60 protein-coding genes are annotated in these 55,689 nt (G+C 74.9%); 37 read left to right on the top strand and 23 right to left on the bottom strand.

Going from position 1 to position 55,689, the window contains the following annotated elements:
• Window positions 1-144 precede the first annotated feature (144 nt).
• Window positions 145-594, top strand: a complete 450-nt coding sequence (locus tag ACI789_RS01655) for a diaminopimelate epimerase (RefSeq protein ID WP_457006406.1) — start codon at window positions 145-147, stop codon at window positions 592-594.
• A gap of 17 nt (window positions 595-611) precedes the next feature.
• On the opposite strand, the gene ACI789_RS01660 is transcribed toward ACI789_RS01655, so the two are convergent.
• Window positions 612-815, bottom strand: coding sequence for a hypothetical protein (locus ACI789_RS01660; protein ID WP_457006407.1), 204 nt, complete (start codon window positions 813-815; stop codon window positions 612-614).
• Between the two features lie 146 nt (window positions 816-961).
• Between ACI789_RS01660 and hflX the strand changes: the two genes are divergently transcribed.
• From hflX to ACI789_RS01675, 3 genes are all read left to right on the top strand, one after another.
• A complete protein-coding gene (gene hflX / locus ACI789_RS01665) occupies window positions 962-2,452 on the top strand; it encodes a GTPase HflX (RefSeq protein WP_457006408.1) in 1,491 nt (496 codons plus the stop codon).
• 67 nt (window positions 2,453-2,519) lie between these two features.
• The gene (locus tag ACI789_RS01670) at window positions 2,520-3,269 is read left to right on the top strand and encodes a phosphatase PAP2 family protein (protein ID WP_457006409.1); all 750 of its coding nucleotides are present in this window, start codon (window positions 2,520-2,522) and stop codon (window positions 3,267-3,269) included.
• The gene (locus ACI789_RS01675; protein WP_457006410.1) at window positions 3,241-4,290 is read left to right on the top strand and encodes a hypothetical protein; all 1,050 of its coding nucleotides are present in this window, start codon (window positions 3,241-3,243) and stop codon (window positions 4,288-4,290) included. Before ACI789_RS01670 ends, ACI789_RS01675 begins: the two co-directional genes overlap by 29 nt.
• 63 nt (window positions 4,291-4,353) lie before the next feature.
• Here the strand turns inward: ACI789_RS01675 and lexA are convergent, their stop codons facing one another.
• Complete coding sequence (gene lexA / locus ACI789_RS01680; RefSeq protein WP_457006411.1) at window positions 4,354-5,106, bottom strand: transcriptional repressor LexA; 753 nt, start codon at window positions 5,104-5,106, stop codon at window positions 4,354-4,356.
• A gap of 202 nt (window positions 5,107-5,308) precedes the next feature.
• Between lexA and ACI789_RS01685 the strand changes: the two genes are divergently transcribed.
• From ACI789_RS01685 to ACI789_RS01710, 6 genes are all read left to right on the top strand, one after another.
• Window positions 5,309-5,956 carry a LysM peptidoglycan-binding domain-containing protein gene (locus ACI789_RS01685; protein WP_457006412.1) on the top strand — a complete coding sequence of 216 codons (648 nt, stop codon included), beginning with the start codon at window positions 5,309-5,311 and terminating at the stop codon, window positions 5,954-5,956.
• A 140-nt stretch (window positions 5,957-6,096) separates the two neighbouring features.
• On the top strand, window positions 6,097-6,708 hold the full coding sequence (locus tag ACI789_RS01690) for a hypothetical protein (protein WP_457006413.1): 612 nt from the start codon (window positions 6,097-6,099) through the stop codon (window positions 6,706-6,708).
• A gap of 385 nt (window positions 6,709-7,093) precedes the next feature.
• Window positions 7,094-7,651, top strand: a complete 558-nt coding sequence (gene nrdR, locus ACI789_RS01695) for a transcriptional regulator NrdR (RefSeq protein WP_457006414.1) — start codon at window positions 7,094-7,096, stop codon at window positions 7,649-7,651.
• A 91-nt stretch (window positions 7,652-7,742) separates the two neighbouring features.
• Window positions 7,743-10,607 carry a vitamin B12-dependent ribonucleotide reductase gene (locus ACI789_RS01700; protein WP_457006415.1) on the top strand — a complete coding sequence of 955 codons (2,865 nt, stop codon included), beginning with the start codon at window positions 7,743-7,745 and terminating at the stop codon, window positions 10,605-10,607.
• Between the two features lie 290 nt (window positions 10,608-10,897).
• Window positions 10,898-12,907 carry a SpoIIE family protein phosphatase gene (locus tag ACI789_RS01705; RefSeq protein ID WP_457006416.1) on the top strand — a complete coding sequence of 670 codons (2,010 nt, stop codon included), beginning with the start codon at window positions 10,898-10,900 and terminating at the stop codon, window positions 12,905-12,907.
• Between the two features lie 444 nt (window positions 12,908-13,351).
• Entirely contained in the window at window positions 13,352-14,056 is a 705-nt protein-coding gene (locus ACI789_RS01710) for a SemiSWEET transporter (RefSeq protein WP_457006417.1), read from the top strand.
• A 104-nt stretch (window positions 14,057-14,160) separates the two neighbouring features.
• On the opposite strand, the gene ACI789_RS01715 is transcribed toward ACI789_RS01710, so the two are convergent.
• The 6 genes from ACI789_RS01715 to ACI789_RS01740 form a co-directional block, all read right to left on the bottom strand.
• A complete protein-coding gene (locus ACI789_RS01715) occupies window positions 14,161-15,000 on the bottom strand; it encodes a LysM peptidoglycan-binding domain-containing protein (RefSeq protein ID WP_457006418.1) in 840 nt (279 codons plus the stop codon).
• Between the two features lie 433 nt (window positions 15,001-15,433).
• Window positions 15,434-15,937 (bottom strand): VOC family protein, encoded by a 504-nt coding sequence (locus ACI789_RS01720; protein WP_457006419.1) that lies wholly within the window; start codon window positions 15,935-15,937, stop codon window positions 15,434-15,436.
• A gap of 27 nt (window positions 15,938-15,964) precedes the next feature.
• Window positions 15,965-16,483 (bottom strand): GNAT family N-acetyltransferase, encoded by a 519-nt coding sequence (locus tag ACI789_RS01725; RefSeq protein ID WP_457006662.1) that lies wholly within the window; start codon window positions 16,481-16,483, stop codon window positions 15,965-15,967.
• Window positions 16,417-16,731 (bottom strand): hypothetical protein, encoded by a 315-nt coding sequence (locus ACI789_RS01730; RefSeq protein ID WP_457006666.1) that lies wholly within the window; start codon window positions 16,729-16,731, stop codon window positions 16,417-16,419. The genes ACI789_RS01725 and ACI789_RS01730 overlap by 67 nt, the downstream gene beginning before the upstream one ends.
• A gap of 340 nt (window positions 16,732-17,071) precedes the next feature.
• Window positions 17,072-18,064 (bottom strand): ABC transporter substrate-binding protein, encoded by a 993-nt coding sequence (locus ACI789_RS01735; protein WP_457006420.1) that lies wholly within the window; start codon window positions 18,062-18,064, stop codon window positions 17,072-17,074.
• A 29-nt stretch (window positions 18,065-18,093) separates the two neighbouring features.
• Window positions 18,094-19,440 carry an SLC13 family permease gene (locus ACI789_RS01740; protein ID WP_457006421.1) on the bottom strand — a complete coding sequence of 449 codons (1,347 nt, stop codon included), beginning with the start codon at window positions 19,438-19,440 and terminating at the stop codon, window positions 18,094-18,096.
• A gap of 171 nt (window positions 19,441-19,611) precedes the next feature.
• Here ACI789_RS01740 and ACI789_RS01745 point away from each other — a divergent pair, with 171 nt between their 5' ends.
• Entirely contained in the window at window positions 19,612-20,400 is a 789-nt protein-coding gene (locus ACI789_RS01745; RefSeq protein WP_457006422.1) for an IclR family transcriptional regulator, read from the top strand.
• Between the two features lie 6 nt (window positions 20,401-20,406).
• Here ACI789_RS01745 and ACI789_RS01750 read toward each other — a convergent pair whose 3' ends face one another.
• Window positions 20,407-20,568, bottom strand: coding sequence for a hypothetical protein (locus tag ACI789_RS01750; protein WP_457006423.1), 162 nt, complete (start codon window positions 20,566-20,568; stop codon window positions 20,407-20,409).
• 97 nt (window positions 20,569-20,665) lie between these two features.
• Between ACI789_RS01750 and ACI789_RS01755 the strand changes: the two genes are divergently transcribed.
• Window positions 20,666-21,043, top strand: coding sequence for a hypothetical protein (locus ACI789_RS01755; protein ID WP_457006424.1), 378 nt, complete (start codon window positions 20,666-20,668; stop codon window positions 21,041-21,043).
• 35 nt (window positions 21,044-21,078) lie between these two features.
• Window positions 21,079-22,113, top strand: coding sequence for an L-glyceraldehyde 3-phosphate reductase (mgrA, locus tag ACI789_RS01760; protein WP_457006425.1), 1,035 nt, complete (start codon window positions 21,079-21,081; stop codon window positions 22,111-22,113).
• Window positions 22,114-22,125: 12 nt separating this feature from the next.
• Here mgrA and ACI789_RS01765 read toward each other — a convergent pair whose 3' ends face one another.
• Window positions 22,126-22,965 (bottom strand): SRPBCC family protein, encoded by an 840-nt coding sequence (locus ACI789_RS01765; protein ID WP_457006426.1) that lies wholly within the window; start codon window positions 22,963-22,965, stop codon window positions 22,126-22,128.
• A 62-nt stretch (window positions 22,966-23,027) separates the two neighbouring features.
• Entirely contained in the window at window positions 23,028-23,750 is a 723-nt protein-coding gene (locus ACI789_RS01770; protein ID WP_457006427.1) for a YoaK family protein, read from the bottom strand.
• Between the two features lie 160 nt (window positions 23,751-23,910).
• On the opposite strand from ACI789_RS01770, the gene ACI789_RS01775 reads away from it, so the two are divergent.
• The 7 genes from ACI789_RS01775 (at window position 23,911) to ACI789_RS01805 (ending at window position 30,355) form a co-directional block, all read left to right on the top strand.
• Entirely contained in the window at window positions 23,911-24,648 is a 738-nt protein-coding gene (locus ACI789_RS01775) for a TenA family transcriptional regulator (RefSeq protein WP_456917724.1), read from the top strand.
• Window positions 24,649-24,776: 128 nt separating this feature from the next.
• Window positions 24,777-25,172, top strand: coding sequence for a Rieske (2Fe-2S) protein (locus tag ACI789_RS01780; protein ID WP_457006428.1), 396 nt, complete (start codon window positions 24,777-24,779; stop codon window positions 25,170-25,172).
• 10 nt (window positions 25,173-25,182) lie between these two features.
• The gene (locus ACI789_RS01785) at window positions 25,183-26,415 is read left to right on the top strand and encodes an NAD(P)/FAD-dependent oxidoreductase (RefSeq protein ID WP_457006429.1); all 1,233 of its coding nucleotides are present in this window, start codon (window positions 25,183-25,185) and stop codon (window positions 26,413-26,415) included.
• Window positions 26,415-27,875: an aldehyde dehydrogenase family protein gene (locus ACI789_RS01790; RefSeq protein WP_457006430.1), complete on the top strand. Its 1,461-nt coding sequence runs from the start codon at window positions 26,415-26,417 to the stop codon at window positions 27,873-27,875. Before ACI789_RS01785 ends, ACI789_RS01790 begins: the two co-directional genes overlap by 1 nt.
• Window positions 27,872-28,312, top strand: coding sequence for a Rieske (2Fe-2S) protein (locus ACI789_RS01795; protein ID WP_457006431.1), 441 nt, complete (start codon window positions 27,872-27,874; stop codon window positions 28,310-28,312). The genes ACI789_RS01790 and ACI789_RS01795 overlap by 4 nt, the downstream gene beginning before the upstream one ends.
• On the top strand, window positions 28,312-29,925 hold the full coding sequence (locus tag ACI789_RS01800; RefSeq protein WP_457006432.1) for a gamma-glutamyltransferase family protein: 1,614 nt from the start codon (window positions 28,312-28,314) through the stop codon (window positions 29,923-29,925). Before ACI789_RS01795 ends, ACI789_RS01800 begins: the two co-directional genes overlap by 1 nt.
• Window positions 29,918-30,355, top strand: coding sequence for a RidA family protein (locus tag ACI789_RS01805; RefSeq protein ID WP_457006433.1), 438 nt, complete (start codon window positions 29,918-29,920; stop codon window positions 30,353-30,355). Before ACI789_RS01800 ends, ACI789_RS01805 begins: the two co-directional genes overlap by 8 nt.
• Window positions 30,356-30,429: 74 nt before the next feature.
• Here the strand turns inward: ACI789_RS01805 and ACI789_RS01810 are convergent, their stop codons facing one another.
• Window positions 30,430-30,885: a GlcG/HbpS family heme-binding protein gene (locus ACI789_RS01810; RefSeq protein WP_456917717.1), complete on the bottom strand. Its 456-nt coding sequence runs from the start codon at window positions 30,883-30,885 to the stop codon at window positions 30,430-30,432.
• 165 nt (window positions 30,886-31,050) lie between these two features.
• On the opposite strand from ACI789_RS01810, the gene ACI789_RS01815 reads away from it, so the two are divergent.
• The 4 genes from ACI789_RS01815 (at window position 31,051) to ACI789_RS01830 (ending at window position 36,595) form a co-directional block, all read left to right on the top strand.
• Window positions 31,051-32,754 (top strand): helix-turn-helix domain-containing protein, encoded by a 1,704-nt coding sequence (locus ACI789_RS01815; RefSeq protein ID WP_457006434.1) that lies wholly within the window; start codon window positions 31,051-31,053, stop codon window positions 32,752-32,754.
• A 139-nt stretch (window positions 32,755-32,893) separates the two neighbouring features.
• Window positions 32,894-33,268, top strand: a complete 375-nt coding sequence (locus tag ACI789_RS01820) for a cupin domain-containing protein (protein WP_457006435.1) — start codon at window positions 32,894-32,896, stop codon at window positions 33,266-33,268.
• 289 nt (window positions 33,269-33,557) lie between these two features.
• A complete protein-coding gene (locus ACI789_RS01825) occupies window positions 33,558-35,228 on the top strand; it encodes a hypothetical protein (RefSeq protein WP_457006436.1) in 1,671 nt (556 codons plus the stop codon).
• Entirely contained in the window at window positions 35,225-36,595 is a 1,371-nt protein-coding gene (locus tag ACI789_RS01830) for an amidase (RefSeq protein WP_457006437.1), read from the top strand. Before ACI789_RS01825 ends, ACI789_RS01830 begins: the two co-directional genes overlap by 4 nt.
• A gap of 9 nt (window positions 36,596-36,604) precedes the next feature.
• Here the strand turns inward: ACI789_RS01830 and ACI789_RS01835 are convergent, their stop codons facing one another.
• The 3 genes from ACI789_RS01835 to ACI789_RS01845 all read right to left on the bottom strand — a co-directional run bounded on the left by ACI789_RS01835 (window position 36,605) and on the right by ACI789_RS01845 (window position 37,903).
• Window positions 36,605-37,069, bottom strand: coding sequence for an SRPBCC family protein (locus ACI789_RS01835; protein ID WP_457006438.1), 465 nt, complete (start codon window positions 37,067-37,069; stop codon window positions 36,605-36,607).
• Window positions 37,070-37,074: 5 nt separating this feature from the next.
• Complete coding sequence (locus ACI789_RS01840; protein WP_457006439.1) at window positions 37,075-37,512, bottom strand: nuclear transport factor 2 family protein; 438 nt, start codon at window positions 37,510-37,512, stop codon at window positions 37,075-37,077.
• 94 nt (window positions 37,513-37,606) lie between these two features.
• Complete coding sequence (locus tag ACI789_RS01845; protein WP_456917711.1) at window positions 37,607-37,903, bottom strand: hypothetical protein; 297 nt, start codon at window positions 37,901-37,903, stop codon at window positions 37,607-37,609.
• Between the two features lie 169 nt (window positions 37,904-38,072).
• On the opposite strand from ACI789_RS01845, the gene ACI789_RS01850 reads away from it, so the two are divergent.
• Complete coding sequence (locus ACI789_RS01850) at window positions 38,073-38,222, top strand: hypothetical protein (RefSeq protein ID WP_457006440.1); 150 nt, start codon at window positions 38,073-38,075, stop codon at window positions 38,220-38,222.
• 8 nt (window positions 38,223-38,230) lie between these two features.
• Here the strand turns inward: ACI789_RS01850 and ACI789_RS01855 are convergent, their stop codons facing one another.
• Entirely contained in the window at window positions 38,231-38,464 is a 234-nt protein-coding gene (locus ACI789_RS01855) for a hypothetical protein (protein WP_457006441.1), read from the bottom strand.
• Window positions 38,465-38,620: 156 nt separating this feature from the next.
• Between ACI789_RS01855 and ACI789_RS01860 the strand changes: the two genes are divergently transcribed.
• A complete protein-coding gene (locus ACI789_RS01860; protein ID WP_457006442.1) occupies window positions 38,621-39,343 on the top strand; it encodes a VOC family protein in 723 nt (240 codons plus the stop codon).
• Between the two features lie 4 nt (window positions 39,344-39,347).
• On the opposite strand, the gene ACI789_RS01865 is transcribed toward ACI789_RS01860, so the two are convergent.
• The gene (locus ACI789_RS01865; protein ID WP_457006443.1) at window positions 39,348-40,742 is read right to left on the bottom strand and encodes an MFS transporter; all 1,395 of its coding nucleotides are present in this window, start codon (window positions 40,740-40,742) and stop codon (window positions 39,348-39,350) included.
• A gap of 172 nt (window positions 40,743-40,914) precedes the next feature.
• On the opposite strand from ACI789_RS01865, the gene ACI789_RS01870 reads away from it, so the two are divergent.
• Window positions 40,915-42,591 carry a hypothetical protein gene (locus ACI789_RS01870; RefSeq protein ID WP_457006444.1) on the top strand — a complete coding sequence of 559 codons (1,677 nt, stop codon included), beginning with the start codon at window positions 40,915-40,917 and terminating at the stop codon, window positions 42,589-42,591.
• Between the two features lie 58 nt (window positions 42,592-42,649).
• On the opposite strand, the gene ACI789_RS01875 is transcribed toward ACI789_RS01870, so the two are convergent.
• The 4 genes from ACI789_RS01875 to ACI789_RS01890 all read right to left on the bottom strand — a co-directional run bounded on the left by ACI789_RS01875 (window position 42,650) and on the right by ACI789_RS01890 (window position 44,779).
• Window positions 42,650-42,847 (bottom strand): hypothetical protein, encoded by a 198-nt coding sequence (locus ACI789_RS01875; protein WP_457006445.1) that lies wholly within the window; start codon window positions 42,845-42,847, stop codon window positions 42,650-42,652.
• A 74-nt stretch (window positions 42,848-42,921) separates the two neighbouring features.
• Complete coding sequence (locus ACI789_RS01880) at window positions 42,922-43,326, bottom strand: arsenate reductase ArsC (RefSeq protein WP_457006446.1); 405 nt, start codon at window positions 43,324-43,326, stop codon at window positions 42,922-42,924.
• Complete coding sequence (gene arsB, locus ACI789_RS01885; protein ID WP_457006447.1) at window positions 43,323-44,441, bottom strand: ACR3 family arsenite efflux transporter; 1,119 nt, start codon at window positions 44,439-44,441, stop codon at window positions 43,323-43,325. The genes ACI789_RS01880 and arsB overlap by 4 nt, the downstream gene beginning before the upstream one ends.
• Window positions 44,438-44,779 (bottom strand): metalloregulator ArsR/SmtB family transcription factor, encoded by a 342-nt coding sequence (locus tag ACI789_RS01890; protein WP_456917701.1) that lies wholly within the window; start codon window positions 44,777-44,779, stop codon window positions 44,438-44,440. The genes arsB and ACI789_RS01890 overlap by 4 nt, the downstream gene beginning before the upstream one ends.
• 130 nt (window positions 44,780-44,909) lie before the next feature.
• Between ACI789_RS01890 and ACI789_RS01895 the strand changes: the two genes are divergently transcribed.
• The 4 genes from ACI789_RS01895 to ACI789_RS01910 all read left to right on the top strand — a co-directional run bounded on the left by ACI789_RS01895 (window position 44,910) and on the right by ACI789_RS01910 (window position 47,039).
• Window positions 44,910-45,383: an ArsI/CadI family heavy metal resistance metalloenzyme gene (locus ACI789_RS01895; protein WP_457006448.1), complete on the top strand. Its 474-nt coding sequence runs from the start codon at window positions 44,910-44,912 to the stop codon at window positions 45,381-45,383.
• A gap of 38 nt (window positions 45,384-45,421) precedes the next feature.
• Window positions 45,422-46,366 carry a hypothetical protein gene (locus tag ACI789_RS01900; RefSeq protein WP_457006449.1) on the top strand — a complete coding sequence of 315 codons (945 nt, stop codon included), beginning with the start codon at window positions 45,422-45,424 and terminating at the stop codon, window positions 46,364-46,366.
• Between the two features lie 75 nt (window positions 46,367-46,441).
• Complete coding sequence (locus ACI789_RS01905) at window positions 46,442-46,774, top strand: hypothetical protein (RefSeq protein ID WP_457006450.1); 333 nt, start codon at window positions 46,442-46,444, stop codon at window positions 46,772-46,774.
• A gap of 28 nt (window positions 46,775-46,802) precedes the next feature.
• Window positions 46,803-47,039 (top strand): hypothetical protein, encoded by a 237-nt coding sequence (locus ACI789_RS01910; RefSeq protein ID WP_457006451.1) that lies wholly within the window; start codon window positions 46,803-46,805, stop codon window positions 47,037-47,039.
• Here ACI789_RS01910 and ACI789_RS01915 read toward each other — a convergent pair.
• On the bottom strand, window positions 47,036-47,998 hold the full coding sequence (locus ACI789_RS01915; RefSeq protein ID WP_457006452.1) for a LysR family transcriptional regulator: 963 nt from the start codon (window positions 47,996-47,998) through the stop codon (window positions 47,036-47,038). The genes ACI789_RS01910 and ACI789_RS01915 overlap by 4 nt on opposite strands.
• Before the next feature lie 118 nt (window positions 47,999-48,116).
• Between ACI789_RS01915 and ACI789_RS01920 the strand changes: the two genes are divergently transcribed.
• From ACI789_RS01920 to ACI789_RS01945, 6 genes are all read left to right on the top strand, one after another.
• Complete coding sequence (locus ACI789_RS01920) at window positions 48,117-49,013, top strand: FAD binding domain-containing protein (RefSeq protein WP_457006454.1); 897 nt, start codon at window positions 48,117-48,119, stop codon at window positions 49,011-49,013.
• A 2-nt stretch (window positions 49,014-49,015) separates the two neighbouring features.
• Complete coding sequence (locus ACI789_RS01925; protein WP_457006455.1) at window positions 49,016-49,528, top strand: (2Fe-2S)-binding protein; 513 nt, start codon at window positions 49,016-49,018, stop codon at window positions 49,526-49,528.
• Complete coding sequence (locus ACI789_RS01930; protein WP_457006456.1) at window positions 49,525-51,939, top strand: aerobic carbon-monoxide dehydrogenase large subunit; 2,415 nt, start codon at window positions 49,525-49,527, stop codon at window positions 51,937-51,939. The genes ACI789_RS01925 and ACI789_RS01930 overlap by 4 nt, the downstream gene beginning before the upstream one ends.
• Before the next feature lie 89 nt (window positions 51,940-52,028).
• Window positions 52,029-52,925: an XdhC family protein gene (locus ACI789_RS01935; protein WP_457006457.1), complete on the top strand. Its 897-nt coding sequence runs from the start codon at window positions 52,029-52,031 to the stop codon at window positions 52,923-52,925.
• Window positions 52,912-53,850: an AAA family ATPase gene (locus ACI789_RS01940; RefSeq protein ID WP_457006458.1), complete on the top strand. Its 939-nt coding sequence runs from the start codon at window positions 52,912-52,914 to the stop codon at window positions 53,848-53,850. The genes ACI789_RS01935 and ACI789_RS01940 overlap by 14 nt, the downstream gene beginning before the upstream one ends.
• Window positions 53,843-55,024, top strand: coding sequence for a vWA domain-containing protein (locus ACI789_RS01945; RefSeq protein ID WP_457006459.1), 1,182 nt, complete (start codon window positions 53,843-53,845; stop codon window positions 55,022-55,024). The genes ACI789_RS01940 and ACI789_RS01945 overlap by 8 nt, the downstream gene beginning before the upstream one ends.
• Before the next feature lie 61 nt (window positions 55,025-55,085).
• Here ACI789_RS01945 and ACI789_RS01950 read toward each other — a convergent pair whose 3' ends face one another.
• Window positions 55,086-55,610, bottom strand: a complete 525-nt coding sequence (locus tag ACI789_RS01950) for a DinB family protein (RefSeq protein ID WP_456919929.1) — start codon at window positions 55,608-55,610, stop codon at window positions 55,086-55,088.
• Window positions 55,611-55,689 lie beyond the last annotated feature (79 nt).

A 55,689-nucleotide genomic window follows, 5' to 3' on the forward strand; every position in this document is an offset into this window, starting at 1 on the left:
CACATCCACGAACCACCAGCGCCCGGAGCGCGCGCGCCCGGCCTCCCCCCCCCGCCCCCCCCCCCCCGCCCCCCCCCCCCCCCCCCCGCCCCCCCCCCCCCCCCCCCCCCCCCCCCCCCCCCCGACGGCGGGTACTGGGTCGACATGGGGCCCGCCCGGCCCTTCGGCCACGGGGCGGCGCAGCTGGACGGGACGTCGTTCCCCGGCCGCGCGGTGTCGATGGGCAACCCGCACCTGGCCTGCCTGACCGACGTCGACGTCGACACCCTCGACCTCGGCACCGGACCCGGCGTCGACCCGGCGCTGTTCCCGGACGGGGTCAACGTCGAGTTCGTCAACGTGCTCGAGCCCGCCGCGCACGTCCGGCTTCGGGTGTCGGAGCGGGGCGTGGGGGAGACCCGCTCGTGCGGCACCGGCGCCTGCGCGGCGGCGTGGACGGCGCTCGAGGCCGGCGGGGCCGATGCGGGGACGGTGGTCGTCGACGTCCCCGGCGGCCGGCTCACCGTCCGCGTCGACGCGACGACGACGGTGCTCACCGGCCCCGCGGTCGTGGTGGCCGCGGGCGAGCTGACCCCCGAGTGGCTCGGGAACTGACCCGCCCGCGGAGTCCCTCAGCTCTTCGGCGTCTCCTCGCCCTCCGGAGCCTCCGGCATCATCGACTCGCCGGCGGTGCCGGGGCTGCCCGACGGCCGGCCGCGGCCGCTGTCCTGGTCGGGACCGGCGCCCAGGGGGTTGCGCGGCGGGTTGAGGCCCTTGGGGTCACGGCCCGGGTCGTCGAGTTCCTCGTCGGCGCCCGGGCTGCTGCTCTCGGTCATGCTCGGCCTCCTCGTGCTCGTCGGGGTCCGGCCCTACCCGGCGCCACCCCGGTCACGCGTCGGGATGGTCCCGGGCGGCCGCGGTGTTGTACCGGGCGATGACAACTCAGATGCCCCGGCAGGTGGGGCGTGCCACGCTGGACACGATGACGACAGCACAGAACCGCGCCGGCCACGGCGGCGCCGAGGAGCGGGCCCTCCGGGCCGCCCCCGAGCCGGCCGAGGAGGCGACCCGTCCCGACGAGCGATGGGACGAGCCGGAGGAGACGACCGGCTCCTACGACCTCGAGGCGCGCGGCGCGCTGCGCCGCGTGGCGGGCCTGTCCACCGAGCTCGCCGACGTCACCGAGGTCGAGTACCGCCAGCTGCGCCTGGAGCGCGTCGTGCTGGTCGGTGTCTGGACCGAGGGGACCCAGGCCGACGCCGACCGCTCCCTCGCCGAGCTCGCCGCGCTGGCCGAGACCGCCGGCTCACAGGTCCTGGAGGCGGTGAGCCAGCGGCGCGACAAGCCCGACGCGGGCACCTACGTCGGCTCGGGCAAGGCCGCCGAGATCCGCGACATCGTCGCCGCGGCCGGCGCCGACACGGTGATCTGCGACGGCGAGCTCACGCCCGGCCAGCTCAACGCGTTGGAGAAGATCCTCAAGGTCAAGGTGGTCGACCGGACCGCGCTGATCCTCGACATCTTCGCCCAGCACGCGTCGAGCCGGGAGGGCAAGGCGCAGGTCGAGCTGGCCCAGATGCAGTACATGCTCCCCCGGCTGCGCGGGTGGGGTGAGTCGCTGTCCCGGCAGGCCGGTGGCCGGGTCGCCGGCGGTGGCGGCATCGGTACCCGCGGTCCGGGTGAGACGAAGATCGAGACCGACCGGCGGCGCATCCGCGCCCGGGTCAGCAAGCTGCGGCGGGAGATCGCCGGCATGGCGACCGCCCGGGCCACCCAGCGCAGCAGCCGGGGGCGCAACGCCGTCCCGAGCGTGGCGATCGCCGGCTACACCAACGCCGGCAAGTCCAGCCTGCTCAACCGGCTGACCGGCGCCGGGGTGCTGGTGGAGAACGCCCTGTTCGCCACCCTGGACCCGACGGTCCGGCGGGCGCAGTCCCCGGACGGCCGGGAGTACACCCTCACCGACACCGTCGGCTTCGTGCGGCACCTGCCGCACCAGTTGGTCGACGCCTTCCGGTCCACGCTCGAGGAGGTGGCCGCCGCCGACCTGCTGCTGCACGTCGTCGACGGCTCCGACCCCGACCCGCTGGGCCAGATCGACGCCGTCCACGTCGTCCTCCAGGAGATCGACGCCTCGGCGGTCCCCGAGCTGGTCGTCGTCAACAAGGTCGACGCGATGAGCGAGGAGGACATCCTCATGCTCCGCCGGGCGCTGCCCGGCGCGGTGTGGGTGTCGGCCCGCACCGGCCAGGGCGTCGAGCAGCTCCGCGACATCGTCGCCGCACGGCTGCCCCGCCCGGACGTCGACGTCGACGTGCTGGTGCCCTACGACCGCGGCGACCTGGTCGCGCGCGTGCACCGCGACGGCGAGGTGCTCCGGGAGGAGCACGAGGCCGGCGGGACCCGGCTGACCGCCCGGGTGGACGGCGCCCTCGCCGCCGCCCTGGAGGAGTTCGCCGCTCCGGTCGGCTGACCGGGGCGGCGCGCCCGCTCCGGTCCGCCGAGGTCACGATCGGGTCACGTCCCGGTACCGTGAGGACGTGACCAGCGGCGCGGTGCGGCGACGGCCGGGCGAGCGCCCAGCTGCCGGCGACGTCGCGACCGCGCCGCACGAGCGGGTCGTCTCCGTCGGCCGGCCGCCGTGGTGGCTGCTCGGCGTGGCCCTGCTCGTCACCGTCGCGGTCACCGCCGACCTGCTCAGCCGCGGCGTCCTCGAGCGGATGGACCTGCGGGTCTCCGAGGTGGTCAGCTCCTGGGACCTCAAGGACTCCGCGGCGTACTGGCCGGTCTGGGCGGTCACCCAGCTCGGCGGGCGCGGCTTCATCCTGATCGTCCTGGCGGGCCTGGTGAGCTACCTGCTCTGGTCGCGCCGGACGGTCGTGCCGCTGCTACGGGTCCTGGTCGCGCTGGCGCTGCTCACCGTGGTCGTCTACGGCTTCAAGTACGGGACGGGGCGCACCGCGCCGGCCTACCCGGGGTCGTTCTTCCACCGCGACGGCCAGTCCTATCCGTCGGGCCACGTGGCCAACGCGGTGCTGATGTGGGGCGTCGCCCGCTGGCAGGCGGTGGAGTTCCGCCTCTCGGCCGGCGTGCAGCGGACGTTCCGGCTGCTGAGCGTGGCCGGACCGGTGGCCACCGGCGTGGCCATGGTGTCCCTGGACTTCCACTGGGTCACCGACGCCGTGGTCGGAGCGGCCGTCGGCACCCTGCTGCTGGGCGTGGTTCACGCACTGGACGCAGTCGCGATGTCACGCTGGGTGGGTGCCCGAGCTGGCCGCCCGTCCGCGTAGCGGCACCGCGGTACGGCGTCTGGCAGCGGGGTCGGCCCTCGCGCTGACGCTCGTGCTCGGTGCCGCTGTGCCCGCGTACGCCGAGGAGGCCGCGGGCCCGCGCACGCAGTGCCAGGTCACCGACCCGCGCCTGCCGGAGCTCTCCGGCCTGGCGGTGGTGGGCAACCGCATGCTGGCCATCGACGACGGCGGGGACCGGGTCGACGTGTACGTCCTGGACGCCACCTGCCAGGTGATCGACGTGCGCAGCACGGCGGTGGACCCCTACGACCCCGAGGACCTCGCGGTGGCGGCCGACGGGACGGTGTGGCTGGCCGACACCGGGGACAACAACGGCACGCGGGAGACGGTGGCGCTCATCGCCCTGCGCCCGGACGACACCACCGAGGTCTACCGGCTGGCCTTCCCCGCGGGGCCCCGGGACGTGGAGGCGCTGCTGCTCGCCCCCGACGGCACGCCGTACCTGGTGTCCAAGGAGGTGCTCGGCGCGAGCAAGGTGTACCGCCCCGTGAGCGCCCTCGTGGACGCCGGCACGGTCGGCCTCACCGAGGTGGCCGGCGTCGAGTTCACGCTCACCGGCACCCCGGGTGGCCCCGTCGGGCGCGCCGGCCAGCTCATGGTCACCGGGGGAGCGGTGTCGCCCGACGGCCGCTTCGTCGCGCTGCGCACCTACACCGAAGCCTACGTCTGGCCGTTGTCGGGATCCGACGTGGCCGGTGCGCTGGCCGCCGACCCGGTCCGGCTGCCCCTGCCCGAGTCGCCGCAGGGTGAGGCGGTCAGCTTCACCGCCGACACGACCGGCCTGGTCGTGTCCAGCGAGGGCCTGCCGGCCGACGTCACGGTCGTCCCGTTGAGCGCGGTCCCCAGCCCGGCCGCGGCCTCCGGGCCGGCGGACGGCTCCGTGCCGGACCTGCTCAGCACCGACGACGGCGGCGCGACGGCCATCGCGGCCGGCGTGCTCGCTGCGGTCGTCGCCGCCGCGCTGGTGTGGATCGTCGGGAGGCTGCGCCGCCGCTCCTGAGCGCGCGGCGGCGCTGTGCTGAGCGTGCGGTGGCGCTGAACTGAGCGCGCGGCGGCGCGCGCGTCAGACCCGGCGCAGCACCGTCACGACGCGGCCCAGGATGGTCGCCTCGTCACCGGGGATCGGCTCGTACGCGGGGTTGTGCGGCAGCAGCCACACGTGGCCGTCGCGGCGCTTGTAGGTCTTGACCGTCGCCTCGCCGTCGATCATGGCCGCGACGATCTCGCCGTTCTCGGCGGTCGGCTGCTGGCGCACCACGACCCAGTCTCCGTCGCAGATGGCGGCCTCGACCATCGAGTCACCGGCCACCTTCAGCATGAACAGCGTGCCCTCGCCGACCAGTTCGCGAGGCAGGGGGAAGACGTCCTCGACGGCCTGCTCGGCGAGCACCGGGCCACCGGCGGCGATCCGGCCCACCAGGGGCACGTAGGTCGGGGCGGGACCCTCCTCGGCGCCGGCGGGGGCGGCCGGGGCGACGAGCTCCGCGGGGGCGTCGCCGGGCAGGCGCACGTCGAGGGCCCGGGGCCGGTTCGGGTCGCGGCGCAGCCAGCCCTTCTTCTGCAGGACCGTCAGCTGGTGGGCCACCGAGGAGGCCGAGGACAGGCCGACGGCCTCACCGATCTCGCGCACCGAGGGCGGGTACCCGCGGCGGTCGATCGAGTCGCGGATGACCTCGAGGACGCGGCGCTGCCGCTGGGTCAGGCCGTCGCCGGCCTCGCCCCGGTCGGGGAAGGTGCGCACGGCTGCCGTCTCGGTGGTCGCCGGCGTGCCGGCCGTCCTCCGGCGGCTCCCCGACGTCCCGCTCTTCTCCGCCACCGTCGCCTCCTCGTCGGCTGCTCACCGCAGCACGTCTCGTCCGTCAGGACCGACCGTAGCGTGCTCGGCGCCCTCGATCAAACACATGTTCGAAGCGCTCGGCGGGGCGGGATGGCGTTTGTCGGACCCGTCCGGTAGACATCGCACAGACGTTCGAATCGAACAGGCGTTCGACGGTGCGGGTCGGTCGGGAGGAGTGGTCGTGGCAGGCGTGCAGCAGGCGGTGCTGGACTTCGACGACGCGGTGCAGGTGCCCTGGCGGCCCCGGCTCCGGGCGGTGCCGGGAGGTGTCGGGAGCGAGCCGGGGCACTCGCCGCGGCCCGCCGTGTCGCGGACGGTCCCGTCCCGGGTGGGTGCCGACCTGCCGGCGGTGCAGGCGCCGTCCCGGTCGGCGGTCGCGGAAGGTGTTCGGCCGGGCGTCGCGGCGGCCCGGCCGGTGCCCGTGCGGCCCCGGGTGGCGCGCCCGGTGCCGGCGCGTCCGGCCGGAGCGGCGGTGCCCGGTGCGCCGTCGGCTCGCCCGGTGCGCGGGGGGTGTGGCAGGGTCGGCGGTGCCGCCGGCTCGCGGCTGCGGCTCACCCGGCGGGCCCGCCGGCTGTCGGTGGTCCTCGCTCTGGGTGCCGGCGTGGCGCTGGGGTCGTGGCTCGGTCCCCTGGTGGCCGGCGGTGACGGCGACCTGCGGTTGGCCGGGGAGCGCAGCGTCGTCGTGCAGGCCGGGGACAGCGTGTGGTCGATCGCCGCCGACTTCGCCGGGCCGGACGAGGACGTACGCGCGGTGGTCGACGCGATCGAGGAGATCAACGACCTCGACGGCGCCCGGGTCGTCCCGGGCCAGGTGCTCCAGCTGCCCTGACGTCGCCGACGAACCGTGCCGCCGCCCGGCACGGTCCCGGCCGAGGCCAGACAGCGACAAGGCGGACCGGCCAGGTTCGTCAACCCTCCGTGCGGAGGCGTTGACGCTCTGTGGTCATCGGGCCACCTAACGTCAGTGCCGTGTCGCGGACGTCCGGAGGCCGAGCAGCGGTCTTCACCCAGCAGTTGCAGTCGGTCGAGGTGTCCGTGGACGGAGCCTGGTGGCCGGGGGCGATCCTCGGCTGGCGCCACGACGCGCAGGGCTCCTGCGAGGTCTGGGTCCGGGTGGCGGTCGCCGGCCGCGACCGCGAGATCTGGACCGCGCTGAGCGATCTGCGACTGCCCGAGCCGCGTCCGGCGATCGCCGGCGCCGCCGCGGCGGTCCCCGGTGCGGGTGCCGGCGCGCCGGTGCTCGACCTCGGGCGCGCCGCGGCCCGCGAGCGGCTGGTCGCCGGCGTGCTGGGCGCGCCGGCTCTGGCGCCGGCCGGGGGTGCCGGTCCGTCCCGGCGTCGCCACGGTGGTGACGTCACCGCGGAGATGCCGGCGGTCGGCGGCGCGTTCGCCGGCCGTCACCGGGCGCCCGCCGCGGCGGCAGGGAGGCACCGGGCGGCCGACGACGACACCCGCGTCGACCTCCAGGCGGTCACCGTCCCGCCGCGCCCCGAGCTCGACTGCCTCACCCGGCCCCTGCGCCTGGGGGACCGCGTGCCGCGGCCGCGCAGCCCCCGTGCCGACGGCGTCGTCCGCGCCTGACCCGCTTCCGTCCCGTCGTCGCGGTCGTCTCGCCGACACGCCATACACCCCTCCGGCGCCCTCGAGCGACCCCCGCGGGGCGTGTCGCGACGGATCGCCGTGGCCGGTGTGACGGCAGAGCGCCCCTGGTCACGGCCGTGTCTCGAGGGCGTGTCCCGGCTTGCAGATCTTGTGGGCCGCGGCCTAGGGTTCCCCTACATCTAGTAGTTGCACCGTTGTAAGCCCGTCCACAGGCCGGTCCTCAGGTTCTCCCCGTGGCGTCCACCGGATGTCCCCAGGAGGGTCCACAGCCGACCTCCCGGGCCCGGCGCTCCGGCCGCTCCGCGGCCACCGCGCCGGCCGGGCGGAGCGATCGACGGACCACCACGAGGGGAGGGGAGTCGCCGTGCGCTGCCCCTTCTGCCACAACCCCGACAGCCGGGTCATCGACTCGCGCGAGGCCGACGAGGGGGCGACCACCCGTCGCCGCCGGTCGTGCCCCGCGTGCGGACGGCGGTTCACCACGGTGGAGGAGGCCGTCCTCGCCGTGGTGAAGCGCAGCGGCGTCAGCGAGCCGTTCAACCGCACCAAGGTGGTCGCCGGCGTCCGCCGGGCCTGTCAGGGGCGGCCGGTCGACGAGGACCAGCTGCAGCAGCTCGCGCAGCAGGTGGAGGACGCCATCCGGGCGAGCGGGGCCGCGGAGGTCCCCAGCCACGAGGTCGGGCTGGCGATCCTGCGGCCGCTGCGCGAGCTGGACGAGGTCGCCTACCTGCGCTTCGCCAGCGTCTACCGCGCCTTCACCTCGCTGGAGGACTTCGAGAAGGAGATCACCGAGCTCCGGGCCCGGCACGTCGCTGCCGGGACCCCGCCGCTCCCTGGCATGCAGGACACCCCGCCGGCGCCGCGCCGGCGGGGGAGTGGGCGGGGCCAGGCCGCCTCCGCCGGCAGTGCCGCCGGCACCTGAGAACTGTCAGCACCACCCGCTAGAACAGAGTGCGGCTCTCTTCCCCAGCCGCCTTCCCCACCAGCAGGACCCACAACAGAGGGAGAGCTCCGTGACCGAGACCGAGGATCGCTTGACCGGCCGCACGCGTCGCGCCGCCAAGGCGCCGACCCGGGGGAAGGGCCTCAAGGTCAAGCGTGTCTTCACCACCGCCGGGGTGCACCCGTACGACGAGGTGACCTGGGAGCGTCGTGACGTCGTCATGACGAACTGGCGGGACGGGTCGATCAACTTCGAGCAGCGCGGCGTGGAGTTCCCCGCCTCGTGGAGCATCAACGCCACCAACATCGTCACCACGAAGTACTTCCGTGGCGCCGTGGGCACCCCGCAGCGGGAGAGCAGCCTGCGTCAGCTGATCGACCGGGTCGTGCTCACCTACGGGCAGGCCGGCCGCGAGCACGGCTACTTCGCCACCGAGGGCGACGCGGAGATCTTCGAGCACGAGCTGACCTGGATGCTGCTGCACCAGTACTTCAGCTTCAACTCGCCCGTCTGGTTCAACGTCGGCACGAGCGCCCCGCAGCAGGTGAGCGCCTGCTTCATCCTCGCCGTCGACGACACGATGGACTCGATCCTGAACTGGTACCGGGAAGAGGGGCTGATCTTCAAGGGCGGCTCCGGCGCCGGCCTGAACCTGTCCCGGATCCGCTCGTCCAAGGAGCTGCTGTCCTCCGGCGGCACGGCCTCCGGCCCGGTGTCCTTCATGCGTGGTGCCGACGCCTCCGCGGGCACCATCAAGTCCGGTGGCGCCACCCGTCGCGCGGCGAAGATGGTCGTCCTCGACATCGACCACCCCGACATCGAGGAGTTCATCGAGACCAAGGCGCGCGAGGAGGACAAGATCCGCGCGCTGCGCGACGCCGGGTACGACATGGACCTCGGCGGCAAGGACATCACCAGCGTCCAGTACCAGAACGCCAACAACTCCGTCCGCGTCTCCGACGAGTTCATGCGGGCGGTCGAGGACGGCACCGAGTTCGGCCTGCGCGCCCGGCTCGACGGTGCGGTCATCGAGACCGTCGACGCCAAGTCGCTGTTCCGCAAGGTCACCCAGGCCGCCTGGGAGTGCGCCGACCCGGGCATCCAGTACGACGACACGATCAACGACTGGCACACCAACCCCGAGACCGGCCGGATCAACGCGTCCAACCCGTGCTCGGAGTACATGAGCCTGGACAACAGCTCGTGCAACCTCGCGTCGCTGAACCTCATGAAGTTCCTCAAGGACGACGGCACGTTCGACGCCAAGAACTTCGTCAAGGCCGTCGAGCTGGTCATCACCGCGATGGACATCTCGATCTGCTTCGCCGACTTCCCGACCGACCCGATCGGTGAGACCACCCGCGCCTACCGCCAGCTGGGCATCGGCTACGCCAACCTCGGCGCGCTGCTGATGGCGACCGGGCACGCCTACGACTCGCGCGGCGGCCAGACCCTCGCCGCGGCGATCACCTCGCTGATGACCGGCACTGCCTTCCGCCGCTCGGCCGAGCTCGCCGGCATCGTCGGCGCGTACGAGGGCTACGCCCGCAACGCCGACGCCCACGCGCGGGTCATGCGCAAGCACGCCGCCGCCAACGACGCCATCCGTCCGGTGGGCGCCGACGACGCCGACGTGCTCAAGGCCGCGACGGCCCAGTGGCAGGAGTGCCTGGCGATCGGCGCGGACTTCGGCTGGCGCAACGCCCAGGCCTCCGTGCTGGCCCCCACCGGGACCATCGGCTTCATGATGGACTGCGACACGACCGGCATCGAGCCGGACTTCTCGCTGGTCAAGTACAAGAAGCTGGTCGGCGGCGGCTCCATGCAGATCGTCAACCAGACCGTGCCGCGGGCCCTGCACAGCCTGGGCTACCAGGACGAGCAGATCGAGGCGATCGTCGAGTACATCGCCGAGCACGGCCACGTCGTCGACGCCCCGAGCCTGCGCCCCGAGCACTACGAGGTGTTCGACTGCGCGATGGGCGAGCGGGCCATCTCCCCGATGGGCCACGTCCGGATGATGGCCGCGGTGCAGCCGTTCATCTCCGGCGCCATCAGCAAGACGGTCAACATGCCGGAGACGGCGACCGTCGAGGACGTCGAGAACATCTACTTCCAGGGCTGGAAGCTCGGCCTCAAGGCGCTGGCGATCTACCGCGACAACTGCAAGGTCGGCCAGCCGCTCTCCGACGCCAAGGCCAAGAAGGCCGACGCGAAGGTGGAGACCGCGGCCGCCGCTCCCGCGGCGCTGTCGCACCCGGTGCGCAAGCGGCTGCCCAAGAAGCGGACCAGCATGACCACGTCGTTCAGCGTCGCCGGTGCCGAGGGCTACATGACCGCCGGCATGTACGAGGACGGCAGCCTCGGCGAGGTCTTCCTCAAGCTGGGCAAGCAGGGCTCGACCCTGGCCGGTGTCATGGACGCCTTCTCGATCGGCATCTCGATCGCGCTGCAGCACGGTGTGCCGCTGGAGACCTACATCCAGAAGTTCACCAACATGCGGTTCGAGCCCGCCGGCATGACCGACGACCCGGACATCCGGATCGCGCAGTCGGTGATGGACTACATCTTCCGTCGCCTGGCGCTGGACCACCTGCCGGTGGAGAAGCGCGCCAACCTCGGCATCTTCAGCGCCGAGGAGCGGGCCGCCCAGGTCTCCGGCTACGGCGCCTCGGCCTCCACCGCCGAGGTCGTCGAGGAGGACGAGGTCGACCTGGAGGCGCTGCGCACCTCCGCGCCGGCCGAGGGCCCGGCCAAGCCGGAGCCGAAGGCGGACAAGCCGGTCAAGGAGGCGCACTCCTCGGCCGAGCTGCTCGAGCTGGTCACCGGGACGGCCACCGATGCGCCGCTGTGCATGACCTGCGGCACGAAGATGCGCCCGGCCGGCAGCTGCTACGTCTGCGAGGGCTGCGGCTCCACCAGCGGCTGCAGCTGATGGCGGGGCTCGCCGGGATGTCAGCGCGGACCTCGCCTGATGTCCCGGCGGGCTCGCCGGGATGTCAGCGCGCTCGGCACTGACACCGGTTGCACCGACCTGCACCACCCCGTCGCCCCGGCTGCCAAGTGCGGCCGGGGCCGACGTGTAGTGCCCCCACCGGAGTGAGCAGGGATCCGGTGTCCCTGCCCGCGCTGCGGTGACGTCCACGGCGACGGCGGCCGCTGCCCACGGTCCTGGTCGGCACCCCGCCGATGGCAGCGGTGCGGCGGGCGGGAGAAGGTGTAGGGGTGAGCGGGGAGGGCAGTGGCGGGGCCGGCGGCGAGGAGGAGGCGCTGCGGCGGCAGGTGGGAGACGCCGAGGCGGTGCGCGCGGCCTTCGAGGAGATGCCGCTGCTGCTGGTCAGCATGGACGGTCCCGAGCACACCTTCGCGGCGGCGAACGCCGTCTACCGGGCGTTCGTGGGCAGACCTGCGTTCATCGGCGTCCCGATCCGGCAGGCGATACCCGAGCTGGCCGGGCAGCAGGTCGTCGAGATGTTCGACCGGGTGTACAGCACCGGAGAGCCCCAGACGGCCCGGGAGTGGCGGGTCCAGCTCGAGCGCGAGGGGACCGGCGCGGTCGAGGAGGTGTACGCCGACTTCACCTGCGTCCCGCGCCGGGCAGCCGACGGCACGGTCATCGGGCTGCTCGCCTTCGCCACCGACGTCACCGAGCGCGTCCGTGAGCGCCAGGCGGCGCAGCAGCAGGTCGACGAGGCCGAGCGGCGCTACCGGGACGCCCGTGACGTCGTGACCGCGTTGCAGGAGGCGCTGCTACCCACCGCGCTGCCGGTGCTCCCCGGCGCCCGGATCGCCGCTCGGTACCTGGTGGCCGCGCACGACCAGGTCGCCGGCGGTGACTGGTTCGACGCCATCCCGCGGGCCGACGGCACCGTGGTCCTCATCGTCGGTGACGTGGTCGGGCACGGCGTGGCCGCGTCGGCCGCGATGGGGCAGCTGCGGGCGGTGCTGGCCGACGCGCTGGCCACCGAGACCGATCCGCTGGCCGCGCTGGTCCGGGCCGACGGGTTCGCCGCGCGGAACCCGGTGCTGCGCGCGACCACCCTGGCCCTGGTCGTCATCGACCCGGCGACCGGAGCGCTGCGCTACGCCAGCTGCGGACAACCCCCGCCGCTGCTCGTCGGCGCCGACGGGACCACCCGGTTCCTGGCCGACACCGGCACAGGTCCGCTGGGCACGGGCTCCACCCCGGTCCTCGCCGACGACACCCTCGACCCCGGCGAGCTGGTCCTGCTCTACAGCGACGGACTGATCGAGCGCCCGAACCGCAGCGTCGACGCCGGCATGACCGAGCTGGCGACCGTCGCCGGCGATGCGGCCGCCAACCGGGCACTGCCGCTGCGCGCCGCCGCATCCTCGGCGGAGCGGGTCTGCCAGCTCACCGTCGAGCTGCTCACCCGCACCGGCTACGCCGACGACGTCACCGTCCTGACCGCCCAGCGCCTGCCCACCCCCGTCGAGCCGCTGGACCTGCAGGCGCCGACCACCCGGTGGAGCCTGCGGCCGCTGCGGGTCAGCTTCGACGAGTGGCTCGACGCCCTCGACCCCGCCGAGAGCGACCGCGTGGCGCTGGAGCTGGCGGTGTGGGAGGCGGTCGCCAACGCCGTCGACCACGCCTACCCGCCCGGGCAACCCGGACCGGTCCGGCTGCAGGCGGCACTCGGTGCTGACGGCGTCCTCGAGTGCCGGATCAGCGACCGGGGCCGCTGGCGGCAGCCCGACCCGACGGTCACCCACCGGGGGCGGGGACTGCTGCTCGCCGAGCAGCTCATCGACCGCCTCGAGGTCCACCACCCACCGCAGGCCGACGCCACCGAGGGCACGGTCGTGGTGCTCCGGCATCGGCTGCACCGGCCCGCGATGCTCGGGTCAGGCACCGACGCCTCACCGGCCGCGCCGGTCCCTCGGCCGGAGTTCACCGTCGACGCCGAGCACGGCGACGGCCATCCCCGGCTACGGGTCCGCGGCCCGGTCGACGTCGTCACCGCCGAGGAGTTCGCCCGCGCGCTGTCCGGCGCCTCCCGCGGCGGGGTGCTGCCGCTGACCGTCGACCTCACCGGCGTGACCCACCTGGCCAGTGCCGGTGTGCAGGTCCTGCACCGGCTGCGCGACCAGCTCGCCGCGCAGCAGCAACCACTGCAGCTGGTCGCCCCGCCCGGCAGTCCCGCGCAGGCGGTGCTCGACCTGGTGCGCTTGCCGCACGTGGCCAGCAACGGCGCGGGAACCGGCGTCGCGTGAACCGCTGACGCTGGACCCGAGCTGGTGCAGGCAGTGCCGACCTGCGGCGACGACCCGATCCACTCGGTCGGGAGCCGGCACGGTGGGCTGCCGACGACCAGGCCCATCCCGGGGAACTGCCGGACCGGACGTGGCCGGTCGCGCGCCGGCCTGTCCCGGCAACTCCTGCTCGCCGGGGACCTGCGACCAGTGCCGGCGTGCACCACCGGCCCGTGAGCGCGTCCGACGGCGAGTGGCGCGGGCCACGGCGATGAGCAGGGTCACAGGGAGATAACGGCGAATCACTTCCCGTCACCGGTCGACGGCGCCGATGACCCCTGTGGCCATCGTGCAGCGCCTGCGGCTCCGCTCAGTGACGAGGGTTCCGAACCGGTGTGCGGCTGATCCCCACCGGCCGGTGGCCACGCCCATCTGACGTCACCTGAACGGATCTCCCGCTCCACCATGATCGCCGCTCTCGGCTTCTTCGCGGCCACACTCAGCATCTGCAACACCTGGCCCCAGGTCTGGCGGTCCTGCCGGCACGGCCGCACCCTCGGTCTCTCCCCGACGGCCGCCTGGCTCGGCGTCGGCCTCAACCTGTGCTGGCTGACCTTCGGCGTCCTCACCGCTGACCCGGCCCAGGTGCTCACCAACGCCGTCGTCGGCGCGGGCAACACCGCGGTGCTGGTCGCCGTGCTCGCCACGCGACCGCAGCTGCGCTCGACGCGGGTGCTCCTGCCGACCGCGGCCGGCTGCGCGGCCCTCGTCGCGCTGGCGGCCGGCAGCGCCGCCGCGGTGACCGTGCTCGGGGTCGCCCCGGCCGTGGTCGCCACCACGCTCGGCGCGGTGATCACCGTGATCGGTGCGGCTGCTGCCGTGCCGCAGCCGCTGAGCCTCCTGCGCGATCCCACCCAGGACCTGTCGGGGCTGTCCCCGGCGCGGTGGTGGCTGGGCGCGGGCTCGTGCGCCACCTGGGTCGTCTACGCCTGGCTGCACGGCCAGCCGGTGCTGTGCCTGTCGGCGGGCTTCGGGCTGTGCTGCGCCCTCGTCATCTGCGGGGTCCTGCGCGCCGCCCGGCGGACGGCGCGGCCCGCCGCCACCGCCACGGTCACCGCGCTGCGGCCGGCGCCGGTCCGGACCGACGCCCGCGTGGTGCTCGCCGCCTGACCGCGGCCGTCGTCCGCGGACCCGGTACGACAGAGCGACCCCCTGCCCGTTCGACGGGCAGGGGGTCGCTCCGGTCCAGCAACCTGGGCGTGGGAGCCCGGGGGTCAGCCGACGTAGTTCACGTGCACGTGGTCGAAGTGGTTGGCCGTCGCGCTGCCGCGGTCCTCCATCGGCTTCCAGGAGCCGGTCGGGGAGGTCAGGATCCGCTGCTGCCAGATGACGTACTCCACGCCGAGCTCGTCCCAGTGGTCGATCTGGTACTGGGCGATGGCGTCGCCGAGGGCGGCGTCGGACAGCACCATGTAGTCCAGCGCCAGCCCGGAGGGGTGACCGTGCGGGTCGACCGCGCTGGAACGGGTGCCGCCGATGGTGATCCCGGCGGCGCCGGGCACGTTCGTGACGACGGCGTCGGCCGCCGCCTGGGCCTGCGGGCGCACGGCCCCGGCGCTGTTGGTGATCTGCGCCGTCGCGGGGGCGGGCGCGGGTGCAGCAGCGGGCGCGGCCGGAGCGGCCGGTGCCGGGGCGGCGGCCGCCACGGGCGCGGAGTTGCCCACGCTGCCGACCTCGACGGGCGCCGCGGTGGCCTGCGCGTCGCCGGCCACCAACAGCACCTGACCCGGGAGGATCAGGTTCGGGTCGCCGCCGATGAGGCCGACGTTGCGCTGGTACAGGTCCCGCCACGACTGGTCGAGGGTCGCGGCGATCTCCGCCATCGTGTCGCCGCGCTGGACGGTGTAGGAGTCCGCCGGTGCGGCGGCGGCCGTCTCGGCGGCAGGGGTCGGGGTGAGCGGTGCCGCTGCGGCGGCGGGTGCGCCGCCGTCCGCGGCCTGCGCGGGGGAGCTGCTCAGGACGCCGAGTCCGACCACGGTGGCCCCGGCTGCGACGGGGGCCTTGGCGATCGCCTTCTTGGTGCGGACATAGCGCGGCGCGCGGTGCTTGGCCATGGGTGGTCTCCGATCGCCGCCGGCGAGGTGAGCTGTCGGGTTCGGGCGATCGGTGCCCGGCCGCTCGTCGCGGCTTCACCCCGAGGCGCGCCGGGCCCGAAGCCGCGGCGTGCCGAGGAACGTGGGTCCCCCACCCCTGCCCGGAGGTTCCGTGGACGGCGACCGGTGGGCAGGGTTTGGCGGACCGGCGCCGCGCTTCCATCTGCGAAGCGCAGCCAAAACGTTACGTACCGTCATGTGCACTGTCGCCATGACGGCCGTCACAACCTGGGATGTGTGGGACGGACGGGCTGGTCGGGGCGGAACTCCGGCATCCGAGTGGGATGCAGCACAGTCGCCGGCCCCGCGGCACCACGGACGCGCGCCGGCCGGCAGACGGCCAGGTCAGGCCGCACCCGCCGGGCGAGAGGGCGGGTGCGGCCCCCGGGCGGGGTCAGAGCACGTGGTGGCCGTACATCTCCCCGAGCGGGTCGGCGATCAGCTCGATGCGGGCGCCGTCGGGGTCGCGGAAGTACACCGACACCCCGCTGTGCACCTCGTGGGGCACGCCGGCGTCGGTGAGCCGCTGCACCAGCTCCTGCCACCGGTCGGGGGCGACGCTGATCGCCATGTGGTGCAGCCCGCCGAGCACCTCGGCGTAGGGGCCGACGTCGAGGCCGGGGAAGTCGAAGAAGGCGACGAGGTTGCCGTTGCCGATGTCGAAGAAGAAGTGCGACGAGCCCGGGTAGTCGCGGTTCTCGATCAGCTCGGTGAGCGGGAAGCCCAGCACGTCCTGGTAGAAGCGCACGGTGCGCTCCACGTCGCTGCTGATCAGCGCGGTGTGGTGCAGGCCGCGCGCGGTCGTGGCGGGGCGCTCGCCGGCGGGCTTGAGGTGGGCGGCGCGGATGCGGGCGCGTTCGGCGTCCAGCGCGGCGGGGTCGGGAGCGGTGGTGGTCATCGCGGTGGTCCTCTCGGTGGCGGGGCGTCAGCGGTCCGGTGGGGCGGCGGCGGGGGCGAGGTCGAACTGCGCCCGCCGCTCGACGGGCACGAGGTCGAGGTAGGCCGGGTGACGCCGGATGTAGCCGCGGATGAACGGGCAGAACGGCAGCACCGATCGCCCCGAGTCCCGGGTCGCGTCCAGGGCGCCGCGCGCCAGCACCGAGCCGAGCCCGCGGCCCTCGAAGGCCGGGTCCACGACGGTGTGGGTGAAGGCGACCGACGACGCCGTCCGCCGGTACTCGGCGAACCCCGCGACCGCGCCGTCCACCAGCACCTCGAACCGGCCGGCCTCCGGGCGGTCCACCACTGTCGGCTCGTTCTCGGGCATGGCACACCGGTCCTCTCGTTCGACGGTGGAGTCTCCCAGGAGAGGATCGCGCGCGGCCGCAGGTGGCGGGGCCGTCCGGTGCGCAGGTGCGCCCGTCGGCCCCGGTGGGCTCAGCGGCCGGCGGCCCGTGGCCGGGGGACGGCGGGACGGTTGCTGACCCGCCCCTCCATCAGGCAGGTCGTCCCGGCGGCGCGGGTCCGCGCCCCCGCGATGCGCCGGCGGGCCTCGTGCACCAGCGCGCCGTCCTGCCGGGGAGCGCAGACCAGGATCGGGCGGTCCGCCCGGACGGCGGGGTGGGCGAAGGCCTGCTCCACCAGCTGCGTGCTCAGGGGGTCGGGCAGGTCCGGGCCGTCGACCCAGAACTCGACGACGACCTCCTCGTCCGGCTCCCACACGTGGGCCTCGGCCACGGAGGCGTCGGACATCACCACGGTGACGGCGGACGGTTCGACGACCAGCTCCCAGCGCCGTCCGTCCGGTGCACCACCGGGGATGCGGCGGGGTCCGACCGGGGCTGTGGGGGCGGACCGGGGTCGGGGCGTCTGCGCGGCGAGGGTCAACTCGGTGCTCCTCGGGTGGGGTGTGGGACGAGCCGTCTCCACGGTGCCGAGCCGTCGGCGCCCCGAGCAGGGCCGTTGGTCCCGCAGCTCGCCGTCCCCGACGGCGGCGGGCCGGCCGCGGCGCGGAACCGACCCCCCGTGCGCCCGGCCCCGGACGCGCGGACGCCCCGGCCCCTCGGGAGGGGCCGGGGCGGCCGCGCCGGTGTCAGATGACGAACGAGGCCAGGGACTCCGGTGCGAACAGCTCCTCCGGCTCGTACTGCCGGGGGGAGAGCCCCTGCTCGTGGTGGTAGCGCAGGAACGTCTCGAGCGTCGTCCGGTTGGACTCCAGGCCGTAGGGCCACCAGTCCTCGCCGAGGGCCGAGCGGGTGCGCTCGACCTCGGCCCACAGCCACGGCAGGGCGTACCGCAGCGCGGCGGTCTCGCCGATGCCGGCCAGCCCGACCTCCTTGGCCGCGCCGCAGGCCTTGACCAGCTCCTGGGCCAGCCAGCGGTTCTGCTCGTAGACCTCCCGGCGGATCACCAGCGTGTGCATGATCGGGAAGATGCCGGTGCGGGCGTGGAACTGCCGCTCGACCTCCGCCGGGTCGGCGAACAGCCGCCGGATCCCGCCGCCGTCCGCGGTGTTGAACGGCCCCGGGTTGCGGGCGCTGTAGACCGCGTCGAGCTCGCCGTCGAGCAGCATCCGGGACAGCGTGTCGGCGGGGCCGATCGGCGCCACCTCGACGTCGGCCGGCAGGTCCAGCCGCACCTTCTCCGTCCGGCCGGTCTCGTCCAGCCCGCCGGTGCGGTAGCGCACCGACTCGACCGGCAGGCCGTGGTGCTCGGCGAGGATGCCGCGGATCCACACCGAGGCGGTGATCTGGTACTCCGGCACCCCGACGGTCCGGCCGGCGAGCTCGGCCGGGTCCTTGATGTCGGAGTCGGCGCGGACGTAGATGCCGCTGTGCCGGAACGCCCGGGACGGGAACACCGGCACCGCGACGAAGGGGGCGCCCTTGCTCAGCGTCATGACGTAGCTGGACAGGGACAGCTCGGCGATGTCGAACTCGCCGAACTTCAGCATCCGGAAGAACGTCTCCTCGACCGGCAGGTCCAGGAAGTTCAGCTCGGCGCCGCCCACGCGGACGGTGCCGTCGCGCAGGGCCTGCATGCGGTCGTAGGCCTGGCAGGCCATCGTGAAGACGGGTGCGGCCATGGGGCGCACTCCTCTCGTGGTTCGGGAGGTCAGCCCAGCTGGGCGGGCAGGATGAAGAGCAGGACGGAGGCCAGCGGCGCGACGACGATCATCGTCAGGCCGAAGGTGAGCAGCTTCCGGGAGACCGACCGCTGCTGGTCCTCGGGTGCGCTGGCCACGACGAGCGCGCCGACGGACGAGAACGGGCTGGCGTCGACGACCGTGGCCGACAGGGCGATGGCGATGAGCACCGCCGTGGGGGAGAGGTGCCCCAGCGCCATGAGCGGGATCGCCAGCGGCACGATCGCGCCGATCACCCCGGTGCTCGAGGCGAACGCCGACACCAGCGCGGCCACGCCGCACAGCAGCAGGGCGCTGACCACGGGGGAGCCGACGCCGGCGACGGCCTCGCCGATCCGGGTGATCGTGCCGGCGCGGTCGAGCACCTCGATCAGGGTGACCAGGCCGCACACCAGCAGGATGACGTTCCAGCTGATGTGGGCGGTGTTCTCCTTGCGCGGGAACACGGCGTGCACCACGACCGCGGCGACGATCGCCAGCATCCCGATGTCCCAGCCCATCACCAGCGAGCCGAGTGCGACCAGCGCGATCGCGACCAGCGTGGTGACGCGGGCGGCGTCCAGCCGGGGCCGGACCGCCGTGGGCGCCGCGGTGCGGACGGCGGTCGCCGCCCCGCCACCGCCGGTGCCCGCCGACGGCGCGGACTCCAGCGGGGTGCCGCTGCCGTCGGCCGGACCGCCGGCGGCGCGGACGGCGTCGTCCAGCCCCCGGCCGGTGGCGCGCAGGCCGCCCATCACGACGTAGACGACGACCGCGAGGACGACGTTGAAGGCCAGGGTGCCCAGCCACAGCGTGACCGGGCCGACGTCGAAGCCCTCGCTGGCCACGGCCTCGTTGGCGATGATGCCGAGGGTCGACAGCGGGGAGAAGGTGCCGGCCCCGACGCCGGTCACGACCATGAGGCCGGCCAGCAGCGGCTTGATGCCGAACTCGCGGGCCAGGCTGAGGCCGATCGGCGCCATGATGCCGGCCGCGGCCTGGCCGGGGGCGCCGGCCGAGGTGACCGCTGCGGTGACGGCGAACAGCAGCAGCGGCACGACGCGGGCGTTGCCGCGCACCAGCCGGGCCATCGACATGACCAGCCACTCCGTCGTGCCGTTCGCGGCGGCGACGGAGAACAGGTAGGTGATGCCGAACAGCAGGATGAACAGGTTGGCCGGGAACCCGGACAGGATGGTGGGGAGGTCCTCCCCGAGCACGAGCGTGCCGAGGCCGAAGGCCCCGACGAGCGCCAGGGCGCCGATGTTGACCGTGCTGACGGTGCCCACGAGGAACACCACGAGCAGCACGACGACAGCGAGCACGTCGATGGACACGTTGCCTCCGCAGACAGGGTCCGGGACTTCCGGACGCGAGGGGGAGACGGGGCGGGCGAGGGCCCGCACCCGAGGCGGTGGTACCGGGAGTCGTCGTCCCGGCCGCTTGCACACATGGGACCCGGGTCACTGTGTCCCGGACAACAGTCCTCCCTATAGTCGGGAGAATCCGTGGCAGAAGAGGAGGTCGGGGTGGCCGGCAAGGAGTCGCGCAGCGTCGCGTCCAAGGTGTGCGAGGTGCTCGACGCGATCGGTGCGGCGCCGGCCGGGCTGTCGGCCACCGAGGTGAGCCGGCAGACCGGCATGCCCCTGTCGACGGCGCACCGGCTGGTGCAGACGCTGGCGGCGTGGGGTGGCCTGGAGCGGCAGCCCGACGGGCGCTACCGGGCCGGGCTGCGGCTGTGGCAGGTGGCCGCCTCCGCGCCGCGGGCCAGCGCGCTGCGGGACACCGCGCGGCCGTTCCTCGAGGACCTCTACGAGGCGACCCAGCAGAACGTCCAGCTCGCCGTCCGCGACGCCGGCGCGGCCCTCGTCGTCGAGCACTTCGCCACCCGGTCGGCGGTCCCCACGGCGACCCGCATCGGCGGCCGGCTGCCGCTGCACGCCAGCGGCGTCGGGCTGGTCCTGCTCGCGTGGGCGCCCAAGGAGGAGCAGGACGCCGTCCTCGAGGGGCCGCTCGAGCGCTACACCGCCAACACCGTCACCGAGCCCGGCCGGCTGCGCCGCGTCCTCGCCGAGGTCCGCCGGGCGGGGGTGGCCGTGGCGACCAGCACGATGCCGCTGCCGGCGCTGGCCGTCGCCGCACCGGTGGTCGGCCGCGGTGGGGTCGTCGTCGGCGCGGTGTCGGTCGTCGTCCCGCCGGGGGACACCTCCGCGCCCAGCTACGTCCCCGCGGTCATCGCGACCGCGCGCGGGGTGTCCCGGCAGCTGGCCGGCGTCCCCGTGGCGGTGCGCCGCTGACCCCGGTCAGATGCGGTTCTTCTGCTTCCCCCAGCCGAACGCCGCGGTGAGCAGGAAGAACAGCAGGCCGACGACGACCAGCCAGAACAGGCCCTCCACGACGGCACCGATGATGGTGATGACCAGCCAGACGACCAGCAGGAGTCCGAGGAAACGGAGCACGGTCATCTCCCGGGGGACGGCGCGAGGGTGTCGACCCCGACCCTAGGCCCTGACGGGCCTCCGACCAGGGCCGACCGGCCCCGCACCCAGAGGAGATCGCACCGTGCCCGACGACCTCGACGCACTGCTCGCCGCCGTCGGCCCGGAGGTTGCCGCGCTCGTGCGCGCCGCCGACGAGCTGGTGCGGCGCACCGACCCGGACGTCGTCCGGGTCGTCTGGCCGCACCAGAGGACGGTCGGCTACGGCGTGGGACCGAAGAAGACGACCGAGCACTACGCCTACCTCGCCGTCTACGGGCAGGTGCTCAACCTGGGCTTCAACCACGGCGCCGCGCTAGACGACGGCGGCCTGCTCGACGGCACCGGGAAGTCCTTCCGCAAGCTGCGCGTGCACGGCGCCGAGACGCTGGCCGACCCGCGGGTGGCCGACCTGCTGCGCGCCGCCCGGGCCGAGCGCCTGGCCGCCCTCGGCCGCACGTGAGGCCGGGCGTCGCGCCCGCTGGTTGGATCGACGGCATGGCCTTCCGCGCGTCCGACGCCCGCTACGACTCGATGACCTACCGGCGCACCGGCCGCAGCGGCCTGGACCTGCCGGCGATCAGCCTCGGCCTGTGGCACAACTTCGGCGACGACGTCCCGTTCGACCGCCAGCGCGCGATCCTGCGCCGCGCCTTCGACCAGGGCATCACGCACTTCGACCTGGCCAACAACTACGGACCGCCCTACGGGTCGGCGGAGACCAACTTCGGCCGGCACCTGGCCGACGACTTCCTCCCTTACCGCGACGAGCTGGTGATCTCCACCAAGGCCGGCTACGACATGTGGCCGGGCCCGTACGGCCAGGGCGGTGGCTCCCGGAAGTACGTGCTGGCCAGCCTCGACCAGTCGCTGCGCCGGATGGGCCTGGAGTACGTCGACATCTTCTACTCCCACCGGCCCGACCCGACCACGCCGCTCGAGGAGACGATGGGCGCGCTGCACAGCGCCGTCCAGGCGGGCAAGGCGCTGTACGTCGGCATCTCCAGCTACGGCCCGGAGGACACCGCGAGGGCCGCGGCGATCCTGGCCGACCTCGGGACGCCGCTGCTGATCCACCAGCCGTCGTACTCGATGCTCAACCGCTGGATCGAGACCGAGGGCCTGCTCGACACCCTGGAGCAGGTCGGCGCCGGCTGCATCGCCTTCTCGCCGCTGGCCCAGGGCATGCTCACGACCAAGTACCTCGACGGCGTCCCGGCGGGCTCGCGGGCCAGCCAGGACAAGTCGCTGTCGACCGACCTGCTCACCGAGGAGTCGCTCCGGCACGTCCGCGCGCTGAACGAGATCGCCCGGGGGCGCGGGCAGGGCCTGGCCCAGATGGCGCTGGCCTGGGCGCTGCGCGACCCCCGGGTGACCACCGTGCTCATCGGCGCGAGCAGCGTCGGACAGCTCGAGCAGAACGTCGGCGCGCTCGACGGGCTGTCCTTCAGCGACGAGGAGCTGGCCGCGATCGACGAGCACGCCGTGGACGCCGGCATCGACATCTGGCAGGGGCCCCGCACCGGGGCCTGAGCCCCGGAGCGGTCAGCGGGGCCGGTCGGCGGTGCCGTCCTCGTCGCGCCGGACGCCGGGGTCGAGGCTGCGCTGGGCGATCGGCTCGGGCCCCTCGTCGAGCACCTCCGAGGGCACGCCCACCGCCGCCGGCGAGGTCCCCGGGGAGGACGTGGGGGCCGGCTCGGCGGTGCGGGCGGCCTCCCGCTCCGCCGGCGTCACGGGCACCGGTCCCGGCTTGTCGTCGGGCTCCTCCTCGGCGCCGGAGCGGCCTGCCGCCACCGCCGCACCCACCGCCGCGGCACCGGCGGCGACCGCGGCGGCACCGGCGGCGACCGCCGTTCCCGACACCCCGGCCTTACCGCTGTCGCCGCGCGTGGCCGCGGCGTCCTCGACACCCGGGGTCCGCACGCCGGCGCCCGCGTCGATCGACCCCCGCCAGGCGCCGGTCGCGTACCCCTCGTCCTCGACGAGGGCCTTGAACCGCTCGAGGTCGGCGCGCACCTGGCGCTCGACGATGCCGAGCGCGTCGCCGACCTGCTCGACCAGCCCCTCGGGCTCGTACTCCAGCGTCAGGTGCACCACCGTCGAGGCCGGGCCCGCGGGCTCGAACCGGACGGCGCCGGCGTTGGTGGCGCCGCTGGTCGCCGCCCAGGCGATCCGCGTGTCGGGCACCTGCTCGAGGATGGTCGCCTCCCACTCCCGGCGGACGCCGGCGATCTGGGCCACCCAGTGCAGCCGGCGGTCGTCGAGCTGGCGCACCTCGCTCACGCCGCCCATGAAGTGCGGGAAGTCCTCGAACTGCGTCCACTGGTCGTAGGCCGTGCGCACCGGCACGTCGACCTGCAGGGAGTGTTCGGCCCGGGTCGTCATCGCGTCCTCCGTCGTCTCGGGAGGTCCCGGGGTACCCGGGCGGGCGCGCGCGGAAGCGCCGGTCAGCGGTGCCGGCCGAGCACCGCCGCCACGGCCACCACGCCGCCGAGCGCGGCCAGCTGCAGCACGGGGGCGGCCGGCGGCGCGAGGTGCAGCAGCCCCGCGGCGGCCGCGGCACCGGCCACCAGGCCGAGGATGATCTCCACGCTCGAGCGCACCTCGCGGTAGCCGCGCCCGGACGCCAGCCGCATGACGACCGTGGTCAGGGTGCCGGTGAGGTAGGTCGTCGACATCCCGGGGACGCCGAAGCGCTGAACGGTGCTGCTCTGGATGCCCAGCGCCAGGGCCATCGTGAACAGCAGGACCTGGGTGAGCACCGGCCCGGGCTCCCCGCCGGTCACCCACCAGCCGACCGCGTACCCGGCCAGCAGCACGAACTCGACGGCGAGGGCCAGGGTCACCCGCCGCGGCCACACCGGGTCGCCCGGCTGCGGGTGCCCGGCCAGCCGGACCCCGAGCGCGGCGCCGGCGCAGAAGGCCAGGATCGCGCCACCGGAGGCGATCGCCAGCGCGCCGTCGGCCGAGCTCGCCGAGACGCCCAGGATCACCAGGTTGCCGGTCATGACGCTGGTGAAGGCCCCGCCGAGGGCCATCAGGCCGATGGCGTCGGTCGCGCCGCTGACCACGGCCAGCGCCACCACCAGGGCCTGCCGGAGGCCGGTGCTCACCCGGTCGGCGGCGACGGCGGGCGGCGCGGACGGCGCAGCGACGGGAGAAGCGGACACGACCGAGGAGTCTCCGGCCCGACGTCGTCTGCGCGCGTTGGTCGAACTGCCCATCGAACCCTCTGATCCATGTGCACTGTGACCCTCATCGGGCGGGCGTCGCCGCTCCTAGCGTCATCGGCACACAGCCACCGCTGGAGACGACCGAGAAGGCGATGTCATGACCCAGATGCTCGACCGCACCGAGCTGCTCAGCCCCGAGGACTTCCGCGTCGCGCTGCAGGACGCGATCAAGGGCCGCGAGGCCAAGAACGCCTCCTTCAGCCAGGCGTGGGCCGACGGCAAGCTCGAGCGCCACCACTTCGCCCGCTGGGCCGAGAACCACTACCAGTACGTCGGCCCCTTCGCCGACTACCTCGGCTACATCTACGCGCAGACCCCGGACACCCTCACCGACGCCAAGGACTTCCTCCTCCAAAACATGTACGAGGAGGAGCTGGCCGACATCCGCCACACCGACCTGCTCATCCGGTTCGGCGAGGCGTGCGGCACGACCCGCGAGCGCATCGAGGACCCGAACAACGCCAACGCCGTCACCCGGGGCCTGCAGGCCTGGTGCTACGCGACCGCGATGCGCGAGCACTTCGTGGTCTCCACCGCGGCGCTGATCGTCGGGCTCGAGTCGCAGGTGCCCAGCATCTACAAGAAGCAGATCATCCCGCTGCGGGAGACCTACGGCTTCACCGAGGACGAGATCGAGTTCTTCGACCTGCACATCACCTCCGACGAGGTGCACGGCGAGCGCGGCTACCAGATCGTGCTCGAGAACGCGACCACCCCGGAGCTGCAGCAGCGCTGCCTGCAGTTCGTCCGCTGGGGGGCGGAGATGCGCTACTCCTACACCCGCGCGCTGTACGACACCTACGTCGCCCCCGACCTCGAGGGCGCCTCGGCCTGACCGGCCGACCCCGGACCGGGGTGCCGGCACCGGCGCCCCGGTCCGCGCGGTCGAGCACGACCGCCTCCCGCACGTCCCCGCCGGCCACGGCGCCGGTTCTCCCCGCACGCCCTCGACCGGAGGCCCCCGTGAGCCAGCCCGCGAGCTCCGCGACCACCACCCCCGCGCCCACGCCGGGCTCCTGGGTGCACGTCGCCGACCTGAAGGAACTCACCCGCCGCAAGCGCAAGCAGGTCACCCTCGGCGGCTGCCCGATCGCGCTGTTCCTCGTCGACGACGAGGTCTTCGCGATGGACGACGTCTGCGTGCACAAGGAGCGGTTCCTGACCAAGGGCACGATCCTCAACGGCCAGGTCATCTGCCCGGGCCACCAGTGGCGGTTCGACCCGCGCACCGGCGAGGCCGAGGACCAGGAGGGCCGCCAGGCCACCTACGCCGTGCAGGTCACCGACGAGGGCGCGGTCCTCGTCGACCCCCAGCCCGTCACCCCCCGGCGCGAGAGCGCGCCCGACGCGTCCGCCTGAGGTGCCCACCATGACTGCCGAACAGACCCTGGTCATCGTCGGCGCCGGCCACGTCGCCGCCTCCGCCGCCAAGGCGCTGCGCCGCCGCGGCTTCGCCGGCCCCGTCGTCGTCCTCGGCGACGAGCCGGTCGGCCCGTACCAGCGCCCCCACCTGTCCAAGGAGCGGCTCGCCTCCGGCAGCGACGCCGGCCTGTGGCTGCTCGACCCCGCCTGGTGCGCGGACAACGACGTCACGCTGCGGACCAGCAGCCCGGTGGAGCGCATCTCCGCGGCCACCGGGGAGGTGCTGCTCGCCGACGGCGGCAGCATCCCCGCCGACTCGGTCCTGCTCGCCACCGGCGGCCGCCCGCGGCGCCTCCCCGGTGTCGACGGCGACCGCGTCCACCACATCCGCACGCTGGCCGACAGCGACCGGCTGCGCGAGCGGCTCACCCCGGGCCGCCGGGTCGGCGTCCTCGGCGGCGGCTTCCTCGGCACCGAGGTCGCCGCGGCCGCGGTCACCCGCGGCGCCGACGTCGTCGTCTTCGACCGCGACCCGGTCCTGCTGGCCCGCCTGATGGGCCTCGACATCGGCGCCGCCGTCACCGGCCTGCACCGGCAGCGCGGGGTCGACCTCCGCCTGGGCGAGCCGATCAGCGCCGTCCGGGCCCGCGCCACCGGCGTCGACGTCCACACCGCACACGGCATCGAGACCGTCGAGGACCTCGTCGTCTGCATCGGGATCGAGCCCAGCATCGACGTCGCCGTCCGTTCCGGCCTGGTCGTGAGCAACGGGGTCGAGGTCGACGCGCAGGGGCGCACCTCGGTGCCGGCCGTCTTCGCCGCCGGCGACGTCGCCGCCCACGACCACCCGCGCTACGGGCGGGTGCGGGTCGAGCACGTCGACGTCGCCCAGCAGCAGGCCGCGGCGATCGCCAAGACCCTCGCCGGCAAGCCCGCCACCTTCGCCGACCCGCACTGGTTCTGGAGCGACCAGTACGACCTGAACCTGCAGGGCCTGGGCCTGGGCGGGGTCCGGCCGGGCGACGAGCAGGTGACCCGCGGGGACCTCGCGGCCCTCGACGGCACCGTGTTCTGGCTGCGCGACGGGGTGCTCGTCGCCGCCGCCACCGTCGAGCGCGGCGAGGACGTCTCCGTCGCCCGGGAGCTCATCGACCTGGAGATCCCGGTCGACGCCGCCCGGCTCGGCGACGAGTCGATCGAGCTCGAGGAGCTCCTGGAGTTCGAGGAGGCGGGGGTCTGATGACCGTGCGCAGGGTGTGCAACCTGGTCGACGGGGCCTGGGTCGAGTCGGTCACCGGCCGGGTCCGGGAGCGCCGCGACCCGGCCGACGACCGCGAGGTGGTCAGCACCTTCCCCGAGTCCGACGCGAAGGACGCCGACGCCGCGGTGTCGGCCGTCGCGGCCGGCTGGCGCGCGTGGGGCGACACCGCCCCCGAGCAGCGCGCCCGGGTGCTGGAGAACGCCGCCGCCGTCCTGGAGGGGCAGCGCGACTCTCTGGTCGAGGAGCTGGTCCGCGAGGAGGGCAAGACCCGCGCCGAGGCCACCACGGAGGTCAGCCGGACGCCGGCGAACCTTCGCTTCTACGCGGGCGAGGCGCTGCGCACAGCCGGGCAGACGCTGCCCACCGGCGACGGCAGCCTGGTGTTCACCTGGCGCGGACCGGTCGGCGTGGTCGCCGCCATCACCCCGTGGAACTTCCCGCTCAACATCCCCTCCCGCAAGCTCGGCCCCGCGCTGGCCGCGGGCAACGGCGTCGTCTTCAAGCCCAGCGAGGTGACGCCGCTGCTCGGCCAGCGGCTGGTCGACGCCCTGCTCGAGGGCGGCCTGCCCGCCGGGGCGATCGCCGTCCTGCACGGCGGGGCCGAGGTGTCGCAGGCGCTCGTCGCCGACGACCGGCTGGACGCGATCACCTTCACCGGCTCGACCGCGGTGGGGGAGTCGATCCACCGGGCGGTGCGGGCCAGCCGTCGCACGCAGCTGGAGATGGGCGGCAAGAACCCCGTCGTCGTCCTGGAGGACGCCGACCTCGACCGGGCCGCGACGCTCATCGCGAAGGGCGCGTTCGGCCTCTCCGGCCAGGCGTGCACCGGCACCAGCCGGGTGCTCGTCCACGACGCGGTCCACGACGCCCTGCTGGAGAAGGTGGCCGCGAAGGCCGCCGCGCTCCGGCTCGGGCCCGGCCTGGCGCCCGGGGTCGACGTCGGCCCGCAGGCCACGGCCCGGCAGAAGGAGTCCGTGGTCGGCGCGATCCGGCAGGCCCTCGACGACGGCGCCCGGCTGGTCGTCGGCGGCCCCGGCGACCCGGCCGACGACGACCCGGCGCTGGCCCACGGGCACTTCGTGCGCCCCACGGTCTTCGCCGACGTCGACCCGGCCTCGGCGCTGGCGACCGAGGAGGTCTTCGGCCCCGTGCTGGCCTTCCTGCGGGTGGGGTCGATGGACGAGGCTGTCCTCGTGGCCGACGCCACCCGCTACGGACTCTCCGCAGCCATCGTCACCGCCGACATCGGACGGGCCCTGCGCTTCGCCCGGGAGGTCCCCGCCGGCCTCGTGAAGATCAACCAGCCCACCACCGGCCAGGCGATGAACGCGCCCTTCGGTGGCCTCAAGGACAGCAGCACCCAGACCTCGAAGGAGCAGGCAGGAGCAGCGATGATGGCCTTCTACACGGTCGACAAGACCGTCTACCTGAGCGCATGACCGCCCCCGAGACCGCGCGCGGCGTGGTCACCGACGAGGAGCTCGCGGCCGCCGGCACCGAGTGCGCGTTCGTGCGGGTCTGCCGCGCCGGCCAGGTGCCCAACGGGTACGTGCGCCGCTTCTACGCCGAGACCGAGCACGGCCAGCTGGAGCTCGCCGTCGCCCGCCTCGACGGCAGGGCGTACGCCACCAGCAACTACTGCACCCACCTGGACTGCCTGCTCAGCTCCGGCAAGCTGCAGGACGACGGCATCCGCTGCTCGTGCCACAACAGCGTCTTCGAGCTGGAGACCGGCCAGCCGATCCAGCCACCGGCCACCGAGGCGATCCGCACCTACCCGGTGCGCGAGGAGGACGGCCAGGTGCTGGTCGGCATCTCCGAGCGCGACGTCCTGGAGGGCGGGCCGCGCCGGCGCAAGCCGCCGGCGGCCGGCTGATGCCCGCCTGGTCGCCGGCCGAGGAGGCCGGCCGCGGCCCCACGATCGCCTCCGGCGGCATGGTGACCAGCAGCTCCCCGATCGTCAGCCAGCTCGGCGCCGCCGTGCTGGCCGGCGGCGGGAACGCCGTCGACGCGGCGCTGGCCATGACGGCGATGTCGTGGCTGGCGCTGCCCGGCCAGTGCGGCATCGGCGGCGACGCCTTCGCCGTCGTCCGCGAGCCGGACGGTCGGGTGTGGACGGTCAACGGCAGCGGCTACGGGCCGGACGGCGCCTCGGCCGAGGGCTACCTCGACGAGGGGCTGACGGCGCTGCCGATGACCGGCGCCCGCGCCGTGGCCACCCCGGGCGCGCTGGCCGCCCTGGCCACGCTGCACGCGCGCAGCGGCACCCGGGAGCTGGCCGAGCTGTGGGCGCCGGTCGCCGCGGCGGCCCGCGCCGGGCTGCCCTGCACGGTCAAGAACCGGGCCGACGTCGCCGAGCACGCCGGTGCGCTGTCGGCCGACCCCGGCCTGCGCCGCTGGCTGCTGCCCGGCGGCCGGGTACCGGCCGTCGGTGACCGGCTGCCCGCGCCCGAGCTCGCCGACAGCATCGAGCAGCTGGCCCGCCGGCCGCTGGCGCTGTACGAGGGTGACCTCGCCGAGCAGGCGGTGGCCCTGCTCCGCGCCGGCGGCGCCCCCTTCTCCGGCGACGAGTGGGCGGCCGGCCGCGAGGCCCCGCCGGCCGACGCGGTCAGCGCCCCCTACGGCGACCTGGTGGTCCACCAGACCCCGCCGCCGTCCCCGGGCTGGATGGTGCTGCACCAGGCCGCGCTGCTCGACGGGCGGCTGACCGGGCTGCCGACCTGCGGCGCCGACGCCGTCCACCTGCTCGCCCTGGCGGCGCGGCGGGCGTTCCGGGACCGCTACGAGCGGTGCGGCTCGGACACCGACGCCTGGCGCGACCTGCTCGCCGCCGACGCGATCGAGCGGGCCCGCGGCGAGCTGGCCGGCGAGCCGCTCGTCACCGGTGGGGTCGGCATGGCCGGGGACACCACCAGCTGCGTGGCCGTCGACGCCGAGGGCCGGGCGGTCAGCGCCATCTCCTCGCTGGCCTTCACCTTCGGCGCGCGGATCTCCATCCCGGGCACCGGCATCGCGCTGAACAACCGGCTCGGCCGCGGTGCCTACCTCCTGCCCGGCCACCCCAACGCGCTCGCGCCGCGGCGCAAGCCGCTGCACACCCTCAACGCCTGGGTGCTCACCGACCGCGCCGGCGGGCTGCGGCACGCGGGCAACACCCCCGGCGGCGACGGCCAGGTGCAGTGGAACACCCAGGTCATCTCGCACCTGGTCGACGGCGGCCTGGACCCGCAGACCGCGGTCGCGGCGCCGCGCTCCACCGTCCACCCCGGCAGCGACGCCGACGCCGTCGGCAGCCCCGAGACGCTCCAGGTGGAGAGCCGCCTCGGCGACGCCGTCATCGGGGAGCTGGCCGCCCGCGGGCACGACGTGCGCGATGTCGGTCCGTGGGGCGGCGGTGGCAGCGCGCTGGTCGTCTCGGTGGACGACGAGCGGGGCGTGTTCGCCGGCGGCGCCGACCCGCGGCAGGACGGGGTGGCGCTCGGTGTCTGAGCTGTCCGAACGGGCGACCGCCGTCCCCCCGCAGGGGGCCTACGTGCCGGCCGTCGTCCACGCCGGCCTGGTGTGGACGGCGGGGATGACACCGCGCCGCGACGGGCGGCTCGTCGTCCGCGGCGTCGTCGGCCGGGACGTCGACCTGGCCACCGCGCGGGAGGCGGCCGGCCTGGCCGCGGGCAACACGCTCACCGCGGTCGCCGAGGCCCTCGGCGGCCTCGACGCGGTCGCGCGGTGCGTGAAGATGACCGTCTTCATCGCCGCCGCCGACGACTTCACCGAGCACGCCGCGGTGGCCGACGGCGCCTCGGCGGTGCTGCGGGAGCGGCTGGGGGAGCGCGGCGTCGTGGCCCGCAGCGCGATCGGCGTCCGGACGCTGCCCTCGGGCGCGCCGGTCGAGGTCGAGCTCGTCGCCGCCGTCGCCTGACCACACCGGCGAGATCCCGTGATCTCGCACGCCATGGGCGCCATGGACGTGCGAGATCACGGGATCTCGACGGATCAGACCAGCGCCGGGTCCTGCGCCACGTGGTCGGCGAAGGCCTGCAGCGCCGCGGCGCCGACCGCCTTGTCCTGCTCGCCGTTGCCGCCGCTTACGCCGACGGCGCCGACGATCTGGCCCTCGTACACGATCGGGAAACCACCCACGAAGATGGCGAACTTGCCGGGCAGCATGTGCGAGATGCCGAAGGCCTCGTTGCCGGGCAGCGCCGGGCCGTTCGGCGGCTCGTTGAACAGGTGCGTGGCGCGCTCGTGGCCGGCGGCGGTGAAGGCCTTGGCGATGGAGATCTCCACGCCGGTCAGCCGGGCGCCGGGCAGCCGGTGCAGGGCGATGACGTTGCCGCCGTCGTCGCACACGCAGATCGTCTGCTTGACGCCGATCTCCTCCGCTTTGGCCCGGGCGGCCGCCAGCATCGGCAGCGCGTCGTCGAGGGTGATCCGGAAGACCTGGTGCACGGGGCTCTCCTCCTCCGGCCGAGGCCGGGTCGTCGGCTGCCGTCCCTCGGCCGGGCGAGGGCGGCGTGTGCTGTCAGCCTCCGGGCTGGACGACGGCCCCGGCAATGGTGAGACTGCCGTACGACACGGGCACAGGGTTGTGCACTCTGACCGAAGGAGCGCGCCATGCCGCACGCCCACTCCGACGACGCGCTGACGCTCGCCCGGCTCCTCCAGGAGCCCGCGCTGCGGCGTGCCCGGATCCACGCCGGGCGCGCCGGGGCGGTCACCCGGGTGGAGTGGGTCGCGCCCTGGGCGGTGACCGGGACGCAGGAGGAGTCCCTGACCGGCGTGCTGGTGCACGCGCACGCCGCGGAGCTCGCGCGGGCCGGGGTGTCGATCGACGAGGCCGCCCGGGTGCTGGCCGAGCGGGGCGCCGCGGCGCTCCTCGTCGACGGTCACCAGCCCGACGCCGCGGACGCCGAGGCCGCCTGCCGGCTGCCCCTGGCCACCATGGCCGACACCGTCTCCTTCGCCGTCCTCAACCGGCTGGTGGCCGACCTGACCCTGGCCCGGGAGACGCACGTGCTCCGCTACGGCCTCACCGTGCACCGGGCGCTGGCCGAGCTGCTCTACCGCGGGGCCGAGCTGCCGGCGCTGTGCAGCCAGATGTCGCGGATGTCGCAGCGGCCGGTGGCCGTCTTCGACAAGCAGGGCGTGCTGGCGGCGCTGGAGCAGCGGCAGCCGCGGGTCGTCGAGCCGGCCGACCTGGTGGCGGCGTTCACCGAGCAGGCCGAGGCGCTGGGCACGGTGGGGGAGCCCGAGGAGCTGCACCCGCGGTTCGCCGAGATCACCCTGGCCGGGCAGCACCTGTCCTGCGTGCTCACGCCGATCGTGCTCGGCGGCCGGCACGACGGCTGGGTGCTGCTGCTCGAGGAGACCGACGACCCGCACCCGCACGACCTGGCCGAGCACCGCGTCCTCGTCGAGCAGGCCGCGCCGATCATCGGTACCGAGATGCTCCGGCTGCGCAGCGTGCAGCGGGCCAAGGAGCAGGCCCGCGGGGACTTCGTGCACGGCCTGCTGCACGGCCGGTTCGCCACCGTCGACGACATCAGCGCCCGCGCCGCGCACTACGACTTCCCGGTCCGCTCCTGGTTCGGGGTCGTGGTCGCCTCCGGCCTGACCACTCCGGCGGACGCCGACTCGCCGTCCCGGCTGCAGTCGATCGCCACCCAGGCCGCCCGGCTGCTGCCCGAGCAGGACCGGCACACGCAGGCGGCGATGGTGGGCGACGTGCTCGTGGTCGTCCGGGAGGCGGCCCGCCGCGGCACGATGGGGACGCCGGACAACGCGCTGGCCGCGGTGAGCGAGTACGCCGCGGCCCTGCACCGGTACCTCAGCCGCCGCAAGGACCAGGCCGGCCGGCCGATCCGGGTCGCCTACGGCCGCCCGGTGGTCGGGGCGCTGGCGATCCCCGACAGCTACCGCGAGGCCCGCATGGCGCACGGGCTGCAGAACCGCCTGCACCTGGCCGACGTGTGCGGGTTCCAGGAGCTGCGGGTGCACGCCGTCCTGGAGGACGTCGCGGCCGGGCAGGTCGGGGCGCGGTTCGCCTCCGACGTCCTCTCGCCGCTGCGCGACCCCGGCGCCGCCGACCTGGAGGACGCGGTCCTGGCGTACGTGGCCTCCGGCGGCAACGTGAACGCCGCCGCGCGCGACCTGCACATCCACCGCAACACGATGCTCTACAAGCTGGACCGGGCCTCCCGGTTGCTGGGCATGGACCTGCGGCAGGCGGAGAACCAGTTCACCGTCTGGCTGGCGCACACCCTCGACATGCTGGCGAGCACCGGGCGGGAGGTGGACCGGCTGGTCAGCCCGGTCTGAGCACCCCGGCCCGGACGGGAGGTGTCCCGGGGACCGTCGGCCGGCCGGCCGTCTTGCCGCGCGGACGTCCGGGCGAGCAGATTGTCCGGTGGGGAGGCGTCCCCGGGAGGCGCTCCCCCCGGCGGCGCGGGAGGCAGCGATGAAGGACTGCAGGATCATCCGCGGGAGCGGCGAGGGGTACCGCGGGAAGCAGGGTCTGGACTACTTCGCGGGCATCTCGGCCGAGAGTGCCGGGGCCGAGGGCCTGTGCATGCACCTGCTCGAGATGCCGGCGGGCGCCGAGGCGAAGGCGCACCTGCACGAGGGCCACGAGTCCGCCATCTACGTGCTGGAGGGGGCGGCCTCGCTGCGCCACGGCCCCGAGCTCGAGCACGTCGACACCGTGAGCGCGGGGGACTTCGTCTACATCCCCGCCGGTGTGCCGCACCAGCCGTTCAACCCGACGGACGAGCCGGTCCGGGCACTCATCGCCCGGACGGACCCGAACGAGCAGGAGAGCGTCGTCCTCCTCTGAGCCCCGGACCGCGACCGATCCGCTCCGGGCCCCGGCGCCCTCGACCGGCCCGGCCGCCGGCCGTGGCCGGCCGCCGGTCCGGCCGGCCGAGGTGGCCGACGTGTGCAGCGTGCACAAACGGTGCGGCGAGCACTGGGCAACGTGCCGGTGAACGGGGGTTGTGCCGCCGCTACCGTCCGGCGGACGACCACCCTCCCGGTGATCGCGTCCCATCCGTTGTTCGGCCCGGTTGTCCCGCCTGGCGTGCATGGCGGGCGGCTGAGCCCCGTGCACGAACTCGGAGGTCCCCTTGACTGCCGCCCACTGGGTGTACCTGGCAGGTGTCGCATCACTGATCGTCGTGATGCTGCTACGGAAGAACGTGATCGTCCCCGCGGTGATCGCCACGCTCGTGACGACGTGGCTCTACACCGGCGACTTCCTCAACGGCCTCGGCTCGGTCTTCAGCGCCAGCATGGTGGCGACCACCGAGCTGCTGAACATCTTCCTGGTGCTCACGGTGGTGACCGCGCTCCTGGGGGCGCTGCGAGCCATCGGCGCCGACCGGCGGATGATCGCGCCGCTGGCCCGGCTCATGAAGAACGGCCCGATCTCCTACATCACCCTCTTCGCCGCCACCTACCTGCTCTCGCTGGTGTTCTGGCCGACGCCGACCCTGGCACTCCTCGCAGCCATCCTGCTGCCCGCGGCGATCGCGGCCGGGCTCTCCCCGCTGGGCGCCGCGATGGCCATCGCCATCGCGGGCCAGGGAATGGCGCTCGCCTCCGACTACGTGATCGGGGTCGCTCCCGGTCTCTCCGCCAGCGGTGCCGGTGTCCCCGCCGGCGCGATCGCCGACCGGGCGCTCGTGCTGAGCTGGGTGGTGGGCGGGGTGGCCATCACCATGACCTACTTCCTGCACGTCCGGAACGGCTCGATCGCCGCCCTCCTGCCCGGCTCCCGGGGCCGGGCCTCGCGCCGCGACGCGGTCGCCCTCCTGCCGGCGCGGGAGATGGACCTGAGCGAGGTCCCGGTGACCGTCGGCACGGCCCTCACCACCAAGGGCGAGCCGTTGCGCGTGCGGACCGCCCCGGTGACGGGCGCAGCGTCCGGGGACGGCTCCGGGTCGGGGAACGGCGCCGACGGCGACGGCTCGGGTCCGGCCGGCGGCACCGGCAACGGTCACGGGCCGGCCTCCGGCAACGGGCACGGACCGGCCGCCGGCAACGGGCACGTCCCCGCGGACGACGTCGACGCCCTGCCCGCACCCGCGCGGGCGCGGCGGGCCCGCCTGTTCGCCATCGCCGTCCCCGTGGCCTTCGCCGTCCTGGTCCTCTACATGCTGCTCGGCAAGGTCACCGACCTGGTCCCCGAGGTGGAGGCCGGCTGGGGCGCCGCGCTGGTCGGGGGCCTGGCCCTGGTCCTCATGCTGGCGGTGACGATCTCCTCGGGCAGCAACGGCCTGGAACGGGCGGGGGAGCACTTCGTCGACGGCCTGGTGTTCGCCTTCAAGGCCATGGGCGTGGTCATCCCCGTGGCCGGCTTCGTGCTCGTCGGCATCTCCGACTTCGCCGGGCGGATCATGCTCCTGCCCGAGGACGCCGAGGCGCCGGGCTTCCTGTTCGACGCCATCTCGAGCGGGGAGCGGTTCATCCCGGACAACCCCGTGGTGGTCATGTTCGCGATGCTGCTGGCCGGCATGCTGATCGGCCTCGACGGCTCCGGCTGGGCGGGCCTGCCGTTCACCGGGTCCATGGCCGACGCGTTCGCCACCTCGACCGGCGGGGACACCGCGACCCTCGCGGCCATCGCGCAGAACGCCGCGGGCTGGACGGGTGGCGGCACGCTGCTCATCTGGTCCTCGCTGATCGCCGTCGCCGGTCTCACGGGGGTGCCGGTGACCACGCTCGCCCGCAAGCTGTTCGTGCCGGTCGTCACGGGGTTGGTCCTCAGCGTCGTGGTGGCGGCGGTGATCTGGTGAGCCGGGCGACCGTCCGGGGCCTCGCCGGGGACGTCCGTGCCGGACTCGCGTCGCCGACGGAGGTGCTCGACGACGCGCTGTCCCGCGTGCGGGCCGTCGACCCGGTGGTCCGCGCCTTCGTGTCGGTCGACGAGGAGCGGGTGCGGGCGGAGGCCGCCGAGCTGACCGAGGAGGCGGCCCAGGGCCGGTTCCGGGGAGCGCTGCACGGCGTCCCGGTGGCGGTCAAGGACCTCATCGACGTGCGTGGTCACCCGACACGGTGCGGCTCGCTGGTGACCGACGACCGGCCGGCCGGTGACGACGCCCCGGCGGTGCGGCGGCTGCGGGCTGCGGGCGCGCTCGTCCTCGGCAAGACCGCCACCCACGAGTTCGCGCACGGGGTCACCACGCCGCCGACCCGGAACCCCTGGGACGTCTCGCGCATCCCCGGCGGCTCGAGCGGTGGCTCGGCCGCGGCGGTGGCCTCGGGGCAGGTCCCGGCCGCCCTGGGCAGTGACACCGGGGGGTCCATCCGGGTCCCCGCGGCCCTCTGCGGGGTCTCCGGGCTGCGCCCCCGGCCGGCGGACGTGCCGGTGGCCGGCTGCGTCCCGTTCTCCCCGAAGCTGGACACCTGCGGACCGATCGCCGGGGACGCCGAGGACCTCGCCCTCCTCTTCGCCGTCCTCGCGGGGACCCCCTGCCCGGTCGACGCGCCGGTCGAGGGCCTGCGCCTCGGCACGGTCGCGGCCGAGGCGCTGGGGGACGTCGACGTCGAGGTCCTCGCGGCGGTCGAGGCCGCGGTGGCGGTCTTGCGGGCGGAGGGGGCCGTCCCCACCCCGGTGACCGTCCCGCCCTTCGCGGCGTGGAGCGCGGCCCGCACCGTGTACGTGCTCTCGGACTTCCTCGACGTGCACCGCACCGCGGGCTGGTACCCCGGCCGCCGGGAGCGCTACGGCGAGGAGGTGGCCAGCTACCTGAGCCTGGCCGAGCAGATCGCGCCGCGGGAACGGGAGGCCGCCGTCCGCGAACTGGGCCGGCTGGAACCGGCGCTGCGGTCCGGCCTCGAGGACGTCGACGTGCTGGTCCTCCCCACGACGGCGGTCCCGGCGCCGACCATCGAGGAGACCGCCTTCCGGCCCGGCGAGACCGGGCGTGCACCGGTGGTGGGGACGCTCATGCGGTTGTGCGGGCCGTTCAGCTGGTGCGGCCTGGCCGCCGTCAGCGTGCCGTGCGGGTTCACCGCGGGCGGCCAGCCGATCGGGCTGCAGGTGGTCGGTCGCGACGTCCCGACGGTGCTCGGCGTGGCCGCCCGGTACCAGGCACGGACCGATCACCACCTGCGGGTCCCGCCGGTGGGTCCCCCTGTCGTGGGGGCGGTCGCCGGCTGAGCGGCGCGGTCAGCGGCCGCCGTCCTCGACGAGGCCAGCCAGGCGGTCCAGGGACAGCCGCCAGCCGGTCTCGTTGTCGGCCGGCGGGACGCCGTCGGGCAGCCCGTCGTGCACCGCGACCAGGTGGGTGCCGCCGTCGGCGTCGGCGAGGGTGATGGAGATGGTCATCTCGCCGCGCAGGGCGGGGTCGTCGGTCTCGAACTCGTCGATCTCGACGACGAGCTCGTCGGGCACCAGCCGGGCGAACCGGCCACGGTAGGTGTCGGTGTGCGCGGTCGTCTTCCCGGCCGGTCCGGGGTCGTCGTAGGTGAGCGAGATGCGGAACGTGCCGCCCTCGCCGCCGGTGAACTCGTGCACCTGCGCGGTCATCCCCGGGGGCACCTTCCAGCGGGCGATGGCGTCGGCGTCGACGAGGGCGCGGTAGACCGCCGCGCGCGGTGCCCGGATGTGCCGGGCGACCCGGGTGGAGGTCACGGCGGTCACTGCTCCGAGGCCGCGGGCACGGTGCCGTCGGGTGACACGCCGTCCCAGAGTTCGTCGAAGGCGATGCTGTCGTAGAAGGCGGTGCCGTCGACCACCCGGCCGTCGCGCAGGGTGAGGAACCACGCGTAGGTGTTGCGGTAGGTCGTGCCGGCCGTGGTGGTGCCCTCCCCGTCCCACAGGACGACGACCGTGTCGCCGTCGGCGTGGACGCCGCGGACACGGACCGGACGGAAGGGCGCCTCCGGCCGGAACCGCGCGGCGAAGGGCCGCAGGACCTCGTCGGTGAACTCGCGGGCGCTGCCGTAGGTCCCCGCCACCCGCGACCGGCCGACGATCTCCCAGGTCATCCCGTCGGCGAAGATGCTGGACACGTGCCCGTCCCCGCGCGACCACGCGGCGAACGCCTGGGTCACGACGTCCCGGTTGCTGCTCACCCGGCGGACCTCCTCCACAGCGCTGATGGCCGGCCACCGGCAGCCCCGACGACCGAGCCGCCATCCTCCTGCGTCGGCCACGGCTCCGGGGAGGTCAGGGACGGGGGTTGGTGCGCGTCCAGCCGCGGTCGTCCCGGCGGGCGCCCAGGGCCGCCCGGCAGCGGCGGCACACGTCCTGCACCTCCTCCGCGTGCCGGCCGGACTCCGGCTGGACGTCGGCCCAGCTCACGTGCGGGAAGCGGGCCAGCCGCGACCTGCTCATCGACAGGCCGCACACGGTCTCGTTGCGCCCGCGCTCCCAGGCGTGGACCTCACCGGCGGGGTAGCGGATGCCGTCGTCGGGGTCGGTCCACTGGCCCGCGGCCGCGACCGCTGCGTTGCGCACTGCCATGGCCGCGCCATACCCGGTCGACGCGGCCCGCACCGGGCGTGGTGGGGACGGCTCGTCGGCGTCGACGTTCCCGCTGGAACGTCGGCAAGGACCCAGCCTTGCTGGCGTTCCCGCGGGAACGCCCCGGACAGCCGCGGGACCTCGCGGAGTCCCTGGCGAAGGAGTCCCGTTGCTCCTCCTCGCGGGCCTGCTGGGCCTGCCCACGTGGGGTCGGCAGGGCGCTGTGGTCCACGTCGCGCTGCTGCCCGTCGTCGTCCTCGGCTTCCGGGCGTGGGCGCGGCGCTGCTTCCTCGGCGGCGGGCGCGATCGTGGCCGCTGACCGCGACGTCAGCTCTGCGGCTCGGAGTCGGACGAACCGCCGGCCGCCCTCAGCTCGCGCCACTGGCCGACGGCCATCCCGGCGTTGACCACCGCGACGAGCGCGGCACCTGCACCGATGATCTGCTGGTCGTCGTCGCCGGACGTGAACACGACGACGGCGAGACCCACCATGAGCGCGGCGGCCACCACGCGGGACCAGAGGACGCCGCGTGGGGTGTTCAGCGCTCGCCACCACCGCACGCGGCCAGCTTGCCCGACGTCGGCGGCGTGCGGGTCGAGGCCGGGGCGGCCGGCAGCGGAAGTCCGTTGCGGCGTGGTCCGCGAGCGCCCTAGCGTCGCCCCCTCGGGGACGGGACGACGCGGCCGGGAGGCAGCGGAGCGGAGGTCGGGAACGCGATGACTGCTCGCCTCGTCGCACTGAGCTTCGCTGCGAACGACCCGCGCCGTCTCGCGGACTTCTGGGTCGGCCTCCTGGGCTGGGAGAGGGGTGAGGACCCCGCCGACGGGGTCGCGCTGGTGCCCAGCGACGACACCGGGTTCCAGGTGCGGTTCCTCCCGACGCACGAGCCGAAGACGGGCCAGAACCGGGTGCACCCCGACCTGACCAGCGCGTCCCCGGAGGGCCAGCAGCAGACCGTGGCGCGGGCGCTGGCACTCGGCGCCCGGCACATCGACGTCGGTCAGCGTCCGGAGGAGGGCCACGTGGTCCTCGCCGACCCGGAGGGCAACGAGTTCTGCGTCATCGAGGCGGGCAACCGGTTCCTCGCCGACTGCGGGTTCCTCGGAGCGCTCGCGTGCGACGGCTCGCAGCAGGTCGGGTACTTCTGGCGCGACGCGCTGGGCTGGCCGCTGGTGTGGGACCAGGACCAGGAGACCGCGATCCGGTCACCGCACGGCGGTCCGAAGATCACCTGGGGCGGTCCGCCGGTGGCGCCGAAGACGGGCAGGAACCGGCTGCACCTCGACCTCGCGCCGGCCGTCCCCGGGGAGCTGGACGCGGAGGTCGACCGCCTGCTGTCCCTGGGCGCGACCCGTCTCGACGTCGGTCAGGGGGACGTCGACGGGGTCGTGCTGGCCGACCCCGACGGCAACGAGTTCTGCGTGCTGCCCCGCGCGTAGACGGTCAGCCGGCGGGGCGGTCGGGGAGTTCCCGCCCGGCGAAGCTGAGTGCCAGCCCGAGCACGGCCACCGCGGCGCACCCGGCGAACAGCCAGCCGAGCGCGGCAGGGTAGGTGGCCGCGACGCCGGCGGCCCCGACCGAGGCGCCGACGAACCGCATCATGTTGAACAGCCCGAGGCCGGCGCCCTTCTGCCCGGCGGGGGAGCGGGTGGCACCGCTCAACGACGGCGTCTGCACCAGCGCCACTGCGAACCCGGCGACGACGAGCACGGCCGCGACGGGGAGCACGGCCGTCGACGCCGTCCCCAGGAGCACGCCGAGGGCGACCGAGACGCCGAGCAGCACCGCCAGGCCGGTGCGCAGCACCGGCCGCGGCCCGATCCGGTCGGCCAGCAGCCCGACCAGGGGTGCCGAGGCGGCCCAGACCACGGGCAGCAGGAAGACCAGCAGGCCGGTGGCGGTGCCGGACAGCCCCGCGACGCCGGTCAGGTGCAGCGGCACGGCCACGAGCACGGAGAACAGCGTCACCTGCTGCACGAAGACGCCGGTGGCGCTGCGCAGCCAGCGGATCTCCACCAGCAGCCGCGGGTCGATGAACGGCCGCGGCCGCCGGAGCCCGGAGACGACGAAGCCGGCCAGTGCCAGCACGCCGAGGACCGCCGCCGCCGGCGGCACCCACCCCGGCACGCCGTCCTGCGGCGCCGCGGTCACGGCGGCCATCAGCGCGGCCACCCCGAGCGTCAGCGAGCCGACGCCGAGTCCGTCGATCGGGGCGCGCTCCCCGGCGTCCCGGGGGACGACGCAGGCGGCGAGCACCAGGACGCCGACAGTGACCGGCACCAGCAGCCAGAAGATCCACCGCCAGCCGAGCGCGTCGGCCAGCAACCCGCCGATCGGCGGCCCGACGGCCTGGCCGATGCCGTTGGCCGCCCCCCACGCGCCCATGACCCGGTTGCGACGGCTGGCCGGCCAGCAGCGGGCGAGCGTGCCCATGACCGCGGTCGGGACCGCGGCGCACCCGACGCCCTGCAGTGCGCGGCTGGCCACCAGCCACGGGAGGGACGGGGCCAGCGCGGCGCCGACCGTGCCGACCGTCAGGATCGACAGCGCGAGGACGAGCGTGCGGCGGCGCCCCAGCCGGTCGCTGATCCAGCCGGTGATCGGCATCGCGACGGCCAGGACGAGCACGGACGCCGAGGCGACGAGCACCCCCTGGGTGACCGGCGCCCCGAGGTCGGTGGTGATCTGCCGCAGGGGCACGTTCACGATGTTGTTGCTGACCGTGCCGAGGAAGGTCGCGCCCAGCAGCGCGGCGAGCAGCCACCCGGCCCGGGGGAGAGTGCCGTCGGCGACCTCGGCCGTTGCGTACGGTCGGTCCTGGGTCGCGCTACCGGTCACGGGCGTCCTCTCCGTTCACGCTTCGGGAACAGCCTGCCAACCTGCGCAGAACGCCACTACGGCACGGTGCACATTCGGAGGTGGGGCGAGTGTGCACATCGTTCATGGACGGGGCTCCGCCCGTCGGGGAGCTTTTCCCACCAACACATTGGGCTCACCCCTAGGGGCGTCGATGCAACTCACAGCAGCGCACTGGGTCTTCCTGGCAGGGGTCGTCGTCATCCTCGCCACGATGATCATGCGCAAGAACATCGTGGTACCCGCCGTGGTCGCCACGTTCCTGACCGCGCTGGTGTGGTCGGGCAGCCTGGCCACGGGACTCTCGTCGGTGTTCAACGCCAGCCTCGTGGCCGCGACCAGCCTGTTCAACATCTTCCTGATCATCGCCATGGTCACCGCGATGCTGCGGTCCCTGGAGGGACTGGGATCCGACAAGCGGATGGTGACCCCGTTCCGCCGGGTCATGCGCAACGCGCACCTGTCCTGGTGGACGCTGGTCATCGTCACGTACTTCATCTCGTTGTTCTTCTGGCCCACGCCGGCCGTGCCGCTGGTGGGCGCGGTACTGGTGCCGGTCGCGATCCGGGCCGGCCTGCGCCCGCTGGCGGTCGGCTTCACCATCGCGATCGCCGGACAGGGCATGGCCCTGTCGTCGGACTACATCATCGGCGTCGCGCCGCAGCTGTCGGCGACGGCAGCCAACGCCGACCCGACGGTCGTGGCCGACCGCGCCTTCGTGCTGTCCCTGATCGTCGGCGGTGTCGCGCTGGCCATCGGCTACATCATGGAGCTCCGCAAGATGCGGCGGCCCTCCGACGAGCTGCTCGCCGAGTGGGAGAGCACGGCCGACCGGCGCAGCGGCACGGCCGACGCCGAGGCGGTCGAGACCGCCGCGGAGGACGGCCCGGCTGACGGCTCCGGTGGTCCCGGTGGCGGCCTGCCGGCGGACGGCACCGGTGGCGCCGGGCCCACGACGGGTGGCCAGCGCGAGCTCGTGGGGGTGGCCAGCGGGGGCCCCGCGCCGCGGGACGAGGCCCAGACCATCGCGCAGCGGCTGGGTAAGGGGCGGGCGCTGATCGGCACCCCGGCCGGTGGTCCTGTGCCGCCGGAGCAGCACACCATCACCCCGGTCGAGAAGCCGTTCGCGTCCAAGGCCTTCGCGCTGCTGGTCCCGCTGGCGTACCTGGCCCTGATCGTCTACCTGGTCGTGGCCAGCGTCTCGGAGTCCGTGCCGGACCTCCAGGGTGGTGACGCGGCGGCCCTGGTCGGCGGCATCGCGCTGCTGGTCATGTTCGGCGCGGCGTACGCCCGGAGCGGGAACAAGTTCCTGGAGACGGCGGCCGACCACATCGTCGACGGCCTGGTGTTCGCCTTCAAGGCCATGGGCGTCGTCCTGCCGATCGCCGGGTTCTTCTTCCTCGGCAACAGCGAGTTCGCCGCCTCGATCCTGAGCATCCCCGAGGGGGAGACCGCGCCGAACCTGCTGTTCGACCTCGTCGTGGCCGGCCAGGAGCAGCTGCCCGCCAGCGCGCTGGTCACCGCCTTCGGCGTGATGATCGTCGGGGTCGTCGCCGGCCTGGACGGCTCGGGCTTCTCCGGCCTGCCGCTCACCGGCGCGCTGGCCGGCTCGCTCGCCGACGGCGCCGGTGTCAGCAGCCCGACGCTGGCGGCGATCGGCCAGATGGGCAACATCTGGTCCGGGGGCGGCACGCTCGTGGCCTGGTCGTCCCTGCTCGCGGTCGCCGGGTTCGTCCGGGTGCCCGCCGTGGATCTGGCCCGCCGCTGCTTCCTGCCGGTCATCGCCGGTCTGGCGGTCGCGACCGTCCTGGGAGTGCTCATCTTCGGCTAGCGCCCCCGGACACGCGGCAGCCCCGGACCCACCGGTCCGGGGCTGCCGCGTGTCCGCGTCAGGCGTTCAGGTGCCGCGGGGAGGTGCTGAAGACCTGCTGCCACACCTGCTGGGCGGTGTGCACGAGCAGGGCGGCGGCCACGACCGGGCCGAGCACCTTCCAGACCACCGACGCGTCCAGGACGAAGGGCAGCACGCCGAGGACGACGGCGACGACCGCGGTGGTGCGGAGCGTGTGGGCGAACGGTTGCTGCATGACGTCAGTCTTACTACGGCGTTCCGTTGGGCCGCTCCGCGAAAGGCCTGTTCAGCGCTGGATTGAGAGCACTCTCACGGTGAGGTGGGCAGCAGCTCGGCCAGCAGCCCCCGTACGCGGGCCTCGATCTCGTCGCGGATCGGCCGGACGGCGTCCACGCCCCTGCCCGCGGGGTCCTCGAGCTGCCAGTCGAGATACCGCTTGCCGGGGAAGACCGGGCAGGCGTCGCCGCAGCCCATCGTGATCACTACGTCCGAGGCTTCCACCGCGCCGGTCGTCAGCACCTTCGGGCGCTGCCCGGTGATGTCGATGCCCACCTCGGCCATGGCGGCGACCGCGGCCGGGTTGACCTCGTCCGCGGGCAGCGAGCCGGCCGAGCGCACCTCCACCGCGTCGCCGGCCAGGTGCCGCAGCCAGCCGGCGGCCATCTGGGAGCGGCCGGCGTTGTGCACGCAGACGAACAGGACCGAGGGCGTCATCGGGTCCTCCGAACGGCGGCGGGGACGGTGGGGTCGTCGGCGGGGAAGCGGCGGGCCGCCCACAGCGCGACGTAGACCAGCGCCACCAGGACCGGCACCTCGATGAGCGGGCCGACCACGCCGGCCAGCGCCTGCCCGGAGGTGACGCCGAAGGTGCCGATGGCCACCGCGATGGCCAGCTCGAAGTTGTTGCCGGCCGCGGTGAACGCCAGCGTGGCGGTCTTGGCGTACCCCAGCCGCAGTCGCATCCCGAGCAGGAACGAGCCGCCGAACACGAGCGCGAAGTAGGCCAGCAGCGGCAGCGCGATCCGGACGACGTCCCAGGGGCGGGAGGTGATCGCCTCGCCCTGCAGCGCGAACAGCATCACGATCGTGAACAGCAGGCCGTACAGGGCCACCGGGCCGATGCGCGGGAGGAACCGGCCCTCGTACCAGTCGCGGCCGCGGGTCCGCTCGCCGAGCGTGCGGGTGAGGAAACCGGCGAGCAGCGGGACACCGAGGAAGACCAGGACGCTGAGCACGATCGCCCCGACGCTGAACTCCGCCGACGTCGTGGGCAGGCCCAGCCAGCCGGGCAGCACCTGCAGGTAGAACCAGCCGAGCGCGGCGAAGGCGGCGATCTGGAAGACCGAGTTCAGCGCGACCAGCACGGCGGCTGCCTCCCGATCGCCGCAGGACAGGTCGTTCCAGATCAGCACCATCGCGATGCAGCGGGCCAGCCCGACGACCACCAGACCGGTGCGGTACTCGGGCAGGTCGGGCAGCAGCAGCCAGGCCAGGGCGAACATCAGCGCCGGCCCGACCAGCCAGTTGAGCACCAGGCTGGCCGCCATCAACCGCCGGTCGCCGGTGACCCGGTCGAGCTCGGTGTACCGGACCTTGGCCAGCACCGGGTACATCATCAGGACCAGCCCGACGGCGATCGGCAGGCTGACGTTGCCGACCTCGACCGCGCCCAGGGCGTCGTCCAGCCCCGGCAGCCAGCGGCCGAGCAGCAGCCCGGCCGCCATCGCCGCGACGATCCAGACCGGCAGGAACCGGTCGAGCGTGGACAGCCGCTGCAGGACCGGCGCCTCGGGCGACCGGACCGCGGTCTCGGTGACGGCGTCGCTCACGCCGGGACCGCTGCGGGGTCGAACAGGCCGGCGACGGCGGCCAGCGCCTCCCGGCGGACGGCGTAGTAGACCCACACCCCCCGCTTCTCGCGGTCGAGCAGCCCGGCCGAGTGCAGCACCTTGAGGTGGTGGCTGATCGTCGCCTGGGTCAGGTCGAACGCCTCGTTGAGGTCGCAGACGCAGGCCTCGCCGTCGGTGCTGGAGGCGATCAGGCTGACCAGCCGCAGCCGCACCGGGTCGGCGAGGGCCTTGAGCAGCGGAACGACCCGCTCGGCCTGCTCGGCGGACATCGCGGTGCCGGTCAGCGGCGTGCAGCACGCCAGGCCGGGGTCGCTCATCGGGGTCTCCTCCGCAGTCGGCATCGACCTGCATCGTACTGATGTCCATCATATTGACAAGCATCGATGTGAGGTGGTCACCTGGTGCGGACATCGACGGACGTCGATGCCTCGTCCCGGAGGAGGCCCCGTGTCCCGTATCCAGCTCGCTCTGCGCGTCGCCGACCTCGACGCCGCCGTCGACTTCTACGCCCGGCTCTTCGACGCCGCCCCGGCCAAGCGCCGCCCCGGCTACGCCAACTTCGCCATCGCCGAGCCCCCGCTCAAGCTGGTCCTGCTCGAGGGCGCCGCCGGCGAGCCGACCCGCATGGACCACCTCGGCGTCGAGGTCGCCTCGACCGCGGAGGTCTCGGCGGCCACCGCGCGGCTGGCCGAGTCCGGCCTGGCCACCCGCGTCGAGGACCAGACGGCCTGCTGCTACGCCGTCCAGGACAAGGTCTGGGTCACCGGCCCCGGCGGCGAGCCGTGGGAGGTCTACACCGTCACCGGCGACCACCGGCCCGACCTCGAGGGCCGGACCGAGCGGGAGCTCGCCGTCGTCGGCGGCGACGACAGCTGCTGCGTCCCCGGCGAGGACGGGAGCTGCGTGGCGACCTGCTGCTGAGGCGCGACGCGCGGCGGGTCCGTGGCAGGGTCGGCGACGTGGAACTCGACGAGGTCGCCGACGAGCTCTACGAGGTGCCGCCCGAGGAGTTCACCGCCCTGCGCAAGCAGCGCCAGGACGACGCCCGGTCCGCCGGCGACCGGGCGCTGGCCAAGGAGATCGGCGCCCTCCCCAAGCCGTCGCAGGCCGCCTGGGTGGCCAACCTGCTCGTGCGGGCGCACCGGGAGGAGATCGAGTCGCTGGTCGAGCTCGGCGGCCTGCTCCGCGAGGCGCAGGAGAACCTCGCCGGCGACCAGCTCAAGGCGCTCAACCGCCAGCGCGCCCAGCTGCTCTCCGCCCTGGTCCGGCAGGCCGCGGCCCTCGCCCGCGACCAGGGCCACCGGGTCAGCAGTTCCATCGAGGTCCAGGTCGAGGAGACCCTGCGCGCCGCGATGGCCGACCCCGAGGCGGGGGAGGCGCTGCTCACCGGGCGGCTGGTCTCACCGATGTCCTACAGCGGGATGGGGACGACGGGCGTCCGGCCGGCCCTGCGGCTGGTGCCCCCGCCCCGCGCCGACCGGGCGGAGCGGGCCGCGCGCCCCCGCGGGAGCGACGCCGCGGAGCACCGGCGGCAGCGCGAGGAGGAGGCCCGGCGGCGCGAGGAGGAGGCCCGCCGGGCGGAGGAGGAGCGGCGCCGGCGCGAGCTGGAGGAGGCCCACCGGGCGGCGGAGGAGGCCACTGCGGTGGCCGCGGAGACCCGCGCCGCGGCGGAGGAGGAGCGGCGGCGGGTCGACGACCTCGACGCCCGGCGCGCGGACCTGCAGGCGCGCGTCGAGGAGCTCGCCGACGAGCTCGCCCGCGCCGAGCGGGAGGCCGCCGAGACCGCCGAGGAGCTCAAGCGGGCCGAGCGGCACCGCCGCACCGCCGAGCGCCAGGCCACCGAGGCCGCCGCCGTCCGGGACGACGCGGTCGCCCGCGTCGCCGAGCTGGAGGCCCGCGGCTGAGCCGCCCTTGCCCGGGCCAGGCGCCGGGTCGAGACTGCGCGCACCCCGCCCCGACCCCGAGACACGGAGGCCGCCGTGAGCCAGCCCGAGGAACCCCTGACCGAGGACACCGCACCGGACTCCTCCCGCAGCGGCGCCGACGTCGCCGACGCCATCCGGGTGGCCGAGGCGGGCAGCTCGGTGCAGGAGGTGCACGACCGTCCGGCGGATACGTCCCCGCGCGAGGCGCCGGTCGAGCGCAGCGCGGGCGACCCGGAGATGACCGAGGGGCAGGTCGTCCTCGGCGAGGGGACCGCCGGCGGGGACACCGGCTCCGGGCCGGCCGCCCCGGAGGGGGTCTCGGGCGGCGCGCAGTCGGTCCAGGGCGGCCGCGCCTCGGACCGGGTCGCGGCCGATCCAGAGGCCTGAGCCCCGGCGCCGTCCGTAGGGTGGCCGCGTGGGCGAGTGGGCGCTGGTCCTGGAGGTCGGAGCGGCGCTGGTCCTCGTCCCGGCCGGCTGGGCCTGGCTGGGCGCGCGGGCCCGCCGCCGCGGGATCGGCGGCTCGGTGATGGCGCCGCTCGAGGAGGTCTGGGACCCGGTCGCGCACCGCACCTCCGTCGAGGTCCAGGTGCTGGCCGAGCGCGCCGCACCGGCGCCGGCGCCCGGCGACCCGCCGCTCGGCGATCGCCGTTAGCTCTCCTGGCTCCACAGCTCGACCCGCACGGTGGGCCGCGCCCGGTCGCGCCGGGCCGGCCCGGCCAGCAGCGCGCTGGTGGCGTCCGGCGTGGTGAGGAACCGCTGCAGCGCGGTCGCGGCCGCCGTCGCCCGGCCCTCGCCGGGCACCCCGGCCCACCACATCCCGGTCACCGGCGTGCCCTCGACGGCCAGCCGCACCAGCCGCCCGGCCCGCAGGTCGGCCCGCACCGCGTGGGCGAGGGCCAGCACCACGCCGCCGCCGTCCCGGACGGCGTCGAGCGCGTCGGCCTCGCTGGGCAGCCGCTGCAGCAGCCCGGTCTGCCCGGCCCCCTCGGCCCACCGGTGCTCCTCGGTGCCCGGCTCGATGCCGGCCGGGCCGGCCAGCCAGGTCTGCCGGCGCAGCTCGGCCGCACCGACCCGGGAGCGGCCGGCCAGCGGGTGGCCCGGCGCGGCGACCACCACGCGCTGGTAGCGCAGGAACGGCACCGCGTCGATGGCCTGCCCGGGCGCCGGCACCGGCCGGACCCCGAGCACGATGTCGGCCTCGTCCTCGGCCAGGGCCGCCGCGGTGCGGGCGGACGGACCGACGCCGAGGTCGACCTCCGCACGCGGCACCCGGCGGGTGAAGGCGGCCACCAGCGGGCCGGCCACGTGCTCGGCACAGGCGGCGGTCGCCAGCGCGCGCACGCTGCCCGACGTCGAGGACTGGGCCACCTCCCGGCGGGTGCGGTCGGCCAGCCGGACCAGCTCCCGCGCCCGGACGGCGAGCGCCCGCCCGCCCGCGGTGAGCTCGATGCCGCCGCCGGCCCGGTGGAAGAGGGGGTCGCCGAGGTCGCTCCGCAGGGCCGCGACCGCCGCCGAGACCGCGGGCTCGCTCACCCCCAGTGCGGCCGCGGCGGCGCGCAGCGACCCGAGCTCCGCCACGAGCGCGAAGGCCCGGAGCTGGGTGAACGTCATGGTCGGCCGCCGTCCTAAGCGATCGGTTATCGCGATCTTGACAGCGTTGTGGCGCAGGTCACAAGCTCCCTCGCCACCAGGGGTCCCAGCGGCGGATCCCCTCCGGGGAGGAGCGCCCGTGCAGGTACCGGCCCCCTTCGACTACGTGCGGGCGACCAGCGTCGCCGACGCCCTGGAGCTGCTCGAGCGCCACGGCCCCGAGTCCCGGGTCGTCGCCGGCGGGCACAGCCTGCTGCCGATGATGAAGCTGCGCCTGGCCCGGCCCGAGTGGCTGGTCGACATCAACGACCTCACCGAGCTCGACCACGTCACCCGCGACGGCGACTGGCTGCGGGTGGGCGCGCTCACCCGGCACGCCACGCTGCTGGCCTCGCCGCTGGTCGGGGAGCTGTTCCCGATCGTGCACGACGCCGAGCGGGTCATCGCCGACCCCGTCGTCCGCAACCGCGGCACGATCGGCGGCTCCCTCGGCCAGGCCGACCCGGCCGAGGACCTCACCACCGTGTGCGACGTGCTGCGGGCCCAGGTGGTCATCGCCGGCCGCGGCGGCGAGCGGGTCATCGGCATCGAGGACCTCCACCGCGGCCCCTACGAGACCGCCTGCGAGCAGACCGAGCTGATCACCGAGCTGCGGTTCCCGATCCGCCCGCGCGCGGGCAGCGCCTACGAGAAGGTCGAGCGCCGGGTGGGCGACTGGGCGGTCGCCGCCGCCGGCGCCCAGCTCGTGCTCGGCGAGGACGGCACGATCGCCGACGCCACCATCGGGCTGACCGCGCTGGGGCTCGAGGGCTGTGCCACCGACGCCGCCGCGGTGCTGCTCGGCGTGCACCCCAGCGACGACGTCTTCGCCGAGGCCGCGCGGCTGGCGGCGGCGGCCAGCGCCCCGGTCGAGGACCAGCGCGGCCCGGTCGACTACAAGCGCCACCTCGCCGACGAGCTCACCCGCCGGGTGCTGCGCCGGGCCGCCGAACGCGCCGGTGCCGGCGCGCTGACCACCGCCGTCCAGGGAGGCTGACGATGCAGGTCACGATGACCGTCAACGGGACCGAGGTCACCCGGGACGTCGAGCCCCGGCTGCTGCTCGTGCACTTCCTCCGCGAGACGCTCGGGCTCACCGGCACGCACTGGGGCTGCGACACCAGCAACTGCGGCACGTGCGTGGTGCTGGTCGACGGCGTCCCGGTCAAGTCGTGCACCGCGCTGGCGGCGATGACCGACGGGCACGAGGTGCGCACCGTCGAGGGCCTGGCCGACGGCGCGACCCTGGACCCGGTGCAGCAGGGCTTCATGGAGGAGCACGGCCTGCAGTGCGGCTTCTGCACGCCCGGGATGATGCTGACCGCCCGCGCGCTGCTCGACCGGGAGCCCGACCCCGACGAGGAGACCATCCGCGAGGCCATCTCCGGCCAGATCTGCCGGTGCACCGGTTACGCGACGATCGTCCGCTCGATCCGCTGGGCCGCCCAGCACCGGGACGGGGACGGCTCCGGCGCCGTCCCGACGCAGCGCGGCGAGGAGGTGCCGGCATGACGACGGTGCAGGAGCGCTCGGCGCTGCCGCAGGAGCGCGAGCCGAACCCGGCGATGACCGCGGCCGACCGGCCCATCGGCTACGGCCGGGTGCAGCGCAAGGAGGACCCGCGCTTCATCCGCGGCCGTGGCCGCTACCTCGACGACATCGTGCTGCCGGGGATGCTGCACGGCGCGATCCTGCGCTCCCCGCTGGCGCACGCCCGGGTCGTCTCCATCGACACCACCGAGGCGCTGGCCCACCCGAAGGTGCACGCGGTGGTCACCGGTCGCGACCTCGAGGGGATGAACCTGGCCTGGGCGCCGACGCTGTCCTCCGACGTCCAGGCGGTGCTGGCCACCGACAAGGTGCGGTTCCAGGGGCAGGAGGTCGCCTTCGTCGTCGCCGAGGACCGCTACTCCGCCCGCGACGCCCTCGAGCTGATCGACGTCGAGTACGAGGAGCTGCAGCCGCTCGTCGACGCCCGCCGCGCCCTGGACCCCGACGCCCCGGTCATCCGCGACGACCTCGAGGGCCGCACCGACAACCACGTCTTCGACTGGGAGGCCGGTGACCGCGCCGCGACCGACGCGGTGTTCGCCTCGGCCGAGGTCGTGGTCAGCCAGGAGGTCGTCTACCCGCGGGTGCACCCGGCGCCGATGGAGACCTGCGGGGCGATCGCCGACTACGACCCGGTCGACGGGAAGCTGACGCTGTACGAGACCAGCCAGGCCCCGCACGCGCACCGCACCCTGTTCGCGATGGTCGCCGGCATCCCCGAGCACAAGATCCGGGTCGTGTCGCCCGACATCGGCGGCGGCTTCGGCAACAAGGTCGGGATCTACCCCGGCTACATCCTCGCCGTCGTCGGGTCGATCGTGACCGGCCGGCCGGTGAAGTGGGTCGAGGACCGCTCCGAGAACCTCATGAGCACCTCGTTCGCCCGCGACTACATCATGCGCGGGGAGGTCGCCGCGACGCGGGACGGGAAGATCCTCGCCGTCCGCACGAACGTGCTGGCCGACCACGGGGCGTTCAACGCCACCGCGCAGCCGACGAAGTACCCGGCCGGGTTCTTCTCCATCTTCACCGGCAGCTACGACCTGCAGGCCGCGCACTGCTCGGTCACCGGCGTCTACACGAACAAGGCGCCGGGCGGGGTCGCCTACGCCTGCTCGTTCCGGGTCACCGAGGCGGTCTACCTGGTCGAGCGGATGGTCGACGTCCTCGCCGCCGAACTGGAGATCGACCCGGTGGAGCTGCGGCTGCGCAACTTCATCAAGCCCGAGCAGTTCCCGTACGCCAACAAGACCGGCTGGGTGTACGACTCCGGCGACTACGAGCCGGCCATGCGCATGGCCCTGGAGCTGGCCGGCTACGAGGAGCTGCGCCGCGAGCAGGCCGAGAAGCGGGCGCGCGGCGAGCTCATGGGCATCGGCGTCTCCTTCTTCACCGAGACCGTGGGCGCCGGCCCCCGCAAGCACATGGACATCCTGGGCCTGGGCATGGCCGACGGCGCCGAGGTGCGGGTGCACCCCACCGGCAAGGCCGTCGTCCGGCTGTCGGTGCAGACCCAGGGGCAGGGGCACGAGACGACGTTCGCCCAGATCGTCGCCGAGGAGCTGGGCATCCCGCCCGAGGACATCGAGGTCGTGCACGGCGACACCGACCAGACGCCGTTCGGGCTGGGCACCTACGGCAGCCGCTCGACGCCGGTCAGCGGGGGAGCGGTGGCCCTGGCGGCGCGGAAGGTCCGCGACAAGGCGCGGGCGATCGCCGCGGCGATGCTGGAGACCCGGCCCGAGGACCTCGAGTGGGAGAAGGGCCGTTGGTTCGTGACCGGCGACCCGGGGGTCGGGAAGACGATGACCGAGATCGCGCTCGGCGCCCACGGCACCGTCGAGCTGCCCGAGGGCGTCGACGGCAATCTCGACGCCGAGGTCACCTACGACCCGCCCAACCTCACCTTCCCGTTCGGCGCCTACGTCTGCGTGGTGGACGTCGACCCGGGCACCGGCAAGGTGCACGTCCGGACGTTCACCGCGGTGGACGACTGCGGCACCCGGATCAACCCGATGATCGTCGAGGGGCAGATCCACGGCGGCCTGGCCGACGGCGTCGGGATGGCGCTGATGGAGTTCATCGGCTTCGACGAGCAGGGCAACTGCCTGGGCGGGTCGTTCATGGACTACCTGATCCCGACCGCGATGGAGGTGCCGGACTGGGCGACCGGCTACACGGTCACGCCCTCGCCGCACCACCCGATCGGCGCGAAGGGGATCGGGGAGTCGGCCACCGTCGGGTCGCCCCCGGCGGTGGTCAACGCCGTCGTCGACGCGCTGGCCCCGTTCGGCGTCCGGCACGTGGACATGCCGTGCACCCCGGCCCGCGTGTGGGAGGCCATGCAGGGCCGGCCGACCCCACCGATCTGAGAAAGGACCCCGCTGCCCCCCACCACTCGCAAGCTCGCGGCGGGCCCCTGCAGCGGGGCCGCACCCTTCCGCCGCCCGTTGGGAGAGCCATGAACGTCACCGAGCGCGAGGCCGAGCTGGTGCGCAGCCGGGTGCCGTTCGTGCACGCCACCGTCGTGCGCGCGCAGCGGCCGGCCAGCGCGCACGCCGGTGACACCGCGCTCATCCGCTCCGACGGGGTGATCGACGGCTTCGTGGGCGGCACGTGCGCGGAGTCCTCGGTGCGCGAGTACGGGCTGATGGCGCTGTCGACCAACGAGCCGCTGCTGCTGCGGATCGTCCCCGGTGCGCGGCCCGGGGTCGCCGAGGAGGGCGCGGTCACCGTCGCCAACCCGTGCCTGTCCGGCGGCTCGGTGGAGATCTTCCTCGAGCCGCGGGTGCCGGCGCCGCGGGTGCTGGTCGTCGGGGACAGCCCGGTCGCCGAGGCGCTCGCCGCCCTCGGCGGCCCCCTCGGGTTCGCCGTCGAGCTGGTGCCGGGGGAGGACGCCGCACCGTCGGCCGACGACGCCGCCCTGGTCGTGGCCTCGCACGGCCGCGGCGAGGAGCCCGCGCTGACCGCGGCGCTGCGGCTCGGCGTGCCCTACGTCGGCCTGGTCGCCAGCCGGATCCGCGGCGCGGCGGTCCTGGCGGCGCTGGACGTGACCGACGAGCAGCGGTCCCGGGTGCGCAGCCCGGCCGGGCTGGACATCGGAGCGCGGACGGCGGCGGAGATCGCGCTGTCCGTCTGGGCGCAGGTGGTCGCCGAGCGGCGCACCGCCGAGCGCAGCGGGCCGCCGCCCGTGACCCCGGCGGCACCGGCCCGCGCCGTCGACCCCGTGTGCGGGATGGGCGTCGCCGCCGTCGACGCCGGCCCGCACGCGACCGTCGACGGAACGACGACCTGGTTCTGCGGCGAGGGCTGCCGCACCGCCTTCCTCGCCGACCCGGCCCGGTATGCCCCCGCCTGACCTGCGTCCTCCGGACGGCGCGGCGCGGGCCGGCGCCGAGGACGAGGTCCGGGAGCGGGTGCCCGACGTCGCGGCGCTGACCGCGGCGCTCGACCGCGTCGACTACCTGGCCGACCCGGGCCTGGCCACCGCGCTGTTCCTCGGCGTCCGGCTGCCTCAGCCGCTGCTGCTGGAGGGCGAGCCGGGCGTCGGCAAGACCGAGGCGGCCAAGGCCCTGGCCCGGGTGCTGGACACCCCGCTCTACCGGCTGCAGTGCTTCGAGGGCATCGACGCCGCCGAGGCGCTCTACGAGTGGAACCACCCGCGCCAGCTGCTCGGCATCCGGCTGGCCGAGGCGGCGGGGGCGCCGCTGGCCGAGGACGACCTGTTCGGCCCGGAGTACCTGCTGCGGCGCCCGCTGCTGCAGGCGATCGAGCACCCGGGGCCGCGGCCGGCGGTGCTGCTGCTCGACGAGATCGACCGCGCCGACGCGGAGTTCGAGGCGTTCACCTTCGAGGTGCTGGCCGAGGCGGCGGTGACCGTGCCGGAGCTGGGCACCATCCGGGGGGCGCACCCGCCGGTCGTCGTCCTGACGTCGAACCGCACGCGCGACCTGCACGACGCGCTCACCCGGCGCTGCCTCTACCACTGGATCGACCACCCGCCTCCGGAGACGGTCGCCGAGATCGTCCGCCGGCGGGTGCCGGGCAGCAGCGAGCCGCTGGCGGTCGCCGCCGCGGCGGCGGTGGGCCGGCTGCGGTCGCTGGACCTCGCCAAGCCGCCCGGCATCGCCGAGGTCGTCGACTGGGTCGCCGCCCTCGACGTGCTGGGGGTCGACCGCCTCGACCCGCCCGCGGTGGAGGCGACGTGGGGGTCGGTGCTCAAGAACCGCGACGACCAGGAGGTGGCCCGCCGCCGGGGCGCGGCCTGGCTGGCCGGTGCCTGACCCGCCGCCGGTCGCGCCCGGCCCGCTCGCCGTCGGGCTGACCACCGCGCTGCACCGCGCCGGGCTGCCCACCACGCCGGAGCGGGCCGCGGGACTGGCGCGGGCCCTGCAGATGGTGCCGCCGGTCGACCGCGCCGCGCTGTACTGGACCTGCCGGGTCGCGCTGGTGACCGACCGCGCCCAGCTGCCGCTGTTCGACGCGGTGTTCTCCGCCGTCTTCGACGGCCGCCTCGACCCCGCCGACAGCCGCGGGGACCCGACCGCGCCGCCGCCGGTGGGGTCCGAGCCGCGGGTGCGCCCGGCCCCGCCCGACTCCCGGCCACCGGTCGACGCACCGGCGGGCTCCGGCCTCTCGCCCCCGGGGGACGGCGCGGGCGGCGAGCGGGACGTCGTCCTGGCGACCGCCTCGCCCGAGGAGCGGCTGCGGCACACCTCCTTCGCCGACCTCACCCCCGACGAGCTGGCGGGGGTCCGCGACCTGGTCCGGCGGCTGGTGCTCAGCACGCCCGAGCGGCGCAGCCGGCGCACCCGGCCGACCCGCCACCGGGCCGACCGGCTGGACCTGCGGCGCACCGTGCGGGCCGCCCAGCGCGCCGGCGGCGACCCGGTGCGGCTGGTGCACGCCGCCCGCCGGACGCAGCCGCGGAGGCTGGTGCTGCTGTGCGACGTCTCGGGGTCGATGGAGCCCTACACCCGCGTCTACCTCTCGCTGCTGCAGGGCGCGGTGGCCGGGGCGCGGGCGGAGGCGTTCGTCTTCTCCACCCGGCTGACCCGGCTCACCCGGCAGCTCGCCGTCCGCGACCCGGACGTGGCGCTGGCCCGGGCCGGCGCCACGGACTCCGACTGGGCCGGCGGCACCCGGCTGGCCGCGGGCATCGGCGGGTTCGTCGCCACCCACGGCCGCCGGGGCCTGGCCCGCGGCGCGGTCGTCGTCGTGCTCTCCGACGGCTGGGCCACCGACGACCCGGACGACGTCGCCGAGGCGATGCGGCGGCTGCGCCGGCTGGCCGCCCGGATCGTCTGGGTCAACCCCCGCAAGGCCGCGCCCGGCTACGCCCCGCTGGTCGGGGGGATGGCCGCCGCGCTGCCGCTGTGCGACGCGTTCGTCAGCGGGCACAGCCTGGCCGCGCTGGAGGAGGTCGTCGCCGCCGTCCGCGACGACCGACCCCGATGATCATGGCGCCGGAACCGCGCCGGGTGCCGGCGGAGTGGTCGCGGCGCCATGATCACGTCGGTCAGCCCATCGTCTTCTGGCCGTCGAGGGACTCCCGCAGGATGTCGGCGTGCCCGGAGTGCTGGGCGGTCTCGGCGATGATGTGCACGAACACCCGGCGGGCCGACCGGCGGGCACCCGGCGGGAACCACGGCGCCTCGGGCAGCGGGTGCGAGGCGTCCAGGTCGGGCAGCGTGCGCACCAGGTCGTCGGTGCGGCGGGCCACCTCCTCGTAGTGGGCGAGGATCCCCTCGAGCGTCTCGTCCGGGCCCATCCGGAACTCCTCGGCCCACTTCGCCATCTGCTCGGGGTCGTCCGGGCCGGCCATGACGCCGGGGCCCTCCAGGATGAACCGGGCCCACGTCGCCTCGGTGTGCGCCACGTGCTTGACCAGCCCGCCGAGGGTCAGCTCGCTGGCCGTCGTCCGCTGCCGGGCCTGCTCGTCGGTGAGCCCCTGCACGGTGAACCGCAGGAAGTAGCGCTGCGCGGCCAGGGCCTCCAGCAGGTCGGCCCGCTCGCCGGTCAGGGTGCTCGTCGCGCTGGTCATCGTCGTCCTCCTCGTCGGTGGAACCGGTCAGGACCAACGCTAGGGAGCACAAGTGCCAGATCCTGACCTCAATGGCGGG

The organism is Geodermatophilus sp. SYSU D00965, assembly GCF_054050075.1.

Coding starts and splice junctions, on each gene's coding strand:
- ACI789_RS01655 (WP_457006406.1), top strand. CDS start 145: ATGGGGCCCGCCCGGCCCTTCGGCCACGGGGCGGCGCAGCTGGACGGG.
- ACI789_RS01660 (WP_457006407.1), bottom strand. CDS start 815: ATGACCGAGAGCAGCAGCCCGGGCGCCGACGAGGAACTCGACGACCCG.
- hflX (WP_457006408.1), top strand. CDS start 962: ATGACGACAGCACAGAACCGCGCCGGCCACGGCGGCGCCGAGGAGCGG.
- ACI789_RS01710 (WP_457006417.1), top strand. CDS start 13,352: ATGATCGCCGCTCTCGGCTTCTTCGCGGCCACACTCAGCATCTGCAAC.
- ACI789_RS01715 (WP_457006418.1), bottom strand. CDS start 15,000: ATGGCCAAGCACCGCGCGCCGCGCTATGTCCGCACCAAGAAGGCGATC.
- ACI789_RS01720 (WP_457006419.1), bottom strand. CDS start 15,937: ATGACCACCACCGCTCCCGACCCCGCCGCGCTGGACGCCGAACGCGCC.
- ACI789_RS01730 (WP_457006666.1), bottom strand. CDS start 16,731: ATGTCCGACGCCTCCGTGGCCGAGGCCCACGTGTGGGAGCCGGACGAG.
- ACI789_RS01735 (WP_457006420.1), bottom strand. CDS start 18,064: ATGGCCGCACCCGTCTTCACGATGGCCTGCCAGGCCTACGACCGCATG.
- ACI789_RS01750 (WP_457006423.1), bottom strand. CDS start 20,568: ATGACCGTGCTCCGTTTCCTCGGACTCCTGCTGGTCGTCTGGCTGGTC.
- mgrA (WP_457006425.1), top strand. CDS start 21,079: ATGGCCTTCCGCGCGTCCGACGCCCGCTACGACTCGATGACCTACCGG.
- ACI789_RS01765 (WP_457006426.1), bottom strand. CDS start 22,965: ATGACGACCCGGGCCGAACACTCCCTGCAGGTCGACGTGCCGGTGCGC.
- ACI789_RS01775 (WP_456917724.1), top strand. CDS start 23,911: ATGACCCAGATGCTCGACCGCACCGAGCTGCTCAGCCCCGAGGACTTC.
- ACI789_RS01785 (WP_457006429.1), top strand. CDS start 25,183: ATGACTGCCGAACAGACCCTGGTCATCGTCGGCGCCGGCCACGTCGCC.
- ACI789_RS01790 (WP_457006430.1), top strand. CDS start 26,415: ATGACCGTGCGCAGGGTGTGCAACCTGGTCGACGGGGCCTGGGTCGAG.
- ACI789_RS01795 (WP_457006431.1), top strand. CDS start 27,872: ATGACCGCCCCCGAGACCGCGCGCGGCGTGGTCACCGACGAGGAGCTC.
- ACI789_RS01800 (WP_457006432.1), top strand. CDS start 28,312: ATGCCCGCCTGGTCGCCGGCCGAGGAGGCCGGCCGCGGCCCCACGATC.
- ACI789_RS01815 (WP_457006434.1), top strand. CDS start 31,051: ATGCCGCACGCCCACTCCGACGACGCGCTGACGCTCGCCCGGCTCCTC.
- ACI789_RS01820 (WP_457006435.1), top strand. CDS start 32,894: ATGAAGGACTGCAGGATCATCCGCGGGAGCGGCGAGGGGTACCGCGGG.
- ACI789_RS01845 (WP_456917711.1), bottom strand. CDS start 37,903: ATGGCAGTGCGCAACGCAGCGGTCGCGGCCGCGGGCCAGTGGACCGAC.
- ACI789_RS01860 (WP_457006442.1), top strand. CDS start 38,621: ATGACTGCTCGCCTCGTCGCACTGAGCTTCGCTGCGAACGACCCGCGC.
- ACI789_RS01870 (WP_457006444.1), top strand. CDS start 40,915: ATGCAACTCACAGCAGCGCACTGGGTCTTCCTGGCAGGGGTCGTCGTC.
- ACI789_RS01875 (WP_457006445.1), bottom strand. CDS start 42,847: ATGCAGCAACCGTTCGCCCACACGCTCCGCACCACCGCGGTCGTCGCC.
- ACI789_RS01880 (WP_457006446.1), bottom strand. CDS start 43,326: ATGACGCCCTCGGTCCTGTTCGTCTGCGTGCACAACGCCGGCCGCTCC.
- ACI789_RS01890 (WP_456917701.1), bottom strand. CDS start 44,779: ATGAGCGACCCCGGCCTGGCGTGCTGCACGCCGCTGACCGGCACCGCG.
- ACI789_RS01915 (WP_457006452.1), bottom strand. CDS start 47,998: ATGACGTTCACCCAGCTCCGGGCCTTCGCGCTCGTGGCGGAGCTCGGG.
- ACI789_RS01925 (WP_457006455.1), top strand. CDS start 49,016: ATGCAGGTCACGATGACCGTCAACGGGACCGAGGTCACCCGGGACGTC.
- ACI789_RS01930 (WP_457006456.1), top strand. CDS start 49,525: ATGACGACGGTGCAGGAGCGCTCGGCGCTGCCGCAGGAGCGCGAGCCG.
- ACI789_RS01935 (WP_457006457.1), top strand. CDS start 52,029: ATGAACGTCACCGAGCGCGAGGCCGAGCTGGTGCGCAGCCGGGTGCCG.
- ACI789_RS01940 (WP_457006458.1), top strand. CDS start 52,912: ATGCCCCCGCCTGACCTGCGTCCTCCGGACGGCGCGGCGCGGGCCGGC.
- ACI789_RS01950 (WP_456919929.1), bottom strand. CDS start 55,610: ATGACCAGCGCGACGAGCACCCTGACCGGCGAGCGGGCCGACCTGCTG.